This is a genomic window from Anabaena sp. CA = ATCC 33047 (assembly GCF_963870205.1).
Taxonomy (GTDB): Bacteria; Cyanobacteriota; Cyanobacteriia; order Cyanobacteriales; family Nostocaceae; genus Trichormus.
The window spans coordinates 1-46340 of record NZ_CAWMSA010000035.1 but is presented as its reverse complement, the minus strand read 5'-3'; the positions used below and the strand labels follow the sequence as shown (position 1 = coordinate 46340).

Here is a 46340-nt window from a genome sequence, read left to right as displayed (position 1 = left end):
GACTGGTGACTGGTGACTGGTGACTGGGTAAAAGTTTTTCTTCCTCTGCTCCTTTGCTCCTTATCCCCCTCATCTCCCTCATCCCCCCTTACCCCCCTGCTTCCTCTGCTGTTCTTGCCACTAAAGCTTATGTTAGAAGGTTCGATTTTACAACAACTGGAAACAGCCCATCGTCAAAGTATTAGGCCGATTCGCTTGGGGGTGTATTACAAAAATACCCTGGTTTCTTTGTGCCATGCTTTAGAAGACCATATATTAAGCGATGACAGTACACCGTTGGTAATTACTGCCTTCCAACGGGGAAAGTGGTACTTGCAAGAAGCAGAAAGATATGCAGACATTGCTAAGTCTAGCCGCCAGATTGTGATTATGGCAGCACCGGAGACAGGCTTTGCTGAACATCCTACTAGCCAATTGCCAAATGTGGACTTGGTAGGATTAGATGAGGCTGATCCGGTAGCGCAGGAATGGCATTTAATTATTCTGTCGCCGAAATACACAGCTATGGTACTTTGTCAAGAGTTATCGGCGGCGGATTATGGGGTAGGGGGTGTACCTAGTTCGGATTTAGAGCGTAAATTCTATGGCTTGTGGACATTTGAGCCGGAATTGGTGAGAAAAACGGCGGAGTTAGCGATCGCCCACATTCAGCAGTACAATCCAGAATTAGCGGCAAAACTGACAACTTTACACCAGGCAATTTCACCGTCTGTAATTACCTCACAAGACTTGAGTACAGTTGTCTCCCGTGTTGTGGATTATCTCCAGACAGGGCAAGAACAATTATCTATACCCACAGCAACACACCAGCACGCCCTAGATAAAAACTTGCTTTCCAACGAAGTACAAGCATTTTTGCGGATGGCTCAGTTGATGGATATGGCAGATGTCAACAACCCAGCCGCCGCCGCAGAAGTCGCCGCCCTAGCTGAAACAATGGGGCAACTTTTAGATTTACCTGCATGGCAAATCAAGCGACTAAAACTAGCAGCATTATTACACCGCATAGATCCACTCCGCACCACCAAAAGCGTGCTGACTCCCGGTACATCCAAACGCCACGACGAAACAGCCCCCAGTTTACCCTTGAGTTGTCCTTTAGTACCAGGGGCGCAAGTTTTGCGAACGATGCCCAGACTGCGGGCGGTGGCGCAAATTATCACCCATCAAACCGAATGGTGGAATGGTACAGGAGAACCAGCCGGGTTAGCTGGCGATGAAATTCCTCTAGAGTCGAGAATTTTGGCTTTAGTTGCCGAGTTTCAGGAGAAAGTTCATCAGAAAAAATCTTTACAACTGAGTCGAGAAGAGATATTTACCCAAGCTTTGGCTGAATGTAGGCAACAAGGCGATCGCTTTGATCCTAAACTGGTAGATGCCCTAACTGTATTAGTAATGGGCTTGCAACAGGGACTAGACTTACCCCTAATGACAAGCAAAGTCAGCACAGGTATGTGGTTGTTAGATTCCCGATGGGATAGCCAAAACCAGAGAAATCAAGAGATTAGTAATTACCGCCAATGAATATAGAAGCCATTAGACAAGGAAAAATTAAACAACTGCCAGGGGCTAATTTAGAAGATGAAGAACTATCTCAATTAGATTTAAGCCGCATCAATTTAGCTGGTGCTACCCTTGTCGGTACTAATTTTGCAGGTTCTAAACTCGAAGGCGGACATTTAGAAGGCGCGAATTTGATGGGCGCAAATCTCCAAGCTACCGACTTACGGGCGAACCTCATGGGAGCTAACCTGATGCAAGCCGATTTAACAGGCGCAGACTTAAGAGGCAGCAACTTGAGAGGTAGCAGCTTAATGGGCGCGACACTCAGCGAAGTGTCTTTAGCTGGTGCATTCTTGAGTGGTGCGAACTTAATGAATGTTAACCTACAAGGCGTTGACTTGCGTGGTGCTGACTTAAGGGGTGCTAACCTCACAGGTGCTAATCTCAAAGGTGCAGACTTAAGCCGTGCTGACTTGCAAGGAGCGTTGTTAAGTGAAGCTAATTTAGAAGAAGCTGACTTACGCGGCGCGAATTTAGCAGGAGCAAATTTAACAGGTGCTAACTTACTTTGTGCAGAATTAGAAGGCGCAAATTTGAATGGTGTTAATTTAGCAAAAGCCTGTGTAGTAGGTACGATGCTGGAAAAAGTTTCTTAACTCAGTAGAGAGATAATATCTGGTATCTTTGGAAATTCCCACAAATGCTACTATTATTGGTTATTTCTCAGCTTTTCAGCCAAAAAAGCTCAAGTATAAATACTTGAGCCTCTACTAAGTCAAATTAAGTTCTTGAACTAAATCTGTAAACCTTAGTAACGGTTACGTCCACCGTAGTTACCTCGGTTGCCACCAAACGAACTTCTATCTTCCTTGGGTTTAGCCTTGTTTACTTTTAAGTCTCGTCCCATCCATTCCGCACCATCAAGAGCGTCAATGGCGGCTGTTTCTTCAGCATCGCTACTCATTTCCACAAAACCAAAGCCGCGTACACGACCTGTTTCACGATCTGTAGGTAACTGAACGCGCTTTACAGTACCATATTCTGCAAACACAGCGTTAAGACTATCTTCTGTAACTTCGTAAGAAAGATTGCCTACATAAACTGACATAGATTGTCTCCGAAATCATAAATGTGTAGAGATTTAGGTTTCGGAGAAAAGTTTGTAAATACCAAAAACAAAAAGCCTGTCAATACTAAAAACAAACGCTATTAACCGAATTAACTCTCATCTCCTATAATGACATAGCAGAGAAAATTCTGGGGGGAAATTCAAAAACTTTACATAAATTCATATAAACAAGTAACACTTAAGTATCAAAGACTATTTGTAATTTTTTGGTAGCGAATAGTTTGTTTATACTATTTTCACTACAAAAATCGGCGTTGCTCCCATCAGACAACTACTTTTTGAAAAAACTACAAATCACTTCACCGGGACTATTCTGAGTAAATTGAATTACCTTGCCATCTTTTTGCAGCTTAAATCTACCGCGACAATTATAAATTTCAACAGGTGTTTTCACACCATCAACACTTACAGATGCCTGATATTCCCAATATTTTTTGGCACTACGTTTGATACTAAGAATACAAATTTCATGCCCTTCATAATTGCGGCACATCATCGCCCAAGCTGGAGATGTCCAAGAAACAGAAAATACAAATATTAGTAAAATTACCATATATTTAATCATAATTAACCTTTAATTGTTCTCCCGCGCATCCATAAAGCTAATATACTCATAAATAGTACCCCCATTAACCCTTGTAGGGGATTATTATTGACTCCAGTTACCCAGTCAGGAACTTGTCCCGAATATTTAATTAATCCTCCCACATTAATCATGTAGTAACCCCAAACTAACCCACCATGTAAACCTATGGGTAAGCCTAAACGTCCCCTGCGCCAACGCTTTCCCCATACTTGCGTTAAACCCAGCAATACTAAAGCCGGAAATTGGGGAAGGGTTTGGATAATTGCTGCTAGTGGTTTGATGAAATGCAACGCTGCAAACACTAAAGCATCTGTCCACAATGCTACACTTTTGCGATAGTCCCGTTCTAATTCATCCAGCAACCAACCGCGAAACAGTAATTCTTCTGCAAACCCGACACCTAAACCGACAAGAAACCCTTCGACAATTATTTTTATTAATAAGATGGTTGGTTGTTGCCATACTAACCAACCTAAAAAACCTTGTACACCAAATAAAATTACAATGTTAATCAATCCTATAGCTAAACCACACAGCAGTTCTACGCCATTACGCCGTGTGAATTCTAAGCCATAATCCCACAAAATTTGAGGTTGCTGATAGACATTTTTACCCCATAGCCTCAGCAGTGTAATAAACTCTGCATATAAAATCACCATTGTCAAGATACTGACTAAGTTAGCATCACGCACTAACAGATAAATTGGTGCGGCTATGGGCAACCACAACAATAATAAGGTGAAAATGAAACAACCCAGCCGGATAGGGGCAGGGCGTTGACCTAAATTGACAAGATTAGTTTTCATGATACGTTTAGTTAAAAGTCATAAGTCAATAATTCCAGATTATGACTTATGACTCATAACTATTCTTCAGGTTCTATTGTGCTGCTTAAACCATGACTTTTTAACGTTTCACAATAAAACTCTGCGTGTTCTTGGGCGCAAGTAATGACGAGGGCTAACCCGTTAGTGTGGGCTTCCATCATGATACTAACAGCTTGGGGCTGGGTAAGGCTCGGCACTGTAGTTAGTAGTACCTGCACAACATACTCCATAGAGTTGTAGTCGTCATTATGGAGCAAAACACGATACCGAGGCGCAAGCTTACGGGATGTGGAACGCTTCTCAATGGTTTCGACTGACACAGCTTTTGCTCTTTATACTTTTGATTTACTACAACAGAGTTTCTGCACTAGCGATCGCTTAACAGTTATTTACCCATTTTATAGCATGATCACCAAAACTTTATAGCCAATCCAAATTTTGCTGCCGCTAGTCAACCACTTTCTTGGAGCAGACCGGACTCTCACTTTTACAATAAAGGTACAGGAAACCGCAACATAACCCGTGCTATTACCCTGACTAGCTGATGATCAACATGAGTGTCGAATTTCAACCAGGACAAATTGTCTCTTTAGAGCATAGTGACAGGAATCTATATGCAGAAGTGATTCAATTTGTGGTTTCCCGCCAACTATGCTGGGTACGCCCACTGCTGTTAGTCACTCATACCCCAGAACAGCCCATAATTACCGACCTGCGAGATGGTTCTGATTTATTATGGCCTAGTGAGTTATTTCGCCCAGCCCTAGATACAGAAGTGATTACTTTGTTAACTCAGATTTTGGTGAAAGAACCAAAGCCTGAATTACACGCCCTAGCCAAGCAGCAACTTCATCAGTTTATTAACCAACTTTGGCAAGCATATCAGGAGGGAGTGGGGAGAAATTAATTCAAAATTCAAAATACCCTACGGGAAGGCAAGCCTACAAAATTCAAAATTAAAGAATTGTGGGGAAATGGGGATGAGGGGGATGAGGTAGAACTTGTTACCCAATTGCCCAATGCCATAACGCCCTATGCCTAAGCATAGCGAATTCCTGCTTGTTGCATTCGTTGCATGGCTGCTTGTAAGCGTTCATCGGGGATGGTGAGGGCGATTCTAATATAACCTTCTCCTGATGCGCCGTAACCATGACCAGGGGGAACCATAATACCGCATTTATCTAGGAGCAAGTTGGCAAATTCGGTTGAGGAATATCCTGGGGGAACGGGAACCCAAATGTATAAGGTGGCTTTTGGTGGTGCAATTTGCCATCCTAAAGCTTGTAATCCTTGAATCACTATGTCCCGTCGATTTTGGTAGACTGACATCAGGCTTTTTAGTTCGGCTGCATCAGTCTGATATGCTGCGATCGCCGCTTTTTGAATGGCTTTAAACACCCCTGAATCGACGTTAGTTTTGACTTGGCTTAAACATTTAATCCCCTCGGCGTTACCCACCACAAACCCAATCCGCCAACCTGTCATGTTATAAGCTTTTGACAAACTGTGAAACTCAATTGCTACATCCTTAGCGCCGGGAACTTGTAACACACTCGGCGGTTTGTAGCCATCGTAAGCCATTTCTGAGTAAGCATGATCATGGCACAGCAAAATATCATATTGCCGACAAAACGCCACTAATTCCCCAAAAAACTCTAAACTCGCGACAGCCCCCGTGGGATTATTCGGGTAATTAATCCATAATAGTTTGGCTTTCCGGGCTACTTCTTCAGGAATCAGATTTAAATCTGGTAAAAATTGATTTTCTGCCTTCAGAGGCATTGTGAAAGGTTCGCCCCCTGCGAAAATGGTCGCAGTGCGATACACAGGATAACCCGGATCTGGTATCAGTACATAGTCCCCCGCTTCTACGAAGGCTAAAAAAGTATTATGTATTGCTTCCTTGGAACCGATAGAAGATATCACTTCTGAATAGGGGTTTAATCCCGTTACCCCAAACCGTCGTTCCATCCACTCAACTGCTGCTTCCCGAAATGCTGGCATACCCTGATAAGGTGGATAGTTATGATTGGCAGCGTCATCAATCGCTGCGTGCATTGCCTGGAGAATATGAGCAGGAGTTGGTTTATCAGGATCACCCACTGCCATATTAATGATGTCAATTCCTTGGGCAACAAGTTCTTCTCTTTTACGGTTAATTTCCGCAAATAGATAGGGAGGAATTTTTTCTAAACGTTTAGCGGGCTGCATGGCGACTTGTTACTAATGCAAAAGTGGATGCTCATTAGCACAGTTTACGGCACACCATGTAACTAAATACTAAACATCACAGAAAAGCACCGGCAATCAACACTTGGCTTGGACTAAGCATTGTCCCATAAGCAAAATTCAAGTTGTTTTCGTGTAAATACACCAATTTTGACGTAATTTAGTATCCCCAACTCGGAACCAGCTGCACCCGCCCGGCATCCATCTCTGCCATTAATAATTCCAGGGCTTCGTAATCAACGTCAGAGATGTAACCCTGTTGAGTCAGTTCTGAGTTGATTTCATTTTCTATCTCTGGAGTTAATTTTTTAATATCAAGTGCTTTTTCTACCAATTGACGAATTACGTATTTAGTTCTCATAACTAATGAACCTGCATTCAGTAATACTAAATTATCTCAGATGGAACTAAGTATAAAATGTGATGTAAATTTTGTAGTACCAGTGATTTAAATCACAATTTAATTCGGTAGATGATTTCTGATGAAATTTGCCAATCAACTGCGCTCAATACACCGGAACTTTTGCGGAATGCTGGCTGAATCGCTTGTAGTCCTAGATTAGACTGACTTTTCAGCATAATTGTGGATGACTTTTGCGCTGGCTTGTGCTTCCGGGCTGTCTATGTCGATTTTTTGGGAACTCAAATGAAAAAACAGTATATACAAACACAATTCATCCTAAATTTAGGACAATCTTTAAACACACCCGGTAAAAAAATAAAGATTTAGCAAAGAGACTTAGGACGTATGGTCGATGTGAAACCAAAAAGTTTATGTTCAAATAAATTCCAGCTTCACGGTTCAATAACTCTGATTAGGATGTTGATATGCCAGCAGTAATAGAGAGTCCGAACATTGCAGTTATTCGTCCTCAAGGTTATTTGAATGCCACTAATGCCTTAGAATTGGAGCGAGACTTGTCTACAACTTTGTCTCAAGATGAGGTTGCCAGCTTGTTAGTAGACTTGTCAACGGTAGAATCTCTAGATAGTGCCGGACTAATGGCTTTAGTATCTGCTCTCAAATCAGCGCAGAGTTTAGGCAAAGGTTTCCGGCTGTATGCGGTTCCCCCAGCTATTAAAATTATTTTTGAGTTGACCCAATTAGATCAAGTTTTTGCAATATCTGAAGCCAAACTTGAGTAGGCAGTAAGATAATTCTTTGCAAATCTGGCACTGTATACTAACACGAGCTACGCTTTTGAGGCAAGGGAGTGTAAAGGAGTTGTAAGTTACGGCAAGAAATCCTACCGAATGAGCGAATCAATGCTAATGTTGGAGGTGAGTAGCTGTAATTAAAGTAGCTCGAAGTTAGCACAGTGGCTGTTGCATTTGAAAAATTAATCACATCGGATATCTTGAAGCCAGCACGTTATTTGGGTAACGAACGGCTGGCGGTACATAAACCTTGGGATACGGCAGTAATACGCTGGGTATTAACTTACCCGGAGGTATACGAAGTAGGAGCATCAAATTTAGGGCATATCATTCTGTATAACATTTTGAATGCCCAGCCCAGACAATTATGCGATCGCGCCTACCTACCCGGTACAGACTTAGCTAGCAAACTCAGGGCAACAAACACGCCCCTGTTTGCGGTTGAGTCGAAGCGCGAACTACAAGAATTTGACATCTTAGGTTTTAGTCTCAGTTATGAACTAGGAGCAACCAACATTCTGGAAATGTTGGATTTAGCGGGAATACCCCTCACATGGCAAGAAAGAGCGCAGGGTGATTATCCGCTTATTTTCGCCGGAGGACAAACAGCAACGTCAAATCCTGAACCCTACGCCGATTTCTTTGACTTTTTCGCCTTGGGAGACGGTGAAGAACTCCTCCCAGAAATCGGTATGGTTTTGGAAGAAGGTAAACAAGCTAAATTAAGTCGGGAAAAACTCCTGCTAGATTTGGCGCAAATTCCTGGCGTGTATGTGCCGCAGTTTTATGACATCACAGCAGACGGTTCAGTACAACCGCTACGCTCAGATGTTCCCCCTAGAATTTTGCGGCGAGTTGCTACCCCCATCCCGGCTTATTCCATTGGCTTAGTTCCCTACGTCCAAACGGTACACGATCGCCTGACAATTGAAATTAGACGGGGTTGTACCCGTGGCTGTCGCTTTTGTCAACCGGGAATGCTCACTCGCCCAGCTAGGGATGTAGAACCAGAGCAAGTGGTGGACGCGATCGAACAAGGGATGAGAGCCACCGGTTATAATGAGTTTTCACTGTTGTCTTTGAGTTGTTCCGATTATTTAGCCCTCCCTGCTGTGGGGATGGAAATCAAAAATCGGTTAAGAAATGAAAATATTTCCCTGTCACTTCCTAGCCAGCGTGTAGATAGGTTTGATGAAAATATCGCCAACATTCTCGGTGGTACACGCCAAGGTGGGTTAACCTTTGCCCCCGAAGCCGGAACTCAAAGAATGCGGGATATCATCAACAAAGGTTTAACCAACGAAGAATTATTACGAGGTGTAAAAACCGCTTGGGAACAAGGTTGGGATAAGATAAAATTGTATTTTATGATCGGCTTACCCGGTGAGACGGATGCCGATGTTTTGGGCATTGCCGAAACAGTTAGCTGGTTGCAAAGGGAATGTCGAGGTAAAGGTAGAAGACCGCTTAACTTTAATTTGACGATTTCTAACTTTACGCCAAAACCCCATACACCATTCCAATGGCACTCAGTTTCTACTGCCGAATTTCAGCGTAAGCAAGACCTATTAAGACAAGCATTCCGCCGGATTCGGGGATTGAAAGTTAATTTCACCGATATCCGCATTTCGGCAATGGAAGACTTTATTGGTCGAGGCGATCGCACTTTAGGAAAAGTAGTCCGTCGCGCCTGGGAATTGGGGGCGGGGATGGATTCTTGGTATGATAGTTTAGACAAAGCTTTTGCCGCATGGGGTGAGGCGATCGCACAAGCCGGTCTAGATTGGAAATACCGCCAAGTCGAAAACGGTGAATGGAATCTGTTCTCAGCACCGCAGCAAGAGAGCGGAGGCAGCACAGGAGACAAGGAAGAATTTGTTACCCAGTCCCCAATCAAGAGTCCCCAATCCCCACTCCCTTGGGATCATATAGATACAGGCATTGATAAACAATGGCTGATCGATGACTTAGAACGCGCTCTAGAAGCAGCAGTTGTTCCAGACTGTTCTTTTGAAGGTTGTTCTCACTGTGGCGTGTGTGGTACTGATTTCGGTCACAACATCGTCATAGAACCACCAGCTATCCCAGAATTTGCTGGTGAGTTTGTCCCCAACACAACTAAAACCCAAAGATTAAGGGTGTGGTTTGGTAAACAAGGTGACATGGCTTTGGTTAGTCACTTAGATTTAATGCGCTTGTTTGACCGAGTAGTGCGGCGAGCCGGCTTACCAGTAGCTTATACAAATGGATTTCACCCCAGCCCCAGAATTGCTGTAGCAAGTGCTTTAGCTTTAGGGGCTACCAGTAGCGGTGAAATTGTTGATTTTGAGTTAACTGAGCCAATAGCAGTTAACATCTTTCATGAAAAACTCGCCCAAGAACTACCACAAGATATCCCTGTATATCGTGTAGAACAGGTAGACTTAAAAGCTCCCGCCGCTAATAAAATATTAGAACAGGCAGAGTATTTGATTACTGTCACAACCCAAGACGAGGTAACACCTGCACAATGGCAAACTTGGATTGAGGCAATTAAAACCGAAGATGAAATTTTGGCGGAGCAAACAACCAAATCAGGGAAAACTAAAATCGTAAATCTGCGCTCACTGTTGTTTGAGCTAGAATTAGTATCAACTGATAATCATGACGGAGAATCAACAGCTGTTCTACGTTATGTTGGTAGTTGTCGCCAAGACGGTTTGTTATTGCGTCCTGAACAAACCCTGTCTATGCTAGAAATAGTCGCTGGTGAAGTTCCCCACCAAAGGAGTCACCCCACTCCCCCCACAGATGCAGAAGCATCAACGAACTTCACAAAATTTCATCTTTCACAGATCCACCGCAATCAGTTGCTTTTAGCTGTATAATCCCAAAGGGCAACTTGCTAGTAGTTGCCCTGTTGTAGCACATCATGGGAATTGATTTTTAGCAAGGTTGCGTTAGAATAGAATCAAGAGAAATTTTCTGGCGCTGCATTGAACAAACTGGTTCACTACTACCCTGGTAATCAGGGAGCAAGAGCAAGATATTAGAGTGTAATTTCTAGGATCTTATCCCAGACAAACTAAGGCGAATTAAAAAACACTCTCTCGATAGCTACCTTGTGAATCAGTGATTAACAGCAGGCTAAGTCGGCTTCTCTATCTATGCTTTTACAACTGCTGAATGCCTAAACCCCGGAGGGTAAAGGTATTACATCAAAAATCAACCAAGGACGGTTGATTTATTTGCTTAAACAATATGCAGCCGTTCTGGAATAATCAGGCGTGTCAACGCAATTCCATAGTCAATAGCTCTTTAATTTTGAAGCTCTGCTTCACAATTTTTATTACTAACAGCGTCTTTGGAGGCTGGCAGGGGCGAGAGGCATAACAAACCTCCAAGCCCGTTGACGCTGCCGATTTTTGAGGAAATTGAATGCCAAAACAAATTATTATCGCGGAGCAGCATCAGATCGCTGCTGTGTTTTCGGAAGATCAAATCCAAGAACTGGTTGTAGCCACAGGCCATCATCAAATCGGTGATATCTATTTAGGTGTAGTAGAAAATGTATTACCTGGGATTGATGCGGCGTTTGTAAATATTGGTGATCCAGAACGTAATGGCTTTATTCATGTTACTGATTTAGGGCCTCTCAGGCTAAAACGCTCATCTGCGGCAATTACAGAACTGTTAACACCACAGCAAAAAGTGCTGGTGCAGGTGATGAAAGAGCCAACGGGAACCAAAGGGCCGAGGCTCACAGGTAATATCACTATGCCTGGACGTTATGTGGTATTGATGCCCTATGGTAGAGGCGTAAATTTATCCCGGCGAATTAAAAGCGAAACTGAGCGTAACCGCTTACGGGCATTAGCTATTTTAATTAAACCCGCAGGAATGGGTTTATTAGTGCGGACAGAAGCAGAAGGCAAGCCAGAAGAAGCAATTATTGAAGATTTGGAAGTGCTGCAAAAGCAGTGGGAAGCTATTCAACAAGAAGCTCAATCCACTCGTGCGCCAGCGTTACTCAATAGAGATGATGATTTTATTCAGCGCGTACTGCGAGATATGTATGGCGCGGATGTGAATCGAATTGTGGTGGATTCCAGCACCGGGCTGAAGCGTGTAAAACAGTATTTGCAGAACTGGAGTGGTGGACAGACACCGCAGGGATTGTTGATTGATCACCATCGCGATCGCTCACCAATTTTAGAGTATTTCCGCATTAACGCTGCGATTCGCGAAGCCCTGAAACCAAGAGTAGACCTACCTTCTGGTGGTTATATCATCATTGAGCCAACAGAAGCCTTAACTGTAATTGATGTTAACTCTGGTTCGTTCACGCGATCGGCAACCGCCAGAGAAACCGTATTGTGGACAAACTGCGAAGCTGCAACCGAAATTGCTCGTCAACTGCGTTTAAGAAACATAGCTGGGGTAATCGTCGTTGACTTTATTGATATGGAATCACGGCGTGATCAATTGCAGGTTTTAGAACATTTTAATAAAGCCCTGAGAGCAGACAAAGCTCGCCCCCAAATTGCTCAACTAACTGAGTTAGGTTTAGTCGAGTTAACCCGCAAACGCCAAGGTCAAAACATTTACGAATTGTTTGGTGACACTTGCCCCACCTGTGGCGGTTTAGGACATACAGTCCGCTTACCTGGAGAAACTGAAAGCCGCTTGCCTACACCCGTAGAAGTACCAGATAGATTTGTATCTTTGCCACAGCAAAGAGAAAGAGAACCCCGTTTACCTGTGAATCGCCTCACAGATATGCGCGAAACCTATGATGGATTTGGCGAAGGATTCGAGGGTGAGTCTGATTTGGGTGCTTTAAATCTAGTTAATCATCCCAGTTATCAAGAACTCAACGAACAAAACAAACGTCGTACCCGCACCCGTCGGAGTCGCATTGGCATCAATGGTACAAATGGCAAAGACGAAACCCGAATTATTAACAGTCCCTTGGGTTTCATGAATGACTCAGATTTAGACTTAGATGGTGATGTAGAACTGGGTACAACACCAGAACTTCCAACTCCGAACTTAAGCAAATCTAGTTGGACTGAAAGGGCGGAACGTACCAAAGTCATTAAAACAGAACCAATTAAACCTGTGGTAGAACCACCGGAAATTAAAACTGTAGAAATGTCGCAACCAGAACAGGATATTTTTGCCTTAATGGGGGTTTCGCCGCTAATTAAGTTAGATCAGGAGGTAAAAAATCCTAAATCTGTCATTATTAATGTTGTGCAGCCAGGGCAGAAATCAACAGAATCTTCTGAAGTAACTCCAACTCCAACTCCTGTGTTGAGAGAAAGCACAGAAGTGAGTACACCAGAAGTGAAGTTAGTCAGGAAAACCTTGCCCACTCCTAAAGCTGAACCAAAAACTGTTGTAGCTGATACGGCAGAACGCTTCACTAACACTGAAGATACTGAAGCCAATACCGGCACTACTATTAATCGTCGTCGTCGTCGTCGTTCCTCTGCATTGGAGTCAGACAACGGCTCTACAGAGGACAGTTAATCTGTCTGTATGGTTAAAATGGAACGTACTGCTGAATCACTCCTGGATGAAACTGGTTGGCTAGAGTTTTCCTCGGCTTTTGCAAAGATTCCAGGGTTGATAGCAGGGGTAGATGAAGTAGGGCGGGGCTGTTTGTTTGGCCCTGTAGTCGCAGCAGCAGTTATACTACCAGCCTGTGCTTTGCCGGAACTGATAGCAGCTGAAATTAGAGATAGTAAAAAGCTGTCGAGTTCTCGCAGAATTTTGCTAGCGCAACAAATTTGTACGCTAGCAACAGACTGGAAAATTGGTTATGCTTCCACTGCGGAAATTGACAAAATCAATATTTTGCAAGCTACACTCTTAGCAATGAAGCGGGCTGTACAAAAGCTAAAGGTACAGCCTGAACTTTGCTTGATAGATGGTAATCAGTTGGTGAAAGATTTAGCCATACCACAACAAACTATCATCAAAGGAGACGAGCGATCGCTTACCATAGCAGCAGCTAGTATTGTGGCTAAAGTTTGGCGTGATGATTTAATCATGCGTCTAGCTGCTAAATATCCCATGTATGATTTAGATAATAACAAGGGTTATGGCAGTAAAAAGCATCTGTTAGCCTTGCAAAAGTACGGCCCTTCATCTCTACACCGTAAGTCTTTTCGTCCTTGTCAAGTCCGATAAGTAGATTAACTAATTAATATTTTGGTGAGGTGTATTCTACCGAACAAATAATTGAACGCAGATGAACGCGGATGTAGCTTGCTTCTCTTACGAGACGCTACCGCGAACCCGAAGGGTACGCAGATGAATTTGGATTCTATCCGGTTGCAATCTGCTATAGCTCACTTGTAAAAAATTATTCAATATTCAGCATTGGCAAATTAGCACCCTCATCAATCAAGCTTTGGTCTTGAGTTTGTAAGATGACCCATTGACGATAATCTACTAACAGTTGGTGCATTAGTCGCTGCTTAACTGTTAATAATACACTCTTGAGTAAACCATTACCAGTTGCTTCGATAATTGGTTTAGGAGTCAGAGAAAAAGGTGGGGGTAGTTCAACTTGCACTTCTAAATCGGCTCTACCTTTTAACCGGGTATCATTATTTACTTGATAGGGCGATAAATGTCCTTGTAAGTTTAAAGAAAATCGCTGGTTAATGTACTCAAAACCCAGAATTTCACAACCAACAGATCGCAGATAAATTATGCCGTTTGATTCTGCCCAAACTCTCATATCTACAGTCGGCTGAATACTGAGTGACATAAAAGCTAAGGGACGCATTTTCAAGCGAAAAACTTCTTCAGAAAGCTGCTGAATGCGCTTTTGATCAACCAAAGCATTAACTAGGCGTTGCGGCTGACGTAAGTAATGCTGGATAGGAATAGGCTGATGTGGAACAGCAATTTCTACCGATTGGGAGGCTGTAAACTTGGTAGCCATGAGTTATGAATACTAATTGTTTGTTAGCTTTACTATTGATTTAATTACGATTTGATTTTTTGATTGATTCAAAATTATTGCAATGCTACTTCATAGATTATAAAAATATATTTTTTTATGGATATGATTAATTATTAAAATGATTGCTAATATTATATTTTTTGTGCTTACGTATATTGATTATATCTTAAAACCGGATGTTTTCTGCACAAAAAAAGTCTAACTTTTTGGTGAGGTGCGACTTTAGTAATATTTAAGACTGTTGAATTTAAAACAACAAATACATCTCAAGTGATGCTTGATGACTAAGAAGCCTGAAACATCGGCATGAAATTTATTTTTCCTCACCGAGTCTAAAGTCAGTAATTACCCTATAAAGTATGTATGATAAAACTCTAAGTTGCTGTCATCGATAGGGCAATTTTTTTGACAAAATTACTACTCAATGCCTGAATGAAGAACAAATATCACCTATTGCTACTGCTGCTATGGTTAGCTATTGGTATAAGTCTACGCTTTTGGCGTTTAGAAGTCTTGCCCCCTTGGACTGATGAGTGTGCCACGATGGTTTTTAGCTTGGGGAATAGTTTTCGCATTGTTCCACTCAATCAGATAATTAGTTCAGATGTTTTATTACAACAACTCGTACCTACGCCCTTAGTAGGGTTCACTACGGTAATTCAACATTTGTTAAATGAGAGTACCCATCCACCTGTATATTTCGTACTAGCTCATTTGTGGATGAAAATCTTTTCACCGACTGGGGAAGTTGCTTCTATTTTAGCAGCGCGATCGCTCAGTGCTTGTCTAGGCATTTTATCAATTCCTGCCATGTTCTGGTTTGCCTATGTGGCTTTTCGTTCTAAATTGGTGGGGCAAATAGCCGCAGCGATGATGGCAGTTTCACCTTACACTATTTTTTTAGCAAGAGAAGCCCGTCACTATACTTTAGTCATGTTGTTGGTGATTGCTTCTCTGTGTTGTTTAGTCAAAGCTATCCAAAAAATTTATACTCAGCAATCTCTACCCATATCGCTGATGTTTGTTTGGGTGATAATTAACTGTGTGGGAGTAGCAACACATTATTTTTTCATGCTGACGCTTTGCGCTGAAGGTTTGGTACTGCTAGCAAAGATTTGGCAATCAAAACAACAGCATAGCACTTGGTGGCGCATCAGCATAGTTGCTGTCGGTACTTTGGTGGGATGTCTGGTGTGGATACCCAACTTACTGAATATACCAGGAAGTGATCTCACAAGTTGGGTAGGGGGTAGTAGTCCCCATACTAGATGGTTAGAACCATTAGGAAGATTACTACTGTGGCTGATGAGTATGCTGTTGTTGTTACCTTCGGCTCTCACATTACCATTAGCGGTGATAATTCTGTCTGGTGTGGTGACTTTGGTATTTTTAGTCTGGAGTCTACCACCCATGATTCAGGGATTGAAAATTTACCAAGAAAATCCTGATACCCATCTCACCATACAAATTTTAACTGGGTATGTATGGGGGGCGATCGCTTTATCTTTGTTTTTCACCTACGGTTTAGGAAAAGACTTAACTTTAGCCGCCCGTTTCCAATTTTTTTACGCCCCAGCAATCATTTTACTCTTAGGTGCAGCCTTGGCTGGCTGTTGGCATCAAGTACAGCAATTGCGGTTTCTAGTTGATGGTAAAGTTGCAGTCAGCATCATTTTATTGATGGCGACTTTAGGAGGTGTAACAGTTGGTGGTAATTTGGGTTATCTACAAAACCAACGTCCTGATATTCTCGCCGCTATTATTCAACAAGCCTCTCAGAATAATATCCTAATTGCCACAACACACATCCATCACGGACAAACAGGTAGAATGATGGGGTTAGCTTGGGAATTACAAAATTTACCTGCCAAAAATTTGCAATTTTTCTTAGCTGGTAAAGATTCAAAAACTCAGAATTATACTCAAGCCCAGCAAATATTAACACAACAACTAACTCAACTTCAGCGTCCTTTAGACTTATGGTTAGTCGAATTTCGCACCCCAATTGATGTGGAATCTCAAAACTGTGTTCTTGATAAGAAATACGGTAACTTTGCTGGTGAATATAGTTATAAGTTTTATCACTGTGTCGCTCAAACCAGTACCAATTAAATTTTTATTCGGACAAAATATGGCGACTAAAAAAAACTGATTTTCCCTATGATACAGTCAGAAACATCAGAAATAACTAAGGACTAAACGCTGTGACTTTATCAATTGCCCATTTAGGGCCGCCAGGAACTTATGCAGAACAAGCGACTATTTTTTATGTTCAATGGCTAAAACAACATACAGGTATTGAAACTGTTTTATGTCCCTATCCTAGTATTGCTCAATCATTAAAAGCCGTTGCCCAAGGACAAACCCATCTAGCTGTTGTACCTGTGGAAAATTCGATTGAAGGCAGCGTCACCATGACGATGGATACTTTATGGCAGTTAGACAGTTTGCAAATTCAATCAACTTTGGTGATGCCTATTGCCCATGCCTTAATTTCCTGTGCGCCTAGCTTAGATAAGATTAAAACTGTTTATTCGCATCCGCAAGGGTTGGCGCAGTGTCAGAACTGGTTGGGAGAGTTTCTCGCGAATGTACAACTGATTCCCAGCAATTCTACCACGGAAGGGTTAAAAATTTTACAGCAGGATTTCACAGCCGCCGCGATCGCCTCTGCTAGATCTGCTCAAATTTACAATTTGCCAATATTAGCGCATCAGATTAATGATTATCCCGAAAACTGTACACGTTTTTGGGTAATCAGTCAGGAAGACTCAGAAATTACGCAGCAGCTACCCTTACATACGCCCACTCATACGTCTGTGGCTTTTAGTGTACCTGCTAACGTACCAGGAGCATTGGTTAAACCACTACTGGTATTTGCTGAACTAGGAATCAACCTCAGTCGGATTGAATCACGTCCGACGAAGCGATCGCTAGGAGAGTATTTATTTTTTATTGATTTAGAGGCTGCTGTCAACACACCTAAAATGCAATCTGCACTGGTAGAACTCAGTAACTACACAGAAGTTCTCAAAATATTTGGTAGTTATAATGTCGTACCAATCAGTACACAGGAGTCTTGACGGCTTAAGAGTTTTGATTAAAGGTATCTTTCAGCACAGCACGAGCCGCCAAGTGATTACGAGTAGTAGTCAAAATTTCTGCTTCTCGTTCTAAGCGAGCCGCAGTATCTTGCATTTCTAGTAATGACTGCTGCTCATCAGCCACACCGTAAAGATTACTCGCCACCCAATAAGATAACTCGGTGGGCAAATCTGGCAACTCTTCGGGAAGTTCGATATTTTGTTCTGTTAATTTAGCTGACAGTCGCACCACATCCCGCAGTAGTTGTTCTACTTCCGTAGCCAAGGGGCGTAAATCTTTACTTGGTGGCTGGTCTTCAATCCATTCCACTAAACCCACACGATAGGGCTTTTCTCGCACATACTCTAATACGCGAAACCTTTGTTGTCCCAAGGTGAGCATTTTCATGCGGTCATCTGGTAGACGCTGGTAGTGGATAATTTCGGCACAGCAGCCGACATTGGCAATTGTGCCTTGAACTGGGTCAACCATCAACACGCCAAACCTGCGATCGCTTGACAAAATCGTGTTCATCATGATTCGGTAGCGAAACTCAAAAATGTGCAGGGGTAGCGGTCTAGTAGGAAATAGAACTACTTCAGGTAACGGGAACAGAGGTAGTTCACGAACTGCAATTCTAGAAGAAGATGTCATTTTTACCTAAGTATAAATTTAATCCTAAAAGATTTACTTTTCTCTGCTTTTCCCGTATTTTTTTTACATTTTAACATTTGTTTCACAGCTAATAAAAAGCCCTGAGATAAATTTCTTCAGGGCTTTTATAAAAATTACACAGTATTCACTAATTAAAGTTTGACTTCAATATCCACACCTGATGGTAAATCGAGCTTCATCAGGGCATCAATAGTTTTAGATGAAGGTTGGTAGATGTCAATAATCCGGCGATGGGTGCGGGTTTCAAAATGTTCGCGGGAATCTTTATCTACGTGAGGCGATCGCAGCACGCAGTAAATTTTACGTTTGGTGGGTAAAGGAATCGGGCCGATAGCTGTAGCGTTAGTCCGGTTAGCCGTGTCTACAATCTTCTCGCAAGATGTATCCAATAAACGACGGTCAAAAGCTTGTAAACGAATTCTAATTTTCTGCTGCTGTAGAGTTGCCATCTTCAGTTTTCCTGGTTCGGATTAATTTGGGGATTGGGGATTGGGGATTGGGGACAAATCAATTCAAAAGTCAAAATTCAAAATTCTTTAATTCTGACTTTTGACTTGTTTGATGCCATAACGCCCTATTCCCTCAGATAAAAGAGCAGAGAGGCATCTTAGCATCTCTGCTCTTGGTTATTAGGTTACAAACGTACTATTTGAGGATTTTGGCGACGACACCAGCACCGATGGTGCGACCACCTTCACGAATCGCGAAGCGCATACCTTGCTCAATTGCGATGGGGTTAATCAATTCTACGGTCATTTTGATGCGATCGCCGGGCATCACCATTTCAGCAGCACTGCCGTCATCAGAAGTGAAGGTTGTGATTGTACCGGTTACGTCGGTTGTCCGCACGTAAAACTGAGGACGGTAGCCAGGGAAGAAGGGTGTTTTCCGACCACCTTCTTTTTCGGTGAGTACGTATACTTCACCTTCAAATTGGGTGTGAGGAGTGATAGAACCTGGTTTGGCGATTACCATACCGCGTTCAATATCGGTTTTTTGGATACCACGTAGTAGTACACCAGCGTTATCACCAGCCATACCTTCATCAAGGCTCTTCTTGAACATCTCAATCCCGGTGACGGTGGTGTTGCGGGTATCTCTGATACCAACCAATTCCACTACGTCGCCAACCTTGACTTTTCCACGCTCAATCCGGCCTGTTGCCACAGTACCACGACCAGTAATAGAGAACACGTCTTCTACAGCCATCAAGAAAGGCTTGTCAATATCGCGCTCTGGATCAGGAATGTAGGAATCTACTTCATCCATCAATGAGTAGATTTTGTCTACCCACTCATTTTCTCCACGCTGAATTTTGGAGTTCTTGGTCATTGCTTCTAGAGCTTGCAAACCTGAACCTCTGACGATGGGAATTTCATCACCATCAAATCCGTACTCACTCAGTAGTTCACGAAGTTCTAGTTCTACCAGTTCCAATAGTTCAGGGTCTTCCATCATGTCTTCTTTATTTAAGAAGACTACCAACTTGGGAACGCCCACCTGACGTGCTAGCAGGATGTGTTCACGGGTTTGAGGCATAGGGCCATCGGTGGCAGCTACTACCAGGATAGCTCCGTCCATTTGCGCCGCACCGGTGATCATGTTTTTCACATAGTCAGCGTGGCCGGGGCAGTCTACGTGAGCATAGTGCCGTTTATCGGTTTCATACTCAACGTGAGCAGTATTAATGGTGATACCCCGTGCTTTTTCTTCGGGTGCGTTATCGATTTGGTCGTAAGCTCTAGCTTCTGCTTTACCCAAAGCAGCCAAGGTCATGGTGATAGCTGCTGTTAATGTAGTTTTACCGTGGTCAACGTGGCCAATAGTACCGATGTTAACGTGGGTTTTAGTTCTTTCAAACTTTGCGCGTGCCATGTATGCTCGTTTCCTTTTTTAATTATGCGTTCCCTTTGCTTTTTGCGATGATTGCCTCAGCCACGTTGCGAGGCACTTCGTCGTAATGGCTAAACTCCATTGAGAAGATTCCCCGACCTTGGGTTTTCGACCGGATATCGGTAGCGTAGCCAAACATTTCTGCCAAGGGGACTTTAGCGGTCACTTTGGCAATACCTTGTTCAGATCCCATGCCTTCAATTTGCCCACGACGGGAATTGAGGTCGCCCATTACATCCCCTAGGAAGTTTTCGGGAACTTCTACCTCAACTTTCATCATAGGCTCTAACAGGACAGGTGAAGCTTTGCTAACAGCCTCTTTCATCGCCATTGAGCCAGCGATTTTGAAAGCCATTTCTGAAGAGTCTACATCGTGGTAAGAACCATCAACTAATGTTGCTTTCACATCAATCAGTGGATATCCAGCTAATACGCCAGATTCACAACATTCTTTCATTCCCTGCTCTGCGGGGTTGATGTACTCTTTAGGTACAGCACCACCCACAATTTTGGAAACAAATTCAAAACCACTACCGGGTTCGCCTGGTTCGAGGTCAATCACAACGTGACCATATTGACCTTTACCACCGCTTTGACGGATGAATTTCCCTTCAACTCTGGTGACATTTTTACGAATAGTTTCGCGGTAAGCTACCTGTGGCGCACCAACGTTAGCTTCTACTTTAAACTCGCGTAACATCCGGTCTACGAGAATTTCTAGGTGTAACTCTCCCATCCCAGCAATTACGGTTTGGTTGGTTTCTGGGTCAACACTGACGCGGAAGGTAGGATCTTCTTCTGACAAAGATTGCAGTGCCTTTGACAGCTTATCCATGTCGTTCTTGGTTTTGGGTTCAACCGCTACCGAGATTACAGGCTCAGGGATAAATAGAGACTCTAATATGACGGGAGAGCCTTCATCACATAAAGTATCACCTGTCAAGGTGTCTTTCAATCCTACTGCTGCACCTAAGTCACCTGCTCGCAGTTCTTCAACGTCTTGGCGTTCGTCTGCTTTCAACACTACGAGGCGAGAGATCCGTTCTTTCTTGCCTTTGGTGGCGTTAAGGACGTAGCTACCTTTTTTCAGCACACCAGAATAAACGCGAATGAAGGTGAGGCGACCATAAGGGTCAGCCATAATCTTGAAGGCTAAAGCTGACAAGGGTTCATTATCATCAGCCTTACGCTCTACAGAATCTCCACTAGGCAATGTACCTTGAATTGCTGGTACGTCAATTGGTGCTGGTAGATAATCAACTACCGCATCCAGCATTAACTGTACGCCTTTGTTTTTAAATGCTGAACCGCATAGTACAGGCACGATGGTGCCAGCAATTGTACCTTTACGCAGAGCTGTCCGAATTTCGTCTTGTGTCAGTTCTTCGCCCTCGAAGTATTTGGCCATCAAGTCGTCATCGGTTTCCGCTACTGCTTCAATCAGCTTGGTGCGGTATTCTGCGGCTTGCTCTTGCATTTCTGCCGGAATTGCCGTTTCTTGGATATCCGTGCCTTGGTCGTTGTTGTAGATGAAGGCACGCATTCCCACCAAGTCGATAATGCCTTTGAATTCGTTTTCACTACCTATGGGCAACTGAATTGCAATGGCATTGGCACGCAAGCGATCGCGCATTTGTTCGTGAACTCTGTAAAAGTTCGCGCCTGTGCGATCCATTTTGTTGATAAAAGCAATCCGAGGTACTTTGTAGCGGTCTGCTTGTCGCCACACTGTTTCAGATTGGGGTTGCACACCACCTACTGAACAAAATACCGCGATCACTCCATCTAACACTCGCATGGAGCGTTCTACTTCAATTGTGAAGTCTACGTGACCTGGAGTATCGATAATGTTAATTTGATGATCTTTCCAACTGGTACTGATCGCAGCCGCAGTGATGGTAATTCCCCGCTCCCGCTCCTGATCCATCCAGTCAGTTACCGCAGTTCCTTCGTGAACTTCACCAATTTTATGAATTATCCCAGAGTAAAATAATATTCTCTCTGTTGTTGTTGTCTTGCCCGCATCTATATGCGCCGCAATACCGATATTGCGTACTTTTTCTAGCGGGTTGGTACGTGCCACAGTAGCCTCCTATGGTTTTTGCCTCATGATATCTTGTATATTACTCTTTGTTAAGATTCTATACTTTTACGGAAAACCGTCTTTATTTTACTTTTTTGTAAGTCGGCGATATACCCCTTTTTCAGGCATGATATATCGCTGCTCTGCTTAGTAACGATAGTGTGCAAATGCTTTGTTAGCTTCTGCCATGCGATGTGTTTCTTCGCGCTTACGGATGGCATTACCCGTTTCATTGGCTGCATCCATTAATTCATTTGCTAGTTTGCCAGCCATTGTGCGCCCTGGTCTAGAGCGAGAAAATTGTACTAACCAACGCAATGCTAGGGTAGTACCCCGTTCTGAACGCACTTCCATTGGTACTTGGTAGGTTGCACCGCCAACTCGACGCGCTTTGACTTCTACTAGAGGTGTAGCATTACGCACTGCTCTTTCAAACACTTCCAGTGCATTATTGCCAGTACGTTCCTCTATCGTCTTCATAGCATCATAAACGATGCGTGCTGCTAATGATTTTTTGCCATGACGCATTATCCGTCTGATGATCATGCTCACCAGACGACTATTGTACACAGAGTCAGGCGGTACTGGACGCCTTTGAATAACACCTCGACGAGACATAATTTAACCTTAATTTTGGATTTGGCGACGAAATTATATGCTACCAGACTGCGGCTTTTCTGCGCTTTTTGGCTACAGATCGGATGCCGTAATCCTTGGCTCTACGTTTGCAGTGACCTAATTTGTAGACTTTTACTGCCACTGAGAACACAAAGGAAGTTGATTCTTTGCCATCTCAGGTAAAAAATCAATGCTGCTGCCGCTTACAGCATTTTTGATTCTACCTACACTTGCTCGCTGAGTAGTAGGTTTGAGCTAGAAGCTTGAGCAATTTCTGAAAACAGAAATTTTATAAATAATTAATCCTGTTTCAGAACCAGTGCCTTTGATAATTTGTTATTCTGGCACTTTTTGGTCAAGCGACCAATCGTATGATTTGACGATTAATCGCTATCCCTACTTTTTAGCTCCTTCTTTTGGACGCTTGGTTCCATATTTGGAACGTCCTTGTTTACGGTCTTTGACTCCAGCTGTATCCAAGGTGCCACGAATGATGTGATATCTCACGCCGGGTAAATCCTTAACCCGACCACCACGAATCATTACTACTGAGTGTTCTTGTAAGTTGTGACCTATTCCGGGAATGTAAGCTGTCACTTCAAATCCAGAGGTCAGTCTTACCCTTGCTACTTTACGCAGAGCCGAATTAGGCTTTTTAGGAGTCGTCGTATATACTCTGGTACATACCCCCCGACGCTGAGGGCATTGTTTAAGAGCAGGAGACTTGGTTTTTTGACGCGCTTTTTCGCGTTCGCTACGGATTAATTGCTGTATTGTTGGCATGAGTAACAGCGCGTGAAGCTGCTTGCTAAGTCTAAGTTTTAACAAATCCTGATTATATCTTTTTTCGTGGTTTTATGTCAAACTCACATATAATTTTTATTTTTTTATTTAAACCACGGTTGGGGCGGTGGTAGAAAAGGAATTGCCACAGCCACAGGTAACAACAGCTTGGGGATTATGAAACCGAAACCCACCACCCATCAAATCTTCGGAATAGTCTATTGCTAAACCATTCACATAATCCCAGCTAGTGGCATCTATAACCACTTGCAGACTGGTCACTTCAACTAGGCGATCGCCTTCCTTTACCTGTTCATCAAAAGACATATCATAAAACAAACCGGAACAGCCACCTGGTTTAACTGTTAACCGAAAAAACTTGTTTGGCTGTTGCTTTGCCCGTAAGCGAGCAATTTCAGTTGCTGCTGCTTGGCTTACATGAATCATAACAATAGTTTAGCCAATTGAAAACACCATACTTAAGTATTACAGAAGGTTTGCCGACAAGAATCAGCAGTTAGAAATTAAAGGGGAAGGTTGATGGTTGACTGTTGACTGTTGACTGTTGACTGAGTAAAAGTTCTTCTCTCTCCGCCTCCTCCCTTCTTTGCGTGCCTCCGCGTTTCCTCCGCGTTCCTCTGCGTTAAAAATCAAACATTTGGGAAACTCCCAACCATCCAAGCATCTGAAAATATTTTAGTCCCCACTTATACTGAGTAGGGACTTAAAAACACTGGACTGAGTGTAGACGGTTTGCGAATTATATTGTTAGCTCAAAGCCATAAAAGCCCGATTAGCTGATTAATTGGGGGTACGGGCATAATCATCTTGATAGCGAATAATATCATCTTCACCGAGATATTCGCCATTTTGGACTTCAATCAGTACCAAAGGAATCACACCGGGATTTTCTAAGCGGTGAGAAGTACACTGAGGCACATAAGTAGACTGATTATTACTCAATAAAACTTCTTGCTCACCACACACAACCTTAGCAGTACCAGAGACAACAATCCAGTGTTCACTGCGATGATGGTGCATTTGTAGACTGAGGCGGTGTCCAGGCTTAACCTCAATGCGCTTAATTTTGTAACCGCGTCCTTCTTCCAAAACGGTAAACGAACCCCAAGGACGCAGTTCAGTTGCCGCAACACTCCGGTTAGCGATCGCAGTTGGTAGAGGCAAAGTATTAGTTTTTGTAGTTTCTTGATGTTGAGCCATATTTACCTCACTTAAAGACATAACAAACCGTCATTACTTTTAACTCTTAACCATTGATGGAAAACTTATGAGCAATCTGACAACCGTGAAAATCAGCAATTTAGTTTGACTTTGCTAAACATAGCAAAGCGAAACTTTGACCTTTGGTAAATTTTGGCTCAAATTTCCACACTAAACCAATTCTTCATGAAGCTGAAAGGTAGCTTATTATCAGCTTTAAAAAGGGGACTGGGGACTGGGGGAGAAGAGGAAGATGAGGAAGCAGGGGGAGTAGGGGAGATTTTTTCCCAACAATTCTTTAATGCAAGAATTTTGAATTTATCTGCGCCATGCCCTATCCCCAATGCGATTACCTAGACTGTAAAAAAATGCCAATACCGTTGTGTACACGAGCCGCAGTGTTAGGATAGCGGTCAAGTAGTTGTCCTCCTAGATAAAGACTGGTTGAACTACCACCGTCTAAGTTGAGGGCATTGACACAGCCTAAACGCTGCATTAATTGGGCGTGTTCTGCCAAAGTGGGGCCGGGGCCACCGGCGCGATTATGTACAGCAGCAAGCATTAAATTACCGTTGGCTGTGGTGCAGATAGCACTACGACTAGCTTTTTGAGCGATGAAGGCTTTACTAAATTTTTCAGCTTCACCATCCAGCACAATTTGATTATTTTGCAGTAGTAGAGGCCCAGCACCAACGATGTGGGGATAACGGTTAAACTCAGCAGGTGTAGTTTTACTGATGACTCGAACACTAGAACCTACAGATAATTGAGATGCTGTATTGGTGGCAGTACCACGTAAAGTTAATAAATATCCATCTTTGGGAATAGGAAGGTTAGTTTGACCGGCTTTACCACCTGCTAATTGATTGGTGATTTGGTTGTTTTGGACAAACAGAACAATTTCATTGTCTGTCAGGGGTGTATAGGTTTCCCCCCACACCGGGGTATAACGGGCAATACCGCTTTGGACATAGCCACTGTTGAGAAACAAAATTGGTAGTTGCTGGTTATTGGCAGTAATTAAAGTTTCTTGTAAACTGAGACGACCAAAGTAAAATTGTCCCGAATCATTCCAGGCGATCGCACCCCGGTTGAGAATGGGACTAGATAACCACTCACCATTCCGACGCACTGCACCCAAGGGTAATCGATTATTCCGGTTAAAATAACCGGCATTAATGGCTGCTACAGCTAAATATCTTTGAGCCGTTTGAATTATCGGGGCTGTCCCTACCATCGTTCCTGTATTCGCCACCATCGGTTTTAAGGTTAGCCCCACAGTCCGGGGATTGACTTCTAACCAAACCACAGGAAAACGGTCTTCACCTAAATTCACTAATTGTTGTCGCCAACGTAAACCTCTAGCCCAGGTAATATCTCTTGTATTCAAAGCATCAGGTTTTAGATCAATCACTAGGCGATGGGGATTAGCTGTAGTGCTAATCTGTGGAGATAAATCCAAAGGAACGCTGAGACTAATCAAAGTTTGATTATTCACCACCTCCACTTTTTGAATTAATGGCTCAGACTCTTGCGTTGGTACTTCTGTTTGTTTTAATAAGTTTGGTAATAATACAGGTGAGGGCGTATATCGCTGAATTAAACTGGCATCAGCAACAGCATCTAAGACAATTGTCCATTCTCTGTTAACTGGCGCAGATTTGTTAGGACTGGGGGTGTTTGGATCATCCAGTAAAGTTTTAATTGGTAATCCTTGTCTGACTTGCCAAGGTGTAGGACGGTCTAAATCCAAAACAATGCGATTTGTCGCTACCCCAGGTGCTTGACTCTGTGGAATAATATTTCTGACTTGCGCCGTTGGTGTGGTAATTACTAATGTGTTACCTTGGGCTTGCATCTGCCACCCCACGGTTTGGGCTAAGTTTGTCACGTCTAAATAGCGGTATCCTGCCAATAGAGCCGTAGTCAACACCAATGATTGAGTATGGGCAGAAAACCACTGTATTGGTTGTCTGGCTGGGTTATTGCTACTTAAAAGGTCTACTCCGATAACTTGTCTGAGAACACCATCACTAATGTAGGTTTTGGCTTGATTTGTCCCGGCAAATTGCTGTAACCACGTTCCTGGGAAAGTGCGACCATTCAGGGAAATTTGCCTACCAGAAGCTATGTTCTGCCTTGAGGTAGATGTGGCAGATTGTGCAATCAACTCTGAAGCTGCATGAGCCTGGGTTGGTGGTGTTTGGGCGGTAGTGGCACTAATGGCAGACAAACACAGTGATATTACCAAGATTGGCGATGCAGTGATTGGCAATAAGCGATCATTGAATTGTTGGGCAATTGCACTCAAGTATTGTTGCTGACAACTATTTAGTATGTTTACCATAGCTTATATAGGTAGTATTGCAATCTCTGACCTAAACTCACAGATTAACTAATTGTGGGGAAATCTTAAAAAATCACGATTCAATTTTTGCAGAAATGTGATATTGTGTATATTGGCTCTTTATCTCTTGATAGCCATAACCAATAGACTGGCGGCTAAAATCACTGTGACTAAATACTTTAACTAGCAATAGTAATCACCAAACTATTAACAGTAGTATTGGTCGTAGAATCTGAATTCAGATATTACATCGTGGATGTAAAGTATTTTCTGTCGCTACTGATAGTCATTAGCTAAACAGTAGTCACAACAGTGGCGTTAGTTGATTAGCGAAAATCTCAACCCTAACAAACAAGAATTAGGAAATGTCAAATGGGCATATAGTGTAATACGCTGATTTTGCGATGAAATCAGGATTAATGAGTTTGGAATACTGTGAAGCATTAATCTGGTTTTTTGTTCCTCGTCACCAGATAATGTAGCCTGAGCAAAAAATATATTTAATCTGTAACAAAGAAATTGAGAAGGTACACAGATTCACGATATAAATAAAAGGCTGTCAGGCAAAGGTATTTTGTCAAACAACAGGATAAATACATAAGCAATAACGTAAACATTTTAACGAGGGCGATTTTGAACGCCGAAGTTAAAATTTTTTTTCCCTAAATTTTGGCGATTTGTGTATCTACATAGGACGAAATTGCAAAAATTTGCTCACAAATTCAGTGGCGAAAGTGACTCAGGATCTCAGGAACAGGCTATGACTGATAAATCGATGAATCAAAACCCAGAAATCACAGCGAAAATGAACTCAAGAGATACCTACCAGGGGCAAAGGTGGTTAGTAGAGGAACGAGATGCCTGTGGTGTAGGTTTTATTGCTCATCGTCAAAATCATCCCAGCCATGAAATTGTGGCAAAAGCTTTAGCTGCTTTGACTTGTTTAGAACACCGAGGCGGTTGCAGTGCAGACCAAGACTCTGGTGATGGTGCGGGGATTTTGACTGCAATTCCTTGGGAGTTATTACAGCAAGAATCTACCTTTAGACAGATAGACTTTTCATCCACTAGCAATATAGCAGTCGGGATGCTCTTTTTGCCACAAGACCCTGAAGTTGCAAAAACAGCTAAAGCAATTGTTGAGCAAGTAGCCACTGAAGAAAAATTAACGGTACTGGGCTGGCGAGTAGTACCAGTAAAACCAGACACTCTGGGGGTACAAGCACGAGAAAATCAACCCCAAATCGAGCAGGTTTTATTAGCATCTGATAAAACTGGTGATGACTTAGAAAGGGAACTGTATATTACCCGTCGCCGCATAGTTAAAGCTGCGAAAAATATCTCTGAGGAATTTTACATCTGTTCCCTATCCAGCCGCACAATTGTCTATAAAGGCATGGTGCGTTCCGCAGTTTTGGGTGAATTTTATCAAGATTTACAAAATTCGGCGTATAAGAGTGCGTTTGCTGTCTATCATCGCCGCTTTAGTACGAATACCATGCCGAAATGGCCTTTAGCGCAACCAATGCGACTGTTAGGACATAACGGCGAAATTAACACCTTGTTGGGTAACATTAATTGGATGATGGCCAGAGAAGCGAGCCTTAATCATCCAATTTGGGAAAATCGCCTGGAAGAACTCAAGCCTGTTGTCAATATTAACAGTAGTGACTCTGCCAGCTTGGATAATGTGCTGGAGTTATTAGTGCGTTCTGGCAGAACCCCAGAAGAAGCATTGATGATGATGGTACCAGAGGCTTACCAAAATCAACCATCTTTGCGCCAATATCCCGAAATTGTCGATTTTTACGAATATTACAGTGGTCTACAAGAAGCATGGGACGGCCCAGCACTGTTAGTATTTAGTGATGGTAAAAAAGTCGGCGCAACCTTAGACCGCAACGGCTTAAGACCGGCTCGTTACCTGATAACCAAAGATGACTATATTGTGGTCGCTTCTGAGGCTGGTGTAGTGAATATCCCAGAAGCCGATATTATCGAGAAAGGTAGACTCGGCCCTGGGCAAATGATTGCTGTGGATTTAGTCAACCATGAGGTACTGAAGAACTGGGAAATTAAACAGCGTATTGCCAAGCAGCACCCTTACGGCGCATGGTTAAAACAGTATCGTCAAGATTTGCAACAATTGCTTGACAGCCCAGCAGCTAATATTAACGGTAATGGTAATGGTCATCGAGTAGCAGAGAACGAAACACAGCCAACTAATACCATTGACAAACAAAGCTTATTGCGTCAGCAACTAGCTTTTGGTTACACCACCGAAGATGTAGACATGGTGATTCAACCAATGGCTAGCAACGGTGCAGAACCAACGTTCTGCATGGGGGATGATATTCCTTTGGCGGTGCTGTCTGACAAACCCCACTTGTTGTATGACTATTTCAAACAACGGTTTGCTCAAGTCACTAACCCTGCAATTGACCCCCTGCGGGAAAAATTGGTGATGTCGTTAAAAGTGGAGTTGGGTGAAAGAGGTAACTTATTAGAACCCAAGGCAGAATACGCGAAAAGGCTAAAACTAGATTCGCCAGTATTGACAGAATCAGAATTAGATGCTATTAAGCTGTCAGGATTGGGTACGGCGGAATTATCAACGCTGTTTGCGATCGCCAACGGCCCAGAAGGGTTACAAAAAGCAGTTGCAGCCCTACAACAACAAGCGGCTGAGTCAGTCCGCGCAGGGGCAAAGATTTTAATTTTAAGCGATAGAACCAACGGCGGCATCAGCAGCGAATACAGCTATATTCCGCCTTTGTTAGCGGTGGGTGCGGTGCATCATTACCTGATTAGTCAGGGTTTGCGGATGAAAACATCCCTGGTTGTGGATACCGCCCAGTGCTGGAGTACCCATCACTTTGCTTGTTTGTTAGGCTATGGGGCGGGTGCTGTGTGTCCTTACATGGCTTTGGAAACCGTGCGCGATTGGTGGTTTGAGCCGAAAACCCAAAGCTTTATGGAACGGGGTAAAATTAAAACCCTCACCTTAGAGGAAGCTATAGCTAACTATCGCAAAGCTGTAAATTCGGGTCTGTTGAAAATTCTCTCCAAGATGGGAATTTCCCTGCTGCCTAGCTATCAAGCGGCGCAAATCTTTGAAGCAATTGGTATTGGTGGGGATTTATTACAACTGGGTTTCCGGGGGACAGCTTCCCGCATTGGTGGGTTGAGTGTCAGCGACTTAGCCCAAGAAATTTTAACCTTCCATAGTAAGGCATTCCCAGAACTGACGATTAAGAAGTTAGAAAACTTAGGGTTCTACAACTACCGTCCTGGTGGTGAGTACCACATGAACAGCCCAGAATTGGCGAAAGCACTACATAAAGCTGTTGATGGCAAGAAATACGACCACTACGAAGTTTACAAGCAGTATCTTCAAGGTAGACCCGCAACGGCGTTACGGGACTTGCTAGATTTACAAAGCGATCGCCCATCAATTCCCGTAGAAGAAGTAGAGTCAGTAAGTGATATTGTCAAACGCTTCTGTACTGGGGGGATGTCCTTGGGTGCATTGTCACGGGAAGCCCATGAAGTATTGGCGATCGCCATGAACCGTTTAGGTGGTAAATCTAACTCTGGAGAAGGTGGCGAAGATCCAGTCCGTTATAAAGTCCTCAATGATGTGGATGAGTCGGGACACTCCCCCACCCTTCCCCACCTGGGCGGTTTGCGGAATGGTGATACAGCTTCCAGTGCCATTAAACAAGTTGCATCAGGACGGTTTGGTGTCACACCTGGATATTTAGCCAGTGCCAAACAAATCGAAATCAAAATTGCCCAAGGTGCAAAACCAGGGGAAGGCGGACAACTACCAGGGGCGAAGGTAAGTCCTTACATTGCGATGTTAAGACGTTCCAAACCCGGTGTTACCTTGATTTCTCCCCCACCACACCATGACATCTACTCGATTGAAGACTTGGCACAGTTAATTTTTGACCTGCATCAAATTAACCCCAAAGCCCAAGTATCAGTCAAGTTAGTGGCAGAAGTGGGAATTGGCACAATTGCTGCTGGTGTAGCTAAAGCCAATGCGGATATTATCCAAATTTCTGGCCATGATGGTGGTACAGGTGCATCACCACTGTCATCGATTAAACACGCGGGTTCACCTTGGGAATTGGGTTTAACCGAAGTGCATCGTGTGCTGATGGAAAATGGCTTGCGCGATCGCGTGATTTTGCGTGTAGATGGCGGTCTCAAGAGTGGTTGGGATGTAGTCATCGGTGCATTGATGGGTGCAGAAGAATTCGGCTTCGGTTCTATCGCCATGATTGCTGAAGGTTGTATCATGGCGAGAATTTGCCACACTAACAACTGTCCCGTCGGTGTTGCTTCCCAAAAAGAAGAACTACGCAAGCGGTTTACAGGTATCCCCGAACACGTGGTTAACTTCTTCTACTTCATTGCGGAAGAAGTGCGGAGTCTGCTAGCAAAACTCGGCTATCGTTCTTTGTCGGAAATTGTTGGGCGTGGTGATATCCTGCAAGCCAGACAAGACGCACGCATCACCAAAACCCAAACAATTAACCTGGATTGCTTACTGCAACTACCAGATACAAAAACTAACCGTAGCTGGTTGTTGCATGAAGAAGTGCATAGCAACGGGCCAGTTGTAGATGATCAACTGCTGGCTGACGCAGAAATTCAAGCCGCTATTCGTAATCAATCAACTGTGGCTAAGAGTTTAGCTATAGTCAATACTGATAGAACAGTGGGCGCGAGATTAGCGGGTGCGATCGCTTCTCAATACGGTGATAGTGGTTTTGAGGGACAAATTAACCTCAACTTTACAGGTAGTGTAGGACAAAGTTTTGGAGCTTTTAACCTGCCTGGAATCATTCTCACCCTAGAAGGAGAAGCCAACGACTACGTAGGAAAAGGGATGCACGGTGGAGAAATTATTATTAAACCACCAGCAGATGCTAAATTTGACCCATCACAAAACGTCATAGTTGGTAACACTTGCCTTTACGGTGCTACAGGTGGGGTGTTATTTGTCAATGGTTTAGGCGGAGAACGCTTTGCGGTGCGAAACTCTAAAGGTGTAGCGGTGATTGAAGGTACTGGGGATCACTGCTGTGAGTACATGACTGGTGGCACAATTGTCGTACTGGGTAAAGTAGGACGCAACGTAGCGGCGGGGATGACTGGTGGACTAGCTTACTTCTTAGATGAAGATGGCTCTTTACCTGAGTTAGTGAACCGTGAAATTGTGAAAATCCAACGGGTAATTACACCAGCCGGAGAGAAACAGTTACACGATTTAATCACAGCCCATGCAGAACGTACTGGTTCAGCCAAAGCTAAACACATCTTGCAAAATTGGCAAGATTACTTACCTCAATTCTGGCAATTAGTACCACCTTCTGAAGCTGAAAGTCCAGAGACAAATCCCCAAGCTGTACTAGAAAAACATCTGAGTTCAGTTTAGTGATTAGTCATTAGTCTTTTCAAGCCTCTCTCCTTTTAGGGGAGAGGTTTAGAGAGGAGTTTTTCAATTCGTTATAGATCCCCGACTTCTTAAAGAAGTCGGGGATCTGAGTATTATGTTTTTTAAGTTGAGCTACTTAATTGTTCAATCGGATGATTACTTTTTATTAGCAATTAACTTTTGGTGTTGCTCTTGCATTTCTAAAAGTTCTGGAACAGTGACAAAGCTATAACCTTGACTGCGAAATTTAGCAATGATTTCTGGTAATGCTTGTACAGTTTGGGAGCGATTACCACCACCATCATGTAAGAGTACGATCCCGCCAGATTTTGCTTGTCTGAAGACATTGTTGACTAACCTTGGTACACCTGGACGGGAATAGTCAATTGAGTCAGATGACCACATAATAATGCCGTATTTTTTATTTCTAGCATGAGCCACCAACCCATTGTGCATCATACCTCCGGGTGGCCGAAACAAATTTGTTTTCACACCAGCAACGCTGTAAATTATGTTGCTTGTATTCTCAATTTCGTAAGCAGCTACCTTGGGATTCATGAAATGATACCAATGATGCCATGTATGGTTGCCAATGACGTGACCTTCTGCAACTACTCGCTTAAGTATATCTGGAAAGTTTTTAACATTGCGTCCAACGACGAAAAAGGTAGCTTTAACATTATTTTCTTTAAGAATATCTAATACTTGTGCTGTAGTTTCAGGCCAAGGGCCATCATCAAAAGTCAGCGCAATCACTTTTTTATCTGCGCCCAGTTGTGCTGATTTAATGGTTGCACCTTGAAAGCGTGGCGGTAAAGCATAAGATAAACCTTTAACTTGTGCTTCTTGCTGCCAACTGTTGAGCATTGTGGTTTTTAATCCTTCAATGCGCTTCTGCGTACCTCCTTGCGCTGCATTAGCAACATTAGAAACATTTATACTTTGTCTACTCTGAGCATCTGAAGTATTTGGTTTGATTAACATCATTAAACCAACACTCAAACTAGCACTTAAAGCAAACAGCACAACTAATATTCCTTGAGGCCACACCCACGACTTATTATTTTCCACTTCATAGCTCCTTTGAGTTAAGTTTTATTAGTCACTGTTTGATGATGATATTCCCAAGATGGAACATTGGATAATTTATATACCTAGGCAATTTCGGTTAATCCTGAAATTAGGCCGACTGATTTACAGAAATTAATTAGAAAATTTGAGTTCATAGGTGTTATAGATTGAACTTTCAGCTAGAGGATAGTAATTGTGGATGCTTAACCACAGCAAAGCCACTAGGGTAGGCTAAAAGCCCTCTCCCACTTTCTTCAGAAAGTTAGTTTGGCGAAGCCTTTACAGTCAATTAATTAGCAGTAAAACCTGCTATGTATCTGGGTATGAGACTTAATTTTTGTGCTGAACTCACCAGTCAACTGCTTTATTTCTATAGCATTTATAGAAAACAACAGTATGGAATATTAACTATACTGATCCAAATCAGATAATATTCTAGTTTTTACCTTTGATATCTAGCTATCAGGACATCACAATAATGTGATTCACTGTAGCATTAAAACTAATATTTTGTGTAACTCTTGCTCAGATAAATTAACCTCATCTATGATGGGAGTTGCTACAAAAAATGTTCCATACAATTATTGATTGCGGTAGTTTGTCTACCAGAAGTGGCAGAAAACTGTCAATTTTCAACTTGAACATACATATTCTAATGCTGACTCCCATTGTTACCTTGGAAAGAAAAAATTAAATTTTGAGCCGCTAAATACCAGCCTTTGCCTAATATCCAGCACATAGACGACACTCTGCTCAGGATAGTTTCTCATGAACAAGTGTCTGTGATTAGTTAAGTCATATACTCTTTCAATCCTGAGCATAAAACTATGTTATGAAAGGCTGAATTTCGCTTGTCACCATAGTACCGCTACGTGGTAGTTAAAACTTACAATACTGATAGTATGTGATTGGGCGGTTTAACTATTGGCACTTTTAGCTTTATTCTCGCCGTGCTGTACTAGATATTTCCGAGATGAATTAACCACAGCTTAACACTTGATATTGATGAAGTCTCAAATCAATGTAGGCTATTATATTATTAATATGAAAATTTAATATATGTGTTTACAGTATTTTTACGGAAATTAACTATAAACTTAAATTTTTGGGTATGTGCATTGAATGATTCCACAATTAACAGATTCAATTTGAACTTTTGTATTATCTATTACTTTAAATTTATAAGTAATTACTGCTATCAGGTATGTAAGTATAAAAACATTTCAATAAAATTCGTATTTCTTCAATATCAGAATCAGTTCAGTGGTTGAGCGATCGCTCAAGTTGAGTCTCAAGTCTCAGTTAAGCAAATCACACGCAATATGTAAGAGATAATTTTAGCACCAGTTGGCACAGTTAAGTTTATTTTCGCCAAACGACTAATATCACTCCCACCACAATCAAACCTAAACCTATTAAACGGGTGGGATAAATAGGTTCTTTCAAAATGAAGTAACCTATTAACACAGAAAAAACATAACCTATTGAGATAGATGGCCCGGCAACGCTCAGATTAACTCTAGTTAACAGCAAAATATAGGCTATAGCACCTAAAGCATAACAGCTTAATCCGATTAATAATTCAGGGGTAGTTATAATACTCAGAATGTGAGTAATAGCATTTTCTATATGAACTTTGCCTAATTTCAACGCTCCTATTTTTAAAAAAAACTGTCCGGCTACACTAATCAGCACTGATATTAACAATAAACTAAATTCTTGTGGAGTCACAAAATTACCTTTTTGATTTAATAAAAAGACTAAGTTTTCAGGAAATTAAATTTTCAACCTCTGACGAAATATTATTTTGGCGATACTTCTGAAACTTTCATCAAACCGCCAGTTTCTTTTAAAGTGTAGATAGGGCGACCTTTGACTTCTTCATAAATCCGTCCAATATACTCACCTAAAATACCAATAGAAATTAGCTGTACCGAACCCATAAAAAACATTGCAACTGTAATTAAAGTAAAGCCTATCAATGGCGAAGATGGGTCAAGCAATCGCCAATATAAAACTAATATTATCATTAACAAGGCGATACCTGCTGATAGTAAACCTAGATAAGTTGAGATTTTTAAAGGTATCGTAGAAAAAGCAATTATGCCATCCACAGCTAAAGCCCAAGACTTGCCAAAAGTGTACTTAACTTTGCCAGCAAAGCGAGGTTCTCGTTCAAAAGTAATCGCAGTTTGACGGAAACCTACCCAAGCCCGTAAGCCACGAATATAACGATTCCGTTCCGGCATAGTGTTGAGGATATCTACTACTTGCCTATCCATTGCACAGAAGTCTCCTGTGTCAGCAGGTATATCCACATTAGCCATCAGCCGCAGAAATCGATAAAAAATATAGGCAGTTAAGCGTTTTAGCCAACTTTCCTTTTTGCGAGATAAACGTTGAGCATATACTACTTGATAGCCTTGTTGCCACTTAGCAATCATCTTTAAAATTAACTCTGGAGGATCTTGCAAATCAGCATCCATCACGATGACGCATTTACCTTGCACAAAATTCAAGCCGGCTGTGACGGCAATTTGATGTCCAAAATTGCGAGCCAAACTTAAATAACGTACCCGACTATCATGATGGTGTAGTTCGCGGATGGCATTTAAAGAGCGATCGCTACTACCATCATCAATCAAAATTAATTCTACTTCGCCATCTAACTGTGCCATAACATGAGTCAAACGGCGATACATTTCAGTAATATTTTCTGCTTCGTTATAAATGGGTATTACTAAAGAGTAAATTGGCTGCTCCACAGGGTTTGTCTATATAAATGTAAAATTGATATAAATTGTTATATTTTCAAATTAACTGCACAATTAAAAATAATTTCCTGATGTGCAAATGAATAAAAAAAATTATATAGCGTTTCTTGTGTTATTGAGTAAGTCTTGTTAATGCCAATTTATTTAAATTTTCACACTATGCGTCTAGTCAAAGACAGAGAATGGATACTGAGCTTATTAGGGTTGTCTTTACTACTATGGCTGATATTTTTGGGCAACTCTCCTTTAAGAGATTGGGACGAAGGTACTATTGCACAAGTGGCGCGTGATATTTGGCGTTCCCCACTTGGCTCAATGCGTTGGCTGTATCCTACTTTAGCTGGTGAACCTTATCATAACAAGCCACCTTTAATACACTTATTAATTGCTGGGACTTACTCACTTGCTGGTGTTAATGAATTGACAACACGTTTACCTAGTGCGATATTAACAGCTTTGGGTGTACCTTTACTGTTCTTGGTAGGAAGATTATCTTTTAACAGCAGTTTACCAGCCTTATTTGCGGCGTTAGTTTATTTAACCATGTTGCCTGTAGTGCGTCACGGCAGACTAGCAATGTTAGATGGTTCGCTGATGACTTTTTTCTTAGTGGTGCTTTGGTGTTTACTGAAAGCGCGTCATCACCAACGCTATGCTTTGGGTGTGGGGTTTGGCTTGGGTTTAATTGCTCTGACTAAGGGAATGATAGTTTTATTGTTGGGGGGAATTGCTGGTTTATTCGTCTTAGTAAATAGACAATTGAATTTATTGAGAAATCCCTATTTATGGGTGGGGATGTGTTTAGGAAATGCTCCGGCGATCGCTTGGTATGTGGCACAATGGTTACATTATGGCGACAGCTTTTTACAAATCAATTTACAATCACAAACTTTTAACCGTTTGATAGAACCTGTTGAGGGTAATAGCGGCGCACCTTGGTACTATTTAATCGAAATCTTGAAATATGGTTTTCCCTGGCTGTTATTTTTGCCAGGGGGGTTATATCTAGCGTGGAAAAAACGACAGACTACTTGGGGTTGCTTGGTGCTTGTCGGGACAATTATATATTTAGTGACTATTTCCGTGATGAAAACCAAGTTACCTTGGTATGTGATGCCTATATATCCATTTTTAGCCTTAGCCATTGGTGCTAAACTAGCGGATATTTGGCAGCATGGTTATTTTCAACCGAGAATTTTGACAGGATTATTTATAGTTTTTGCGATTGCAGGTTTAGGAGGAGGCGTTTACTTTGCTACGAGTGATCCCCAGCCTGTGCTAATTGCCATGAGTATGGTTTTAGCTGTGAGTATGGGGATTGTAGCATGGTTAGTTAACAAGCGCGATCGCCGTTTTATTCCTGTGTTATTTTCTGGGATGTATGTAGTTTTAATTTTACTAATGAGTTCCCAATCTTGGATTTGGGAATTAAACGAAAACTTCCCAGTCAAACCCGTAGCGGAATTAATCCGCGCCCATGTTTCCCCAGGAACTAAAATTTATAGTTCTATTGCTTATAGTCGTCCTAGTTTAGATTTTTATGGCGATTGCCAAGTCATACCTGCAAGCATACCTGTTTTACAACAAATGTGGTTAAATAAATCTTATCTACTGTTAGATTCTACATCATTACAACAATTAAATCTTCCGATTAATCAATCTTTAGGAGAGGCAGAAGGCTTGATATTAATCCATCAATAAATAAGAATATATTGGTGATACCGTTTCTTCATATAGCTTGCGTGGCGTAGCCATAGATGCACTTTATTCTGTAATGTAGAGACTAGCCATGCTTAGTCTCTACATTATTTATTTTATGCAACTTCATAGATAATTGGTATTAGTTTTTGAGATTTATTTTCTCACAAATAGATATACATCATCACGCTGATATTGCAAATTAAAAGCTTGATGATTTTCCAACTTATTAACCAGGTTAGCTACAAACTCTTGATTATTTGATAAACCAGGGTTGCGAATACTTAGCAATATATAACTAAACTTGTCTAACTCCACGTTAGGAACAGCCGGATTTATTAACTCAATGATTTTTCTCTGGCTTAAATGAGTAGCAATTTCATCTGTAGTTAAAACGCTACCTGATGTTTGTACGAGATTGATAGCTGAGTGTGTAGCTTGCCAAGTATCTAACGATTGTAAATATTTACCTCCAAAATAGGTAAACTTTGCTAGACACAAAAATGTCACCAATGACCATAATATAATTGCTCTTTTAGTTTTTAGGAATACCCGACCTGCTGCTAAATTATTAATTACAGTTAACAATAAAAAAGGTAAAATTGGTAAAGAATATTGATGTAATAAGTCTTTTTGTAGTTGATAGTCTGAGAGTAAGTTGATGGCTAAACAGGGTATAGCACTTACTAAAGGAGTCATTCCTTGGGGTGAAATTCCCCAGGCTACAGGTGCAAATAGTAGCAATAAGTAGCCTATATTGTCTAATGAGAACAGATTTTTTAAAACAATTCCTGGTTGTAAAATTATATTTTTAGTTATTTCGGTGAGGGAGTTTCCTAAATAGCTGAATCGTGAAGCATAACGTTCTATAGTTGCGGCTTCACCACCGATTACAGGAATTATCCATTTATTAGCAATAATATACCAAGCAATACCACTAATAAGAGCGATCGCACCACATAAGCGTCGTTTTTCAAAAACAAGTAACCACACCCCCAAAGCAGCAACCGTCAGGGATAATATCGCCTTGCATCCCAACACGAGGAAGATACAGCCACAAAACCACCAAAGATTACCACTACGAGCCATCAACACTGCTGTTAAGAATGCAGGTAAAGCAATGACTTCTGGATGAAAATCAAACAAATTAACATTAAAGACTAAGGGATATAACAGATATACTACCGCCACAGCGATCGCTTGACTCTGTTTAAGTCCAGCTTGCATAGCTAAATACCATGTTGGCAAAGCACCTATAGCTAAAGCTATGGCTTGTATAGCTAATAGCCAATAAACACTAGGGTAGATTTTATATAAAATAGCTAGAGGATACCATATCCATGCTGCATGGTCTGCCAAAATATGGTAATTCGTAAAGGAAGAAATAGGCGGCTGTCCTTGACTAATTAAATAAGTTCCTTGATCAAATATTCCTAAATCAAAAGCAGTAGAATAAAACAGTATATGTCGTAAACTACTACAGACAAATAAAATCAAAGCACTCACCCCAATCATCCAATTGATCACATTGGGGTGATTAAGTTTTTTTGTCATATTATTTTTCACTAATTTGTTTATTCTGATTTTCTAATTGATTTTATACATACAATCGTGTATTTTCTCAATTATCTTTCATGACTTGGCAAAGTTTTTTGTGCCACCAATAAAATAGAGACACCAAACGGTAAACCAAAGCGACCCATCAAATAACGTTCACTGGCAAATAAAAATGTTAAAAATTGGTTTATAGGTTTAGTAGGTAATTTTAAGTCACTGCTAGCATCCTCAGAACTTTCCAGACGTAACCAATTCCGCAATAAACGCACAGTTGCCACAACAGGAAACAAAAAGATATTAAAGTAGCTACTGTAATGTACACTGTAGCCAGCTAACTTGACGATGTGTTTTAAACTCCTCAAAATATAGCGACGTTTATGATGATTTATTTCGTCGTGGCGACTCCATAAAAACTGATATGCGGGGACTGTAATTAATAACAAACCCCCTGGTTTTAACCTGGCATATAATGCTTTTAGTGCTGCTAAATCATCATCAATGTGTTCTAAAACATCGAGAATTACAATCAAATCATAATCATCAGTGAAAGGAATTTTATCAGGTAGGCTACCTAATTTTACTTGTGTGACTTGTCTCTGATTAGCAATTTGACAAGCCATTTTATCTAATTCCATAGCAGAAATTTGACCGTGACGAGATAGCATAACTAAATTGCCACCTGTGCCACAACCTGCTTCTAGAATATGAGAGTTTTTTGCTAAATTTAGTTGCCGAATAATTTTATCTACAATTAGACGACGACCGACAAACCACCAATGACTATCTTCTACTTTTGCAAACTGTAGGTATAACTCTTTGTCCATTTCTAACCTACCCATTGTTCTTGAGCAAATCCTACAGCTAGCCTAGTCATTAATATCACAAATACACCAAAGGTGAAATATCCTAAACGCGGATAGCGAGACAATAATACACCTATGGCTACATTCAAAGGTACGATACCATAGGCAAGGCGACTTAAAGATATTGTTCCGCCAGAAGCTAACAACAAACCAATCCCGCACAAGCCATAAAAGAAAGTTACTGGTGTGAGTTTTGCTCGAACATACCATAATACATAACCGCCAGCCAAGACCATAAAAGCATTGAGCAGGTGATTAATCAAGTGTTCTTCTATTAACAGCAACAACAATAAAACTAAAGTGTAAAATCCGTAGACTATCTTTGCTGAGTGCATATATTTACGGAAGTGCCATAAACAAAAGCCTCCGCCCACAATTATCGTAAATATTAAAGGATGCCAAGGGTCGTTAATCAAGCCAGATGAGTTACGCAACCAACCAAATTGCCAGTTTTTTGCACCTACAACAATTTGCATCAGCATATTTAACCAACCTTGCCAATCAAACCCCAAAGAAGGCCGCCAACCTCGCTGTGCAGCAATAAAAGCTAAAGGGTGATGAAAACGAATAAGACAATACAAACTAAATAGTAATACGCCAGTGGCAGTTGCTAAACTGGCAATGTAAGCAATTGGCGGTTTGCGTTCCTTCCAAGTTGCAATGATTAATGCTGGAATTAACGCCAAACCTGTGGGGCGTGTAGCTGTCGCCAACGCACCCCAAAGTGACATCCAGCCATACTGTTGTTGATCAAAAGCCCGTAATGTGGCTGTACTCAAAAATAAATATAATCCTTCGGTGTAAATTACTCCTGTAAACATTGAACTGGGATACCAACAAAGGACAGCAGTACCCCACTGCGCTACTCTCACGCCATAGCATTTTTTTAGCCATAAGTATAAACAGTAAAGTGCTGCTAAAAATGTCAAGTTGTTGATTAACAAACCTGCAACTTCAAAGGATAAACCCAACTTCATCAATACCCTGATACTGAAGGGAAACAGGGGAAAGAAGGCGAGATTGTGTTGTTTTCCATCATTGACGAATTGATAACCAGTGGTAGCGATCGCCCGATAATGGCTACCATCCCAAGCATCAAACATTCCCCAACCCCAACTAGATAAAATGTTTGTGGGTGATGATGGTAAATGGGGCGCAACTAACAAAATACTTATCCATATTAAAATCCGGCTCAAAGACCACATCATTACCGGAAAGAGAAAATCATTATTCCATACAGCTTTTGTCATCAATATTTGCACTTTGTCCATAGGCTCTAGTCGTTTGAAAAATTCCCTCATGTATTGTTTGTTATTGCCGATGCTGTTGGTATTTAACAGTGTTATTTTGTACTAATGTCTATCACATTTTTCAGAGCAAACTAAACATTAACATAACTATGTTTTTTTGGTAAAATTGACATCAAGCATTGAGTATTCAAATATTTTAACCAGTATCCTAAACATTTTTTGGGTACACACAAGTATTCAAATACACAAAAAATTACATAAAAATAGGAAATAACCCCAGCTAGATGATGAATAAGTATGAGTCAGAATTTCTAGGTATAAGCGATTTCTAGCTGATATTGGTATATTTATTGTGGCGATCGCTGTTCTGAATGAGTCCGAAGCAATTTATAGTGAGAGTTATCTGTCAATAATTAAGCAATTGTGAAAGCTATAACTCTTATTGGTTCGACCGGCTCAATCGGTACTCAGACTTTAGATATTGTCACTCAGTACCCAGATCAGTTTCGGATTGTGGGATTGGCGGCTGGTAGCAATGTAGAAATGTTAGCTGCTCAAATTCGCCAATTTCGACCCAGCATCGCCGCCATTTCTGCCGTAGAAAAACTGCCAGCACTCCAAGAAGCTATCAAAGACCTTGATCCCCAGCCTATTTTACTAGGTGGTGAAGCAGGAGTCATCGAAGTAGCTCGCTATGGTGATGCGGAAACAGTTGTTACAGGCATCGTAGGTTGTGCTGGGTTACTCCCAACCATCGCCGCCATTGAAGCAGGTAAAGATATTGCTTTAGCCAACAAAGAAACTCTGATTGCTGGTGGCCCCGTAGTTCTACCGTTAATCGAAAAACACGGCGTAAAATTATTACCTGCCGACTCTGAACATTCAGCAATTTTTCAATGTCTGCAAGGTGTCCCAAAAGGCGGCTTGAGGCGGATTTTACTGACTGCTTCTGGGGGTGCTTTTCGGGATTGGGATGTAGCTAGATTAGCAGAGGTGACAGTTGCCGATGCTCTCAAACATCCTAACTGGTCGATGGGGCGGAAAATCACCGTAGACTCTGCAACTTTGATGAATAAGGGTCTAGAAGTGATTGAAGCACATTTCCTGTTTGGGTTAGATTACCAAGATATCGATATTGTCATCCATCCCCAAAGCATTATTCACTCGCTGATTGAACTGCAAGATACTTCTGTACTGGCGCAACTAGGCTGGCCGGATATGCGCTTACCGTTATTGTATGCTTTATCTTGGCCAGAGCGCATCTACACCGACTGGGAACGCCTAGATTTAGTTAAAGCTGGTAATCTTACCTTCCGTGAACCAGATCATCAAAAGTATCCTTGTATGCGGTTGGCTTATGCTGCTGGTAAAGCTGGCGGTTCGATGCCGGCGGTGTTGAATGCGGCTAATGAGCAAGCGGTGGCTTTATTCCTCGATGAGAAAATCAAATTTTTAGATATTCCTCGGTGTATTGAATGGGTGTGCGATCGCCATCAAAATGATAACTGTGCCAATCCTTCCTTAGATGATATTTTGGCAGCAGATCAATGGGCAAGACAAGAAGCGATCGCCGCTACTAAAAAGTTAAATACTGACTCGCGTGTAATTTCTGCACGCAGTTAGTAGCCACAGACAAAAAACAGAGGTTTTCATCCCCATAAAATCAGCTTTTTTGTCTATTTATCACCCTGTTGTATTAGAAAGAACAAATACATAATGAGGATGGTGCATGAAACACACCACCCTCAGCACTCTTACATATTTCTTTATTGATAATTTTTCTATATATCTACGGAGAAATAAAAAACTTTTTAGTAATTTTGTCTAAAAAAATTGTGTTTTATCAGGAATAAACAGCCGATTGATTGTATACTCTAAAAGCAATAATTACTTAAAATTGTCCACCAAGTCAATAACATTTATTGTTAATAATAACACAACTTGCGAGGATTTTTTAAGTAATTTTGCGAAAAATAAAATTACAATTTACACGTAAATGCCCTTAACAAAAGGGAAAATTTCAGGAATTTATCTTTATGATTCCTACCTTAATTTTAGCTTGGATAGTCTTCATCATAGTTTGGAAGATATTAAAAGCAACTGTAACCAATGCCTTGACTATTGCGGCAATACTCATCTTATTAAATATTGGTTTTGGCATTACACCGCAAGATATTTGGCAACAAATTATGCAATTACTTCAAGCTGCCTCGCAGATTACAACTGGCAAGTAAATATTAAGTAGCTGACATCTGGCATTATCCTCAATCACCGTGGGGCGATGCACAGCCCCCCTAACCATATCTTTGATTTAGTTATTGTGCAAATTAGAAACCTTTGCTAAAGCATCTTTCACACTAGGTGGTAACTGACGCATAATTTTACCTCTTTCCCGGTCTAATGCCACTAATGTCACTTTGGCAGTCACAAATAATTGCTGTCCATCGGTGGAGACAATAGCATAATCCCAATTGATGCGGACACCCGTAACCTCATTCATCCGGGTTTTCAGCACGGCGGACATACCCAACTGAAGGGAGCGATGATAGCGTACAGAAAGTTCTACAACAGGCAAGTCACAGCCTAAAGCCACCAAATCAGCAAACTCGATACCGATAGAGCGTAAACATTCTACCCGTGCTTCTTCCATCCAAGTCAGATAAGTACCATGCCAGACAATACCCGCATAGTCAGTGTGATGGGGATGTACTTTGATAGGATATGTAAACCAAGTATCAAATTCATTAATAGAGGGAAGTTCAATGGCATTAGTTGGAGGTAATTGTGCTTGGTTGGATTTTTCTTCAGACATATTCAAGTTTGTTAGTAGGTAAAAGGTAAATTGTTTGTAGTAAGGACTTTAGTCCTGATTTTGAGGACTAAAGTCCTCACTACGAACTTAAAATAATATGCTAGTTGCGTCAGTCTTGACATTATAAAATAGTATAAACAAAAACCTGTAGAAACCTAAAATATCAAGTTTCTCCAGGTTTTAATAATTTGGTGACGACTATTTACTAAGACTCTGACTCTGGGGAAGATTCGGATTTTTCTGGCTTGAGTAAGGGGAAAGCAATCACATCACGGATACTGGCAGCATCAGTTAATAACATAACTAACCGATCAATACCAATACCTAAACCGCCAGTGGGCGGCATACCATATTCTAAAGCAGCCAGAAAATCTTCATCTACACCTTGAGCCTCTAAGTCACCGGCAGCTTTGCGGGCTGCTTGTGCTTCTAGGCGTTCTCGTTGGTCGATAGGATCAGTTAATTCTGAGAAACTGTTGGCAGTTTCCCGCCCAACGATAAATAACTCAAATCTTTCCACCAAGCTAGGCTGAGAACGGTGAGGTTTAGCTAGAGGCGAAATTTCTACAGGATAGTCAATCACAAAGGTAGGCTGAATTAAGTTAGCTTCTACCTTTTGTTCAAAGGCTTCATTTAACAGTTTGCCAATGGAAGGTACATCTTCTATACCTGTTAATCCGGCATTTTTACTAGCTGCCTTGGCTTCTTCCAAGGTTTGGAAAGAATTGAAATCTAAGCCAGTAGCTTCTTTAACTAAATCGTGCATTGTCACCCGTCGCCAAGGTGGTGTTAAATCTACAGTTTCGCCTTGGTAGGTAATTTGCAGCGTGCCGAGGACTTCTTGCGCCACAGTGGTAATAATACCTTCTGTGAGTGCCATCATATCGTTGTAGTCGGCGTAGGCTTGGTAAATTTCAATGGATGTAAATTCCGGGTTGTGTCGAGTCGAAATTCCCTCATTACGGAAAATTCGCCCCAATTCAAACACCTTTTCAAAACCACCGACAATTAACCGTTTGAGATGGAGTTCTGTAGCAATTCGCAAATACAACTCCATTTCCAGGGTGTTGTGGTAGGTGATGAACGGACGCGCATCAGCACCCCCAGCTTCACTTTGTAAAACTGGCGTTTCAATTTCTAAAAAATCACGTTGTTCCAAATAGCGACGAATTCCCGCCGTAATTTGGGCGCGACGGCGAAAAGTTTGCCGGACTTCAGGGTTAACAATCAAGTCCACGTAGCGTTGGCGGTATCGCTTGGCAACATCCGTCAACCCATGCCACTTGTCGGGTAGGGGCAGAAGGGATTTAGTGAGGATGGTGTATTGTTTGACGTAAACCGATAACTCGCCCTTTTCAGTCCGTTTGACAGTACCTGTGACTCCCAGGATGTCCCCTACATCTGTGAGTTGTTTGAGATGATTAAAGGCATCGGCATCAACCTCTGCCATGTTTTCCTGAATGCGATTTTTCTCCAAATACAGTTGAATTGTGCCTGTTTCATCCTGCAAGGTGAAAAAAGCCAATTTACCGAAAACGCGACGCGCCATAATGCGCCCAGCAATGGCGACTTCTAAATCAACTTCTTCGCCACTGGGTAAATCGGCAAATTTTTCTTGCAATTGGGCTGCATGATGGGTAGATTCCCAACGATAGGCGTAGGGGTTAGTCCCTAGCTGCTTGAGTTGTTCTACTTTCTCCAGCCTAGCGGCACGGATATCTTCTTCCGACATGGTAACGAACTAAATAGGGCAAGATTAATTATAAATG

Annotated in this window: 40 protein-coding genes; 15 read left to right on the top strand and 25 right to left on the bottom strand. The window is 41.8% G+C overall.

All coding sequences use genetic code 11. From position 1 onward, the window contains the following. The first annotated feature begins 129 nt into the window (after positions 1 to 129). Together AACS98_RS07740 and AACS98_RS07735 are read left to right on the top strand one after the other, a co-directional pair. Positions 130 to 1524, top strand: a complete 1395-nt coding sequence (locus AACS98_RS07740; protein WP_066377908.1) for a DICT sensory domain-containing protein — start codon at positions 130 to 132, stop codon at positions 1522 to 1524. Then, complete coding sequence (locus tag AACS98_RS07735) at positions 1521 to 2159, top strand: pentapeptide repeat-containing protein (protein WP_066377907.1); 639 nt, start codon at positions 1521 to 1523, stop codon at positions 2157 to 2159. Before AACS98_RS07740 ends, AACS98_RS07735 begins: the two co-directional genes overlap by 4 nt. Positions 2160 to 2311: 152 nt before the next feature. Here the strand turns inward: AACS98_RS07735 and AACS98_RS07730 are convergent, their stop codons facing one another. From AACS98_RS07730 to clpS, 4 genes are all read right to left on the bottom strand, one after another. Further along, positions 2312 to 2611, bottom strand: coding sequence for an RNA recognition motif domain-containing protein (locus AACS98_RS07730; protein ID WP_066377906.1), 300 nt, complete (start codon positions 2609 to 2611; stop codon positions 2312 to 2314). A 292-nt stretch (positions 2612 to 2903) separates the two neighbouring features. Further along, entirely contained in the window at positions 2904 to 3185 is a 282-nt protein-coding gene (locus AACS98_RS07725) for a hypothetical protein (RefSeq protein WP_232317126.1), read from the bottom strand. A gap of 14 nt (positions 3186 to 3199) precedes the next feature. Continuing rightward, a complete protein-coding gene (locus AACS98_RS07720; protein WP_066377903.1) occupies positions 3200 to 4024 on the bottom strand; it encodes a CPBP family intramembrane glutamic endopeptidase in 825 nt (274 codons plus the stop codon). A 59-nt stretch (positions 4025 to 4083) separates the two neighbouring features. Then, positions 4084 to 4365 (bottom strand): ATP-dependent Clp protease adapter ClpS, encoded by a 282-nt coding sequence (gene clpS / locus AACS98_RS07715; protein WP_066377901.1) that lies wholly within the window; start codon positions 4363 to 4365, stop codon positions 4084 to 4086. Between clpS and AACS98_RS07710 the strand changes: the two genes are divergently transcribed. Together AACS98_RS07710 and AACS98_RS07705 are read left to right on the top strand one after the other, a co-directional pair. Then, positions 4349 to 4471, top strand: coding sequence for a hypothetical protein (locus tag AACS98_RS07710; protein ID WP_255362874.1), 123 nt, complete (start codon positions 4349 to 4351; stop codon positions 4469 to 4471). The two genes, clpS and AACS98_RS07710, sit on opposite strands and share 17 nt — an antisense overlap. Positions 4472 to 4598: 127 nt before the next feature. Continuing rightward, entirely contained in the window at positions 4599 to 4952 is a 354-nt protein-coding gene (locus AACS98_RS07705) for a hypothetical protein (RefSeq protein WP_066377899.1), read from the top strand. Positions 4953 to 5083: 131 nt separating this feature from the next. Here the strand turns inward: AACS98_RS07705 and AACS98_RS07700 are convergent, their stop codons facing one another. The 3 genes from AACS98_RS07700 to AACS98_RS07690 all read right to left on the bottom strand — a co-directional run bounded on the left by AACS98_RS07700 (position 5084) and on the right by AACS98_RS07690 (position 6853). Further along, positions 5084 to 6256, bottom strand: coding sequence for an LL-diaminopimelate aminotransferase (locus AACS98_RS07700; RefSeq protein WP_066377898.1), 1173 nt, complete (start codon positions 6254 to 6256; stop codon positions 5084 to 5086). Positions 6257 to 6434: 178 nt separating this feature from the next. Continuing rightward, entirely contained in the window at positions 6435 to 6635 is a 201-nt protein-coding gene (locus tag AACS98_RS07695) for a hypothetical protein (RefSeq protein ID WP_066377896.1), read from the bottom strand. Between the two features lie 92 nt (positions 6636 to 6727). Continuing rightward, positions 6728 to 6853, bottom strand: a complete 126-nt coding sequence (locus AACS98_RS07690; RefSeq protein WP_255362873.1) for a hypothetical protein — start codon at positions 6851 to 6853, stop codon at positions 6728 to 6730. A gap of 249 nt (positions 6854 to 7102) precedes the next feature. Between AACS98_RS07690 and AACS98_RS07685 the strand changes: the two genes are divergently transcribed. The 4 genes from AACS98_RS07685 (at position 7103) to AACS98_RS07670 (ending at position 13609) form a co-directional block, all read left to right on the top strand. Further along, positions 7103 to 7420: an STAS domain-containing protein gene (locus AACS98_RS07685; protein WP_066377894.1), complete on the top strand. Its 318-nt coding sequence runs from the start codon at positions 7103 to 7105 to the stop codon at positions 7418 to 7420. Positions 7421 to 7593: 173 nt separating this feature from the next. Further along, positions 7594 to 10299 carry a TIGR03960 family B12-binding radical SAM protein gene (locus AACS98_RS07680; protein WP_066377893.1) on the top strand — a complete coding sequence of 902 codons (2706 nt, stop codon included), beginning with the start codon at positions 7594 to 7596 and terminating at the stop codon, positions 10297 to 10299. Positions 10300 to 10849: 550 nt separating this feature from the next. Continuing rightward, positions 10850 to 12946, top strand: coding sequence for an Rne/Rng family ribonuclease (locus AACS98_RS07675; protein ID WP_066377892.1), 2097 nt, complete (start codon positions 10850 to 10852; stop codon positions 12944 to 12946). Between the two features lie 9 nt (positions 12947 to 12955). Further along, positions 12956 to 13609 carry a ribonuclease HII gene (locus tag AACS98_RS07670; protein WP_066377891.1) on the top strand — a complete coding sequence of 218 codons (654 nt, stop codon included), beginning with the start codon at positions 12956 to 12958 and terminating at the stop codon, positions 13607 to 13609. A gap of 175 nt (positions 13610 to 13784) precedes the next feature. Here AACS98_RS07670 and AACS98_RS07665 read toward each other — a convergent pair whose 3' ends face one another. Then, entirely contained in the window at positions 13785 to 14372 is a 588-nt protein-coding gene (locus AACS98_RS07665; protein ID WP_066377890.1) for a DUF1997 domain-containing protein, read from the bottom strand. 453 nt (positions 14373 to 14825) lie between these two features. Between AACS98_RS07665 and AACS98_RS07660 the strand changes: the two genes are divergently transcribed. Next, positions 14826 to 16505: a glycosyltransferase family 39 protein gene (locus tag AACS98_RS07660; RefSeq protein WP_066377889.1), complete on the top strand. Its 1680-nt coding sequence runs from the start codon at positions 14826 to 14828 to the stop codon at positions 16503 to 16505. 92 nt (positions 16506 to 16597) lie between these two features. After that, positions 16598 to 17476: a prephenate dehydratase gene (gene pheA / locus AACS98_RS07655; RefSeq protein ID WP_066377887.1), complete on the top strand. Its 879-nt coding sequence runs from the start codon at positions 16598 to 16600 to the stop codon at positions 17474 to 17476. Positions 17477 to 17480: 4 nt separating this feature from the next. Here pheA and AACS98_RS07650 read toward each other — a convergent pair whose 3' ends face one another. The 8 genes from AACS98_RS07650 to AACS98_RS07615 form a co-directional block, all read right to left on the bottom strand. Further along, entirely contained in the window at positions 17481 to 18131 is a 651-nt protein-coding gene (locus tag AACS98_RS07650) for an LON peptidase substrate-binding domain-containing protein (protein ID WP_066377885.1), read from the bottom strand. 152 nt (positions 18132 to 18283) lie between these two features. Then, positions 18284 to 18601 (bottom strand): 30S ribosomal protein S10, encoded by a 318-nt coding sequence (gene rpsJ, locus AACS98_RS07645; protein WP_010998474.1) that lies wholly within the window; start codon positions 18599 to 18601, stop codon positions 18284 to 18286. Between the two features lie 196 nt (positions 18602 to 18797). Next, positions 18798 to 20027: an elongation factor Tu gene (gene tuf, locus AACS98_RS07640; RefSeq protein WP_066377884.1), complete on the bottom strand. Its 1230-nt coding sequence runs from the start codon at positions 20025 to 20027 to the stop codon at positions 18798 to 18800. A 22-nt stretch (positions 20028 to 20049) separates the two neighbouring features. Beyond that, a complete protein-coding gene (fusA, locus tag AACS98_RS07635; protein WP_066377883.1) occupies positions 20050 to 22128 on the bottom strand; it encodes an elongation factor G in 2079 nt (692 codons plus the stop codon). A 147-nt stretch (positions 22129 to 22275) separates the two neighbouring features. Continuing rightward, on the bottom strand, positions 22276 to 22746 hold the full coding sequence (rpsG, locus tag AACS98_RS07630) for a 30S ribosomal protein S7 (RefSeq protein ID WP_066377881.1): 471 nt from the start codon (positions 22744 to 22746) through the stop codon (positions 22276 to 22278). A gap of 396 nt (positions 22747 to 23142) precedes the next feature. Then, on the bottom strand, positions 23143 to 23529 hold the full coding sequence (gene rpsL / locus AACS98_RS07625) for a 30S ribosomal protein S12 (RefSeq protein WP_066377879.1): 387 nt from the start codon (positions 23527 to 23529) through the stop codon (positions 23143 to 23145). 108 nt (positions 23530 to 23637) lie between these two features. Then, on the bottom strand, positions 23638 to 23976 hold the full coding sequence (locus AACS98_RS07620) for a HesB/IscA family protein (protein ID WP_066377878.1): 339 nt from the start codon (positions 23974 to 23976) through the stop codon (positions 23638 to 23640). A 354-nt stretch (positions 23977 to 24330) separates the two neighbouring features. After that, the gene (locus AACS98_RS07615) at positions 24331 to 24750 is read right to left on the bottom strand and encodes a phosphomannose isomerase type II C-terminal cupin domain (RefSeq protein ID WP_066377877.1); all 420 of its coding nucleotides are present in this window, start codon (positions 24748 to 24750) and stop codon (positions 24331 to 24333) included. A gap of 186 nt (positions 24751 to 24936) precedes the next feature. Between AACS98_RS07615 and AACS98_RS07610 the strand changes: the two genes are divergently transcribed. Next, entirely contained in the window at positions 24937 to 25107 is a 171-nt protein-coding gene (locus AACS98_RS07610) for a hypothetical protein (protein WP_157087499.1), read from the top strand. On the opposite strand, the gene AACS98_RS07605 is transcribed toward AACS98_RS07610, so the two are convergent. After that, on the bottom strand, positions 25100 to 27097 hold the full coding sequence (locus tag AACS98_RS07605) for a phosphodiester glycosidase family protein (RefSeq protein WP_157087498.1): 1998 nt from the start codon (positions 27095 to 27097) through the stop codon (positions 25100 to 25102). The genes AACS98_RS07610 and AACS98_RS07605 overlap by 8 nt on opposite strands. Positions 27098 to 27857: 760 nt before the next feature. Here AACS98_RS07605 and AACS98_RS07600 point away from each other — a divergent pair. Continuing rightward, positions 27858 to 32546, top strand: a complete 4689-nt coding sequence (locus AACS98_RS07600; protein WP_066377876.1) for a glutamate synthase-related protein — start codon at positions 27858 to 27860, stop codon at positions 32544 to 32546. 156 nt (positions 32547 to 32702) lie between these two features. On the opposite strand, the gene AACS98_RS07595 is transcribed toward AACS98_RS07600, so the two are convergent. From AACS98_RS07595 to AACS98_RS07585, 3 genes are all read right to left on the bottom strand, one after another. Further along, the gene (locus AACS98_RS07595; RefSeq protein ID WP_066377874.1) at positions 32703 to 33617 is read right to left on the bottom strand and encodes a polysaccharide deacetylase family protein; all 915 of its coding nucleotides are present in this window, start codon (positions 33615 to 33617) and stop codon (positions 32703 to 32705) included. A gap of 1362 nt (positions 33618 to 34979) precedes the next feature. Further along, positions 34980 to 35348, bottom strand: a complete 369-nt coding sequence (locus AACS98_RS07590; protein WP_066377872.1) for an EamA family transporter — start codon at positions 35346 to 35348, stop codon at positions 34980 to 34982. A gap of 71 nt (positions 35349 to 35419) precedes the next feature. Then, complete coding sequence (locus tag AACS98_RS07585; RefSeq protein ID WP_066377870.1) at positions 35420 to 36382, bottom strand: glycosyltransferase family 2 protein; 963 nt, start codon at positions 36380 to 36382, stop codon at positions 35420 to 35422. A gap of 168 nt (positions 36383 to 36550) precedes the next feature. On the opposite strand from AACS98_RS07585, the gene AACS98_RS07580 reads away from it, so the two are divergent. Beyond that, positions 36551 to 38092: an ArnT family glycosyltransferase gene (locus tag AACS98_RS07580; protein WP_066378199.1), complete on the top strand. Its 1542-nt coding sequence runs from the start codon at positions 36551 to 36553 to the stop codon at positions 38090 to 38092. 153 nt (positions 38093 to 38245) lie between these two features. Here the strand turns inward: AACS98_RS07580 and AACS98_RS07575 are convergent, their stop codons facing one another. The 3 genes from AACS98_RS07575 to AACS98_RS07565 form a co-directional block, all read right to left on the bottom strand. Continuing rightward, positions 38246 to 39643, bottom strand: a complete 1398-nt coding sequence (locus tag AACS98_RS07575; RefSeq protein ID WP_066377868.1) for a DUF2079 domain-containing protein — start codon at positions 39641 to 39643, stop codon at positions 38246 to 38248. 71 nt (positions 39644 to 39714) lie between these two features. Next, entirely contained in the window at positions 39715 to 40470 is a 756-nt protein-coding gene (locus AACS98_RS07570; protein WP_066378198.1) for a class I SAM-dependent methyltransferase, read from the bottom strand. A gap of 2 nt (positions 40471 to 40472) precedes the next feature. Then, positions 40473 to 41780 (bottom strand): mannosyltransferase family protein, encoded by a 1308-nt coding sequence (locus tag AACS98_RS07565; protein WP_066377867.1) that lies wholly within the window; start codon positions 41778 to 41780, stop codon positions 40473 to 40475. 402 nt (positions 41781 to 42182) lie between these two features. Between AACS98_RS07565 and dxr the strand changes: the two genes are divergently transcribed. Both dxr and AACS98_RS07555 read left to right on the top strand, forming a co-directional pair. Further along, positions 42183 to 43382: a 1-deoxy-D-xylulose-5-phosphate reductoisomerase gene (gene dxr, locus AACS98_RS07560; RefSeq protein WP_066377866.1), complete on the top strand. Its 1200-nt coding sequence runs from the start codon at positions 42183 to 42185 to the stop codon at positions 43380 to 43382. Positions 43383 to 43795: 413 nt separating this feature from the next. Next, positions 43796 to 43993 (top strand): hypothetical protein, encoded by a 198-nt coding sequence (locus AACS98_RS07555; RefSeq protein ID WP_066377865.1) that lies wholly within the window; start codon positions 43796 to 43798, stop codon positions 43991 to 43993. 77 nt (positions 43994 to 44070) lie between these two features. On the opposite strand, the gene AACS98_RS07550 is transcribed toward AACS98_RS07555, so the two are convergent. Next, positions 44071 to 44571 (bottom strand): acyl-CoA thioesterase, encoded by a 501-nt coding sequence (locus AACS98_RS07550; RefSeq protein ID WP_066377858.1) that lies wholly within the window; start codon positions 44569 to 44571, stop codon positions 44071 to 44073. A 205-nt stretch (positions 44572 to 44776) separates the two neighbouring features. Next, a complete protein-coding gene (lysS, locus tag AACS98_RS07545) occupies positions 44777 to 46303 on the bottom strand; it encodes a lysine--tRNA ligase (RefSeq protein ID WP_066377856.1) in 1527 nt (508 codons plus the stop codon). Between the last annotated feature and the right edge of the window lie 37 nt (positions 46304 to 46340).

Bases quoted from the DNA above. Each gene is read 5' to 3' on its own strand.
- AACS98_RS07605 (WP_157087498.1), bottom strand. From the start codon at position 27,097: ATGGTAAACATACTAAATAGTTGTCAGCAACAATACTTGAGTGCAATT.
- rpsJ (WP_010998474.1), bottom strand. From the start codon at position 18,601: ATGGCAACTCTACAGCAGCAGAAAATTAGAATTCGTTTACAAGCTTTT.
- AACS98_RS07710 (WP_255362874.1), top strand. From the start codon at position 4,349: ATGGTTTCGACTGACACAGCTTTTGCTCTTTATACTTTTGATTTACTA.
- AACS98_RS07600 (WP_066377876.1), top strand. From the start codon at position 27,858: ATGACTGATAAATCGATGAATCAAAACCCAGAAATCACAGCGAAAATG.
- lysS (WP_066377856.1), bottom strand. From the start codon at position 46,303: ATGTCGGAAGAAGATATCCGTGCCGCTAGGCTGGAGAAAGTAGAACAA.
- AACS98_RS07730 (WP_066377906.1), bottom strand. From the start codon at position 2,611: ATGTCAGTTTATGTAGGCAATCTTTCTTACGAAGTTACAGAAGATAGT.
- AACS98_RS07675 (WP_066377892.1), top strand. From the start codon at position 10,850: ATGCCAAAACAAATTATTATCGCGGAGCAGCATCAGATCGCTGCTGTG.
- AACS98_RS07550 (WP_066377858.1), bottom strand. From the start codon at position 44,571: ATGTCTGAAGAAAAATCCAACCAAGCACAATTACCTCCAACTAATGCC.
- AACS98_RS07735 (WP_066377907.1), top strand. From the start codon at position 1,521: ATGAATATAGAAGCCATTAGACAAGGAAAAATTAAACAACTGCCAGGG.
- AACS98_RS07705 (WP_066377899.1), top strand. From the start codon at position 4,599: ATGAGTGTCGAATTTCAACCAGGACAAATTGTCTCTTTAGAGCATAGT.
- rpsL (WP_066377879.1), bottom strand. From the start codon at position 23,529: ATGCCAACAATACAGCAATTAATCCGTAGCGAACGCGAAAAAGCGCGT.
- AACS98_RS07690 (WP_255362873.1), bottom strand. From the start codon at position 6,853: ATGCTGAAAAGTCAGTCTAATCTAGGACTACAAGCGATTCAGCCAGCA.
- AACS98_RS07555 (WP_066377865.1), top strand. From the start codon at position 43,796: ATGATTCCTACCTTAATTTTAGCTTGGATAGTCTTCATCATAGTTTGG.
- AACS98_RS07575 (WP_066377868.1), bottom strand. From the start codon at position 39,643: ATGACAAAAAAACTTAATCACCCCAATGTGATCAATTGGATGATTGGG.
- AACS98_RS07670 (WP_066377891.1), top strand. From the start codon at position 12,956: ATGGTTAAAATGGAACGTACTGCTGAATCACTCCTGGATGAAACTGGT.
- AACS98_RS07570 (WP_066378198.1), bottom strand. From the start codon at position 40,470: ATGGACAAAGAGTTATACCTACAGTTTGCAAAAGTAGAAGATAGTCAT.
- rpsG (WP_066377881.1), bottom strand. From the start codon at position 22,746: ATGTCTCGTCGAGGTGTTATTCAAAGGCGTCCAGTACCGCCTGACTCT.
- AACS98_RS07620 (WP_066377878.1), bottom strand. From the start codon at position 23,976: ATGATTCATGTAAGCCAAGCAGCAGCAACTGAAATTGCTCGCTTACGG.
- AACS98_RS07580 (WP_066378199.1), top strand. From the start codon at position 36,551: ATGCGTCTAGTCAAAGACAGAGAATGGATACTGAGCTTATTAGGGTTG.
- AACS98_RS07695 (WP_066377896.1), bottom strand. From the start codon at position 6,635: ATGAGAACTAAATACGTAATTCGTCAATTGGTAGAAAAAGCACTTGAT.
- AACS98_RS07665 (WP_066377890.1), bottom strand. From the start codon at position 14,372: ATGGCTACCAAGTTTACAGCCTCCCAATCGGTAGAAATTGCTGTTCCA.
- AACS98_RS07650 (WP_066377885.1), bottom strand. From the start codon at position 18,131: ATGACATCTTCTTCTAGAATTGCAGTTCGTGAACTACCTCTGTTCCCG.
- AACS98_RS07740 (WP_066377908.1), top strand. From the start codon at position 130: ATGTTAGAAGGTTCGATTTTACAACAACTGGAAACAGCCCATCGTCAA.
- AACS98_RS07615 (WP_066377877.1), bottom strand. From the start codon at position 24,750: ATGGCTCAACATCAAGAAACTACAAAAACTAATACTTTGCCTCTACCA.
- AACS98_RS07685 (WP_066377894.1), top strand. From the start codon at position 7,103: ATGCCAGCAGTAATAGAGAGTCCGAACATTGCAGTTATTCGTCCTCAA.
- tuf (WP_066377884.1), bottom strand. From the start codon at position 20,027: ATGGCACGCGCAAAGTTTGAAAGAACTAAAACCCACGTTAACATCGGT.
- AACS98_RS07725 (WP_232317126.1), bottom strand. From the start codon at position 3,185: ATGGTAATTTTACTAATATTTGTATTTTCTGTTTCTTGGACATCTCCA.
- AACS98_RS07720 (WP_066377903.1), bottom strand. From the start codon at position 4,024: ATGAAAACTAATCTTGTCAATTTAGGTCAACGCCCTGCCCCTATCCGG.
- AACS98_RS07565 (WP_066377867.1), bottom strand. From the start codon at position 41,780: ATGGACAAAGTGCAAATATTGATGACAAAAGCTGTATGGAATAATGAT.
- AACS98_RS07660 (WP_066377889.1), top strand. From the start codon at position 14,826: ATGAAGAACAAATATCACCTATTGCTACTGCTGCTATGGTTAGCTATT.
- AACS98_RS07700 (WP_066377898.1), bottom strand. From the start codon at position 6,256: ATGCAGCCCGCTAAACGTTTAGAAAAAATTCCTCCCTATCTATTTGCG.
- AACS98_RS07610 (WP_157087499.1), top strand. From the start codon at position 24,937: ATGAAGCTGAAAGGTAGCTTATTATCAGCTTTAAAAAGGGGACTGGGG.